Origin of the sequence: Streptomyces sp. NBC_00878, from assembly GCF_026341515.1 — a bacterium.
In the GTDB taxonomy this organism is placed as follows: domain Bacteria; phylum Actinomycetota; class Actinomycetes; order Streptomycetales; family Streptomycetaceae; genus Streptomyces.
In genome coordinates, this window is record NZ_JAPEOK010000001.1 from 3,218,695 (window position 1) to 3,276,365 (window position 57,671).

General features: G+C 68.9%; 46 protein-coding genes and 3 pseudogenes (2 of these 49 only partly in view). 26 read left to right on the forward strand and 23 right to left on the reverse strand.

Annotation, left to right across the window (positions count from 1 at the left end):
* The 3 genes from OHA11_RS13190 to OHA11_RS13200 all read left to right on the forward strand — a co-directional run.
* Window positions 1-897: the 3' portion of a M4 family metallopeptidase gene (locus tag OHA11_RS13190; RefSeq protein ID WP_266495657.1), read on the forward strand. 753 nt of this gene lie to the left of the window's left edge; the window shows 897 of its 1,650 coding nt (coding positions 754-1,650); its start codon lies beyond the left edge, outside the window; its stop codon occupies window positions 895-897.
* A gap of 98 nt (window positions 898-995) precedes the next feature.
* Window positions 996-1,496: a DUF1990 family protein gene (locus OHA11_RS13195; RefSeq protein ID WP_266495660.1), complete on the forward strand. Its 501-nt coding sequence runs from the start codon at window positions 996-998 to the stop codon at window positions 1,494-1,496.
* 239 nt (window positions 1,497-1,735) lie between these two features.
* Window positions 1,736-3,136, forward strand: a complete 1,401-nt coding sequence (locus OHA11_RS13200) for an ATP-binding protein (RefSeq protein WP_266507127.1) — start codon at window positions 1,736-1,738, stop codon at window positions 3,134-3,136.
* A 132-nt stretch (window positions 3,137-3,268) separates the two neighbouring features.
* On the opposite strand, the gene OHA11_RS13205 is transcribed toward OHA11_RS13200, so the two are convergent.
* A complete protein-coding gene (locus tag OHA11_RS13205) occupies window positions 3,269-3,892 on the reverse strand; it encodes a DUF4328 domain-containing protein (protein WP_266495663.1) in 624 nt (207 codons plus the stop codon).
* Window positions 3,893-4,260: 368 nt separating this feature from the next.
* Window positions 4,261-4,341: pseudogene (locus OHA11_RS13210) on the reverse strand (IS5/IS1182 family transposase); the annotation flags it as partial.
* Window positions 4,342-4,415: 74 nt separating this feature from the next.
* Between OHA11_RS13210 and OHA11_RS13215 the strand changes: the two are divergent.
* Window positions 4,416-4,799 (forward strand): hypothetical protein, encoded by a 384-nt coding sequence (locus OHA11_RS13215; protein WP_266495664.1) that lies wholly within the window; start codon window positions 4,416-4,418, stop codon window positions 4,797-4,799.
* A gap of 359 nt (window positions 4,800-5,158) precedes the next feature.
* Window positions 5,159-6,355: a helix-turn-helix domain-containing protein gene (locus OHA11_RS13220; RefSeq protein WP_266495667.1), complete on the forward strand. Its 1,197-nt coding sequence runs from the start codon at window positions 5,159-5,161 to the stop codon at window positions 6,353-6,355.
* 346 nt (window positions 6,356-6,701) lie between these two features.
* Here OHA11_RS13220 and OHA11_RS48330 read toward each other — a convergent pair whose 3' ends face one another.
* A complete protein-coding gene (locus OHA11_RS48330) occupies window positions 6,702-7,076 on the reverse strand; it encodes a hypothetical protein (protein ID WP_323186556.1) in 375 nt (124 codons plus the stop codon).
* 348 nt (window positions 7,077-7,424) lie between these two features.
* Window positions 7,425-7,838 (reverse strand): Imm10 family immunity protein, encoded by a 414-nt coding sequence (locus OHA11_RS13230; protein WP_323186557.1) that lies wholly within the window; start codon window positions 7,836-7,838, stop codon window positions 7,425-7,427.
* Between OHA11_RS13230 and OHA11_RS13235 the strand changes: the two are divergent.
* Window positions 7,816-7,995: pseudogene (locus OHA11_RS13235) on the forward strand (site-specific integrase); the annotation flags it as partial. The gene OHA11_RS13230 and the pseudogene OHA11_RS13235 sit on opposite strands and share 23 nt — an antisense overlap.
* A 325-nt stretch (window positions 7,996-8,320) precedes the next feature.
* On the opposite strand, the gene OHA11_RS13240 reads toward OHA11_RS13235, so the two are convergent.
* Window positions 8,321-10,939 carry a glycosyltransferase family 1 protein gene (locus OHA11_RS13240; RefSeq protein WP_266495671.1) on the reverse strand — a complete coding sequence of 873 codons (2,619 nt, stop codon included), beginning with the start codon at window positions 10,937-10,939 and terminating at the stop codon, window positions 8,321-8,323.
* A 549-nt stretch (window positions 10,940-11,488) separates the two neighbouring features.
* On the opposite strand from OHA11_RS13240, the gene OHA11_RS13245 reads away from it, so the two are divergent.
* The 5 genes from OHA11_RS13245 to glgB all read left to right on the forward strand — a co-directional run bounded on the left by OHA11_RS13245 (window position 11,489) and on the right by glgB (window position 20,973).
* Entirely contained in the window at window positions 11,489-12,688 is a 1,200-nt protein-coding gene (locus OHA11_RS13245; protein ID WP_266495674.1) for a S8 family peptidase, read from the forward strand.
* Between the two features lie 238 nt (window positions 12,689-12,926).
* Window positions 12,927-15,284 carry an alpha-1,4-glucan--maltose-1-phosphate maltosyltransferase gene (locus tag OHA11_RS13250; RefSeq protein WP_266495676.1) on the forward strand — a complete coding sequence of 786 codons (2,358 nt, stop codon included), beginning with the start codon at window positions 12,927-12,929 and terminating at the stop codon, window positions 15,282-15,284.
* The gene (gene treS, locus OHA11_RS13255; RefSeq protein ID WP_266495678.1) at window positions 15,281-16,981 is read left to right on the forward strand and encodes a maltose alpha-D-glucosyltransferase; all 1,701 of its coding nucleotides are present in this window, start codon (window positions 15,281-15,283) and stop codon (window positions 16,979-16,981) included. The genes OHA11_RS13250 and treS overlap by 4 nt, the downstream gene beginning before the upstream one ends.
* A 144-nt stretch (window positions 16,982-17,125) precedes the next feature.
* Window positions 17,126-18,529: a phosphotransferase gene (locus tag OHA11_RS13260; RefSeq protein WP_266495681.1), complete on the forward strand. Its 1,404-nt coding sequence runs from the start codon at window positions 17,126-17,128 to the stop codon at window positions 18,527-18,529.
* A 218-nt stretch (window positions 18,530-18,747) separates the two neighbouring features.
* Entirely contained in the window at window positions 18,748-20,973 is a 2,226-nt protein-coding gene (glgB, locus tag OHA11_RS13265; RefSeq protein ID WP_266507129.1) for a 1,4-alpha-glucan branching enzyme, read from the forward strand.
* Between the two features lie 168 nt (window positions 20,974-21,141).
* Here the strand turns inward: glgB and OHA11_RS13270 are convergent, their stop codons facing one another.
* From OHA11_RS13270 to OHA11_RS13285, 4 genes are all read right to left on the reverse strand, one after another.
* Window positions 21,142-23,436: a UvrD-helicase domain-containing protein gene (locus OHA11_RS13270; RefSeq protein WP_266507131.1), complete on the reverse strand. Its 2,295-nt coding sequence runs from the start codon at window positions 23,434-23,436 to the stop codon at window positions 21,142-21,144.
* 118 nt (window positions 23,437-23,554) lie between these two features.
* Window positions 23,555-23,887 (reverse strand): thioredoxin, encoded by a 333-nt coding sequence (gene trxA / locus OHA11_RS13275; RefSeq protein WP_323186558.1) that lies wholly within the window; start codon window positions 23,885-23,887, stop codon window positions 23,555-23,557.
* Complete coding sequence (locus OHA11_RS13280) at window positions 23,884-24,312, reverse strand: MerR family transcriptional regulator (protein ID WP_266495684.1); 429 nt, start codon at window positions 24,310-24,312, stop codon at window positions 23,884-23,886. Before OHA11_RS13280 ends, trxA begins: the two co-directional genes overlap by 4 nt.
* Window positions 24,313-24,642: 330 nt before the next feature.
* Window positions 24,643-26,028 carry a cation:dicarboxylase symporter family transporter gene (locus OHA11_RS13285; RefSeq protein WP_266495687.1) on the reverse strand — a complete coding sequence of 462 codons (1,386 nt, stop codon included), beginning with the start codon at window positions 26,026-26,028 and terminating at the stop codon, window positions 24,643-24,645.
* Between the two features lie 134 nt (window positions 26,029-26,162).
* Here OHA11_RS13285 and OHA11_RS13290 point away from each other — a divergent pair.
* The 6 genes and pseudogenes from OHA11_RS13290 to OHA11_RS13315 form a co-directional block, all read left to right on the forward strand.
* A pseudogene (locus tag OHA11_RS13290) lies at window positions 26,163-26,399 on the forward strand (RNA-guided endonuclease TnpB family protein); the annotation flags it as partial.
* A gap of 169 nt (window positions 26,400-26,568) precedes the next feature.
* Window positions 26,569-28,392: a sensor histidine kinase gene (locus OHA11_RS13295; RefSeq protein ID WP_266495689.1), complete on the forward strand. Its 1,824-nt coding sequence runs from the start codon at window positions 26,569-26,571 to the stop codon at window positions 28,390-28,392.
* Window positions 28,389-29,081 carry a response regulator gene (locus OHA11_RS13300; RefSeq protein ID WP_266495692.1) on the forward strand — a complete coding sequence of 231 codons (693 nt, stop codon included), beginning with the start codon at window positions 28,389-28,391 and terminating at the stop codon, window positions 29,079-29,081. Before OHA11_RS13295 ends, OHA11_RS13300 begins: the two co-directional genes overlap by 4 nt.
* A 174-nt stretch (window positions 29,082-29,255) precedes the next feature.
* Window positions 29,256-30,623, forward strand: a complete 1,368-nt coding sequence (locus OHA11_RS13305) for an extracellular solute-binding protein (RefSeq protein ID WP_266495694.1) — start codon at window positions 29,256-29,258, stop codon at window positions 30,621-30,623.
* A gap of 47 nt (window positions 30,624-30,670) precedes the next feature.
* On the forward strand, window positions 30,671-31,618 hold the full coding sequence (locus OHA11_RS13310) for a carbohydrate ABC transporter permease (RefSeq protein WP_266495697.1): 948 nt from the start codon (window positions 30,671-30,673) through the stop codon (window positions 31,616-31,618).
* A gap of 1 nt (window position 31,619) precedes the next feature.
* A complete protein-coding gene (locus tag OHA11_RS13315; protein WP_266495700.1) occupies window positions 31,620-32,513 on the forward strand; it encodes a carbohydrate ABC transporter permease in 894 nt (297 codons plus the stop codon).
* Window positions 32,514-32,588: 75 nt separating this feature from the next.
* Here the strand turns inward: OHA11_RS13315 and OHA11_RS13320 are convergent, their stop codons facing one another.
* On the reverse strand, window positions 32,589-33,104 hold the full coding sequence (locus OHA11_RS13320; RefSeq protein WP_266495703.1) for a PPOX class F420-dependent oxidoreductase: 516 nt from the start codon (window positions 33,102-33,104) through the stop codon (window positions 32,589-32,591).
* Window positions 33,105-33,380: 276 nt separating this feature from the next.
* Between OHA11_RS13320 and OHA11_RS13325 the strand changes: the two genes are divergently transcribed.
* Window positions 33,381-34,013, forward strand: a complete 633-nt coding sequence (locus OHA11_RS13325) for an XRE family transcriptional regulator (protein WP_266507135.1) — start codon at window positions 33,381-33,383, stop codon at window positions 34,011-34,013.
* A gap of 80 nt (window positions 34,014-34,093) precedes the next feature.
* Here the strand turns inward: OHA11_RS13325 and OHA11_RS13330 are convergent, their stop codons facing one another.
* Entirely contained in the window at window positions 34,094-35,119 is a 1,026-nt protein-coding gene (locus OHA11_RS13330; protein WP_266495706.1) for an ATP-dependent 6-phosphofructokinase, read from the reverse strand.
* Between the two features lie 411 nt (window positions 35,120-35,530).
* Here OHA11_RS13330 and pta point away from each other — a divergent pair, with 411 nt between their 5' ends.
* The 3 genes from pta (at window position 35,531) to pyk (ending at window position 40,545) form a co-directional block, all read left to right on the forward strand.
* The gene (gene pta / locus OHA11_RS13335; RefSeq protein WP_266495709.1) at window positions 35,531-37,684 is read left to right on the forward strand and encodes a phosphate acetyltransferase; all 2,154 of its coding nucleotides are present in this window, start codon (window positions 35,531-35,533) and stop codon (window positions 37,682-37,684) included.
* Entirely contained in the window at window positions 37,681-38,892 is a 1,212-nt protein-coding gene (locus OHA11_RS13340; protein WP_266495711.1) for an acetate kinase, read from the forward strand. Before pta ends, OHA11_RS13340 begins: the two co-directional genes overlap by 4 nt.
* 234 nt (window positions 38,893-39,126) lie before the next feature.
* Entirely contained in the window at window positions 39,127-40,545 is a 1,419-nt protein-coding gene (pyk, locus tag OHA11_RS13345; protein WP_266495714.1) for a pyruvate kinase, read from the forward strand.
* A 146-nt stretch (window positions 40,546-40,691) separates the two neighbouring features.
* Here pyk and OHA11_RS13350 read toward each other — a convergent pair whose 3' ends face one another.
* The 4 genes from OHA11_RS13350 to OHA11_RS13365 form a co-directional block, all read right to left on the reverse strand.
* Entirely contained in the window at window positions 40,692-41,894 is a 1,203-nt protein-coding gene (locus OHA11_RS13350; protein WP_266495717.1) for a hypothetical protein, read from the reverse strand.
* Between the two features lie 94 nt (window positions 41,895-41,988).
* On the reverse strand, window positions 41,989-42,528 hold the full coding sequence (locus OHA11_RS13355; RefSeq protein WP_266495719.1) for a DUF6114 domain-containing protein: 540 nt from the start codon (window positions 42,526-42,528) through the stop codon (window positions 41,989-41,991).
* A gap of 104 nt (window positions 42,529-42,632) precedes the next feature.
* Window positions 42,633-43,265 carry a DUF6230 family protein gene (locus tag OHA11_RS13360; RefSeq protein WP_266495722.1) on the reverse strand — a complete coding sequence of 211 codons (633 nt, stop codon included), beginning with the start codon at window positions 43,263-43,265 and terminating at the stop codon, window positions 42,633-42,635.
* A 620-nt stretch (window positions 43,266-43,885) separates the two neighbouring features.
* Complete coding sequence (locus OHA11_RS13365) at window positions 43,886-44,878, reverse strand: tetratricopeptide repeat protein (protein WP_266495725.1); 993 nt, start codon at window positions 44,876-44,878, stop codon at window positions 43,886-43,888.
* 293 nt (window positions 44,879-45,171) lie between these two features.
* Between OHA11_RS13365 and OHA11_RS13370 the strand changes: the two genes are divergently transcribed.
* Entirely contained in the window at window positions 45,172-45,804 is a 633-nt protein-coding gene (locus OHA11_RS13370; RefSeq protein ID WP_266495728.1) for a TetR/AcrR family transcriptional regulator, read from the forward strand.
* 25 nt (window positions 45,805-45,829) lie between these two features.
* Here OHA11_RS13370 and OHA11_RS13375 read toward each other — a convergent pair whose 3' ends face one another.
* The 4 genes from OHA11_RS13375 to OHA11_RS13390 all read right to left on the reverse strand — a co-directional run bounded on the left by OHA11_RS13375 (window position 45,830) and on the right by OHA11_RS13390 (window position 50,037).
* Window positions 45,830-47,530, reverse strand: coding sequence for a methylmalonyl-CoA mutase (locus OHA11_RS13375; RefSeq protein WP_266495731.1), 1,701 nt, complete (start codon window positions 47,528-47,530; stop codon window positions 45,830-45,832).
* 184 nt (window positions 47,531-47,714) lie between these two features.
* Entirely contained in the window at window positions 47,715-48,053 is a 339-nt protein-coding gene (locus OHA11_RS13380; RefSeq protein ID WP_266495733.1) for a DUF3817 domain-containing protein, read from the reverse strand.
* Window positions 48,054-48,119: 66 nt separating this feature from the next.
* Complete coding sequence (locus tag OHA11_RS13385) at window positions 48,120-48,629, reverse strand: MarR family winged helix-turn-helix transcriptional regulator (protein ID WP_266495735.1); 510 nt, start codon at window positions 48,627-48,629, stop codon at window positions 48,120-48,122.
* A 10-nt stretch (window positions 48,630-48,639) separates the two neighbouring features.
* Window positions 48,640-50,037 (reverse strand): MFS transporter, encoded by a 1,398-nt coding sequence (locus tag OHA11_RS13390; protein WP_266495737.1) that lies wholly within the window; start codon window positions 50,035-50,037, stop codon window positions 48,640-48,642.
* An 87-nt stretch (window positions 50,038-50,124) separates the two neighbouring features.
* Between OHA11_RS13390 and OHA11_RS13395 the strand changes: the two genes are divergently transcribed.
* Entirely contained in the window at window positions 50,125-51,108 is a 984-nt protein-coding gene (locus tag OHA11_RS13395; protein WP_266495738.1) for a DUF5937 family protein, read from the forward strand.
* A gap of 163 nt (window positions 51,109-51,271) precedes the next feature.
* On the opposite strand, the gene OHA11_RS13400 is transcribed toward OHA11_RS13395, so the two are convergent.
* The 4 genes from OHA11_RS13400 to OHA11_RS13415 form a co-directional block, all read right to left on the reverse strand.
* Complete coding sequence (locus OHA11_RS13400) at window positions 51,272-53,218, reverse strand: kelch motif-containing protein (RefSeq protein WP_266495740.1); 1,947 nt, start codon at window positions 53,216-53,218, stop codon at window positions 51,272-51,274.
* 3 nt (window positions 53,219-53,221) lie between these two features.
* A complete protein-coding gene (locus tag OHA11_RS13405) occupies window positions 53,222-55,054 on the reverse strand; it encodes a cellulose synthase catalytic subunit (RefSeq protein ID WP_266495741.1) in 1,833 nt (610 codons plus the stop codon).
* A gap of 440 nt (window positions 55,055-55,494) precedes the next feature.
* Window positions 55,495-55,788, reverse strand: coding sequence for an MTH1187 family thiamine-binding protein (locus OHA11_RS13410; protein ID WP_266495743.1), 294 nt, complete (start codon window positions 55,786-55,788; stop codon window positions 55,495-55,497).
* Window positions 55,785-56,129, reverse strand: a complete 345-nt coding sequence (locus tag OHA11_RS13415; protein ID WP_266495746.1) for a DUF3817 domain-containing protein — start codon at window positions 56,127-56,129, stop codon at window positions 55,785-55,787. The genes OHA11_RS13410 and OHA11_RS13415 overlap by 4 nt, the downstream gene beginning before the upstream one ends.
* A gap of 233 nt (window positions 56,130-56,362) precedes the next feature.
* On the opposite strand from OHA11_RS13415, the gene OHA11_RS13420 reads away from it, so the two are divergent.
* The 3 genes in view from OHA11_RS13420 to OHA11_RS13430 are tightly spaced (at most 1 nt apart) and all read left to right on the forward strand, a layout consistent with a single transcriptional unit that may run on beyond the window.
* Window positions 56,363-56,995: an AIM24 family protein gene (locus OHA11_RS13420; RefSeq protein ID WP_266507137.1), complete on the forward strand. Its 633-nt coding sequence runs from the start codon at window positions 56,363-56,365 to the stop codon at window positions 56,993-56,995.
* A gap of 1 nt (window position 56,996) precedes the next feature.
* Window positions 56,997-57,647, forward strand: a complete 651-nt coding sequence (locus OHA11_RS13425; RefSeq protein WP_266495749.1) for an AIM24 family protein — start codon at window positions 56,997-56,999, stop codon at window positions 57,645-57,647.
* Window positions 57,644-57,671, forward strand: the 5' portion of a protein-coding gene (locus OHA11_RS13430; protein ID WP_266495752.1) for an AIM24 family protein. The gene runs 770 nt beyond the window's last position; only the first 28 of its 798 coding nucleotides appear in the window; it begins with the start codon at window positions 57,644-57,646; the stop codon falls past the right edge of the window. The genes OHA11_RS13425 and OHA11_RS13430 overlap by 4 nt, the downstream gene beginning before the upstream one ends.

Sequence of the window (57,671 nt, forward strand, 5' to 3'; positions counted from 1 at the left end):
GGCCGCGGCGCCCACAAGACGTACAACCTCAACCGGGGTACGTCCGGCACCGGCACGCTCTTCACCGACGCGGACGACACCTGGGGCACGGGCGCGGCGTCGGACACCCAGACCGCCGGGGTGGACGCGCACTTCGGCGCTCAGGCCACCTGGGACTTCTACAAGAACGTCCTCGGCCGCAACGGCATCAAGAACAACGGCGTCGCCGCCTACTCCCGCGTCCACTACGGGAACGCGTACGTCAACGCCTTCTGGAGCGACAGCTGCTTCTGCATGACGTACGGCGACGGCTCGGGCAACGCCAAGCCGCTGACCTCGATCGACGTGGCGGGCCACGAGATGACGCACGGCGTCACCGCCAACACGGCGGGCCTGGTCTACAGCGGTGAGTCGGGTGGCCTGAACGAGGCGACCTCCGACATCCTCGGCACGGCGGTGGAGTTCTACGCGGCCAACGCCTCCGACGTCGGCGACTACCTCATCGGCGAGAAGATCGACATCAGGGGCAACGGCACCCCGCTGCGCTACATGGACAAGCCGAGCAAGGACGGCGCGTCCAGGGACAGCTGGTCGTCCACCCTGGGGAGCATCGACGTCCACTACTCCTCGGGCCCGGCGAACCACTTCTTCTACCTTCTCTCGGAGGGCAGCGGCACCAAGACGATCAACGGGGTCACCTACACCTCGACCACGTCGAACGGCTCGACGGTCACCGGCATCGGCCGCGACAAGGCCACCAAGATCTGGTACAAGGCGCTCACCGAGTACATGACGTCCACGACGAAGTACGCGGCCGCCCGCACGGCCACGCTGAGCGCGGCGTCGGCGCTGTACGGCGCGACGAGCACGGAGTACCAGGCGGTCCAGGCGGCCTGGGCCGGCATCAACGTCAACTGACCTCGCGCTAGGCGCTGGTTGACGGTAGTCGACTGCAGTGGGCTGGGGCGGTACCCGGAACGAAGGTGGTTCCGGGTACCGCCCTACTCTTGGTTCCCATGCCCTACACGTATGAGGACGTGGGCGCGACCCGCGACGGCCGGTGCCCACCCGGCTTCCACCCCCTGCACGTCCGCACCCGCATCGGCGAGGGCCAAGAGGTCTTCAAGTCCGCCTCCCAGGCGGTCCTGACCTGGGAACTCCACAGAGCGGTGGGCGTCAGGATCACCACGGACGCACCCCAGGCGGCCCCCGGCGTAGACGTAACAGTCAGCCTGGGCCTGCTGCAGGCCCCCTGCCGCATCGTCTGGACGGTGGACGAACCCCGCCGAGCCGGCTGGGCCTACGGCACCCTCCCCGGCCACCCGGAGTCCGGCGAGGAGGCCTTCGTGGTCGACCGCACGGGCGACGGCACGGTCTGGCTCACGATCACGGCCTTCAGCCGCCCGGCAAAGTGGTACGCCAAGGCGGGCGGGGCGGCGACCCGGGGGTTGCAGCATGCGTATGCGCGGAGGTGCGGGGTGGTGTTGCGGAGGATGTGCGCAGGGGAGGACGACTGAGCTCGGGGTAGGACGGCTGAGCGGGGGAGGTCGATTGAGCGCGTCGCGGTCTTGGTCCAGCACGACGAAACCTGTCGAAGTAGACTTAGACGAAATTCGTCGCAGTCGACTCGCGGGAGATGCCAGTGGAGCAGCGGAAGAGTCGGCATCAGCCGGAGCCGACCAAGCCCGACAAGATCGTCGACCGCACTCGCGAATGGGCTCTGCTGACCGATTTCCTCAGCGACCCGGACCCCGCCATGCGGCTTGGCATCGTGTCGGGACGGAGACGTCATGGGAAGTCCTACCTGCTGCGTGCGCTGTCCGAGGCGGTCGGCGGTCTGTACATCACCGCTGTCCGCGCGGAGGGCCGCCTCCCCGCTCTACAACGCTTCAGCGAGGCAATCGCCACGCACGCGGGCCTGCGCCCCGGCACCCTGAACCTTCCGGACTGGCGTGCGGTACTCACCAACTCTCTCGACGTCATGGCCCGCCGCTCCGAGACTCCACTCCTGATCATCGACGAGCTGCCCTATCTCCTCCAGCACAGCCCCGAACTCCCGGGCCTGATCCAGCAGTTGTACGACGAGCACCAGTGGAGCGAGGGCATCGGCGCCCGCGTCATCCTGTGCGGCTCGGCGATGAGCGTCATGCACGAACTGCTCTCCGGTACGAACCCGCTGCGCGGGCGCGCCGTCATCGACCTCCGCCTCGGTGCGTTCGACTACCGCGCCAGCCGCGATTTCTGGCAGATCGAAGATCCGCTCACCGCGCTCCACGTCCACGCGGTCCTCGGCGGCGCCCCGGGCTACCGGCCCATCGCCGGCCGCCCGAGCCCGAACGACGGCTTCGACGAATGGCTCACGCACACGCTCCTCGACCCGGGCCGGGCGGTCTACTCACCCACGGAGACCGAATACCTGCTCCGCGAGGACCCCCGCATCACGCAACACACGCTCTACTACGACATCCTCACGGCCATCGCGAACGGCGCCGGAACACCCACCAAGATCGGCTCCGCCCTGGGCCGCCAACGCAACGCGGTCACCCACCCCCTGGACGTCCTGGAATCCACGGGTTACATCCACCGCGAACAGGACATTCTCCGCCCTCGCCACCCGGTGATCACCCTCGCGGACCCGGTCATCCGTTTCAACCAACTCATCACGCTCCCCCAGGAGACCTCCGTCGAGCAAGGCTTCGCCGAAGAGACCTGGAAGTCCTCCACCCCCACCTTCAACTCCAAAATCCTCGGCCCTCATTTCGAGGACCTGGCCCGCACCTGGACCCGCCGACACGCACACACCGTCCTCCCCAACGGCCTCCCCGGCCCGGTCGGCACTACGGAGGTGGCGGACCCGGCGGCCCGCACAAAACACGAGGTCGACGTCATCGCCCTGGCCCTGGGCGAGCGCCCGCACTCCCCCCGCGCCCGCATCGCCCTGCTGGGCGAGGCCAAGGCAACGGCGGCTCGCCGCGGAACCGGCGACCTCCAACGCCTTGAGCGCATCCGCGACTTGCTGACCGAGCAGGGGTACGACACAAGCGGGGTGACGCTCGCACTGTTCTCACTGCACGGGTTCCACGCGGATGTGGTGGAACTGGCGCGGGGGCGGGGGGATTTGCTGCTGGTGGACCTGGAGACGCTGTATGGGGTGTGACTCACCCCGCCCAACACAGTTCGAGGGTGAACGATCGCCCGACCTGGTGCAACAAGCCTGCCGATGGACCCCACGCATGCCTGCGGGACCGGGACAAGCGGCCCAGGATCCCCGGGTAACCCGGATCAACTCTCAGGCCGACACGTACGGTCCCTCGGCCGCCTTCACCCGCTGTATGGCCGTCAGCCGGACAGCGAAGCACACCGCGGCTGCCGCTGCGGCGACTTCCAGAATGTCGGCGACCATCACCTGAAGCACGGCGTCCTGGATCTCCGCGATGTCTTCGGCATTCCGGTAGCGCAGCCCGGCGTACCACTGGAACAAGGTCGCCGTGACGAACAGACCCCACCACAAGTTCACCGGCCAGAAGGCGACCTTGTGCGGCTCGCCGTCGGCCGGCAGCCGCGTACTGGCTCCCCACATGTCCACCGCGATCCGATAGGGCATCCAAAAATTGATCAGCGGAATGAACCAGGATCCGATCGCCCAGCTGGGGCCGCTACGGAACCGGTCCGGCCCGAGCACCCCGGCATAACGGCGCATCCCGTAGAACCAGACGATGAAGGCGATCCCGGAGGCAAGGTACGTGTACCCCTGGAGTTGCCCTGCGGTCCCGTAGAGCGAGTACGCCTCGTCCACCTCCTGCTGCCAGGCAAGGACGGAGCCCTCCTCAGCGTCGAGCAGGGTGTGCAGCCGGACGCCGACGTAGACAGCGAACAGATCGCTGAGAGCGACGACCACGAGCAGCGCCGACACCCCGACCAGGAGGAAGCGCGGCGGTCGTGACTCCCGGCCGGGCAGCCCGGGACGCAGATGGAGATCGTTCGATGCGGAAAAGATGATGGCCCCCCACGGACACATATTCAGAATCGCCTGCGGAAAAGCGCGCCGAAGAAAGATACCCCTACCGCAGGCGGCCCGTTGGCACGAGGAGCACCAGGAAAAGGAGCGCGGGACGCCAGGTCCGGGCTGGAGGGACAGCGGCCTCGTTTCTCACCACTGCAAGTGGCCCTCAGCGCCTCCAACCTGACTTCCGCAGCTTCCTCGACTGGGCCGGACTCCGCCACATCGGCTTTCCCTACCTCCCCACTCGACCGTCCTCCAATGGCAGCTCCACGGGCGGCCAACTTGCCGAACGCGCGCGGACTGAGCCCGGTGAACGGAGCCATCCAGGATGACTCCGACGCTGTGATCACACCAGCCATGCGGCAGATCATTTCAGTTGCCGACACTCCTTCCCACGACTCATCCTGGGCACTGGGCAAGCAAGGAGGACAAGATGGGGCTTGTGCTCTTCCCCGGAGATGGCGACGTGACCAGCCCGGACATCTCCTGGTCCTACTGCAGCTTCAGCATGTTCAGGGAGTGCCTGGCCAAGGCCGAGGGATTCACCCTCGCCGAGATGGAGGGCTTCGGTGGAGACCGTCCCTGGAGCAGCGTCTCCACCACGCTGGCACCGCTACTCGACCATCCAGACGACAACGGCCCCGACCTCACGCCCGCTCAATGCGCGGCTATGCTGCCCCGACTGGAAGCATTCATCGACCAGCGGCAACACGATGGCAGCGATCCCGTTCTTCAACGGCGCAACGCTGACGCCCTCCAACTGGTTGCCGTCATAAGGCTCTGCCTGGACAAGGACGTCGAGCTCATCTTCGGCTGACCGGAATCGGAGTGGGTCTCGAGCATGGCATCGTGTGCTCGTGCACTCGACGGAAGATCAGCCAAGGCCCTGGCGACGTGCTGGCTCCACTTGAAGTTCCCCATTGATCTGGACACCTTCTACAAGGCCAGGGCCTCGCCGCCGAGGTCCTTGGCGCGGCCCGGCCACCGCGCCTCGTCCTTGGTCGGCTTCTGAGCACACGACCACGTGGTCGTGTCGTAGGCGATGACTGTGTCGGAGATGGGAGCAACGGCCCGGCAGGGCTGGTGCTCTGGGACACCTCGGCGACCACCGTTCGTCTGATCCGGGGCTGCCGATCGGGGGTACCGTCGGATTGTTGCCGCAGAACGGAGTTCATCGTGCCGCAGAGCACTGAGGAGCACACCGGCGCTCGGATCGCCCGTATCCGTAAGCAGCGTGGCCTGACGCAGCAGGGGCTGGCGATGCGCGCCAATGTCTCCAAGTCGTTGCTGTCGAAGGCTGAGTGCGGACAGAAGCCTGCTTCCCCGGCTCTCGTCGCTGCCTGCGCCCGCGCGCTGGGTGTCTCCACCTCCGATCTGCTGGGGCAGCCGTACGCGGAAGAGCTACGCCGCGACCGCATGGACGCGTTGATCCAGCCGATCCGTGAGGGTTTGGAGAACTGGGATGTCGCCCTGGACTGGGAGACGGCGCCTCGTCCGGTTGCGCTCATCCGCGCCAACGTCCAACAGGCCCTCGTGCAGCGCCGCCAGGCCCAGTACACCGACATGGTGCGCGACCTTCCCGCCTTGATCGACGAGTCGGTGCAGGCCGTTCACACCACCACCGGGGAGGAACAGCGGCAGGCATATGAGTGCCTGGCAGGAGCCTTCCGGTGCGTGTTCACCGTGGCGTGGAACTTCGGCTACATGGACCTGGCCACCGTCGCACTGGACCGGTTGGCCTGGACGGCACCGCGTGCCGATGAGCCGGGCCTGGCTGCCATGCATGCCTACCTCCGCGCACAAACGACTATGTCGTCCGGCCGGTACGACATCGGTGTACGGGTGATCGACCGGGCACTGCGGGATCTCGACGACCAGGACGCGCGCCGTCCGGCGGGCATCGAGGCCATGCGCGGTGTGATGCATCTGCGGGTTGCGGTGATCGCGGGGCGGATGAAGGACCGGGAGCATGCGGACGCCCGGCTGGCCGAGGCTCGCACAATCGCCCGCAGGACTGGTGAGCTGCCCGACTTCGGGGTGACCTGGGGGCCGGTGAACGTCGGGGTCCATGCGGTGGCCATCGCCTCGGAGATGGACGAGTTCGGCCTTGCCGTCGAACTCGCCGAGGATGTACGGATCCCGCGCGGCTGGACCCGTTCGAGGGCTGGACACCACTGGATGGACCTCGGCCGCGCCCACGCCTGGACAGGCCACCCGGAGCAGGCCCTGGACTGCCTGCAACGGGCCCGGCGGACAGCACCCCAGCAGACCCGGTACCACCCGACTGTCCGGGAAACGGTGCTGGCCCTCAGGCGGCGCGAACGGGCCCGGAACAGTTCGCTGGCGCAGTACGCGGAGTGGGTCGGGATCTAACACATCGCGAGGCTGTGGAGTTGCACTGTCCGGTGCAACTGCCTTGTGTTGCCGGTCGGCAGGCTGACGTTCTGTCAGTACCCCCGCGACCGGGCGAACGGTCCGGGGGCGTGGCCAACGCCGATTGGAGCGTCAACATGCCGCACTGTATCGCCCACATCTTCGAGCCGCCGTTGCGGATTCCCAGGCCCGGTCCGGGGAGCCGCCGGAGCGTCGGCCACTCGTCCTCCGCCACAGACAGGGCAGGGGTGACGGCGTGAGCCTGACGGATGCGGTGCGCCTGTTGCCCTGGGCGGGACCAGAGGGAAAGCCGTGCTACCTCGCAGGAGACGGGGCCGGATTCCTGTCACGCCTTGCCGACAACATGGAGGCTGCTCAGCTCGGTTTGGCCGGTGAACTCGTCGAGGAAGCGCATCAGATCCTCGACGGACGCGCCTGGACGCCAGGAGAACTCCACCTGTTGGCAGTCCAGTTGACCGATGCGCTCGGTAACGTGCACCGGATCGCGGTGAGCCGAGGCGCGCGGCTGCCCGCACCGGTCTACAACGACCCCGATGGCATCGACGAAGGGGACGACGAGCGCTGTAGACGAGGCAGTACAGGGATCCCCGGAGGCCACGGCCTCCGGGGATCCCTTGTGTACTGCGGCTTCTTCAGCCGCAGTCTCCAGACCGCGGAGTCCCTGGGCAACCTCATTGATGATTCGCTCCGACGCTTTCATGTGATCACCGACTCCGGGGCTCGAATGCCAGAAATCTCGACCGCACCTACTCCCCTCACCGTCCCCCGTTCCTCTCTATAGGGAATTCTTGACACTGTGACGGATTCTGGATGGACCAGAGAGGATGTAATCCCAGTTTGATGCAGCGTTGGGCGTTCCGCTCGCACGGCTCCCCACCACAATAACTGACTGGCCCTCCTTGTCGGCTGCATTCTCAATACGCTTGGCGCCATTTGGTCCGATACCAGCTTCTGACGCCGACCCAAGCCTGGACCACGCCACCCACCAGAATTGTGCACCAGAACCGGCGTGGCACCCGCCAGCACATAGTGCATGTGCAGGTCAGGGTCAGAGATGCAGGACGACCGGAAACTTCTCTGGGTTTCCGTAGTTCAGGACCCTACGAAGCCCGAAGCGAAGGGTTTCAATATCACACCCGGGCGCGACATCAAGAGCGATCTCTCCGGATGGCAGTTCAAGTGCCTCCACCGCTTCGGGCCTGAAGCGAAAAGAGATCTTATCTGCCACCAAAGAGACCTCTTTGACTCCCCCATAGTCGACTCCCCCTGTCTCATTGAGAATACAATAGCTATCCAGCCCCAGCGTTCTTTCCTGATCACCGGGCTCTTCTAGGCCGCACTGGAAGGTGAGATACCTCCCCTCGCCATATTCATCTTCCGCGAGCCCAACCGTAAAGCAGGAATCAGGCACGTTTTCTTCGACTACCACGACTCTGACGAGCCACTCAGAACGACTCGGCACGCCCCGCCCCCGCCCTTCGAACCACTCACCGCTGACGAAACCCGCCAACTCCTCATCGCCACGAACGGACACCGGCTGCACGCCCTATTCGAACTCGCCCTCCACACCGGACCGCGAGGGCGAACTCCTCGGCCTGGACCGGGAAGACTTCGACCTCGTGGGTATGGGAACGCCGTTGACGACGGCGCCGCCCCCAGGAGTGCCGGAACTGCCGACACTTACTGTTCCGTGGTTGCCTCCGTCACCGTTGCCATCTCCGCCGTGGGAGCTCCCGCCGCAGCCCTGCGTGGCACACCCGGGGCCGTGATCCACAACACCATGGCGTAGATATGGCAGCAACACGCGAATGGGCATGACATTTTCAGCCGAAGCCGCGAAATGGGCCGGAATTGGCCTACAAGAGAAATGAACGGGAGGGGAATTCAAGACCAACTATAAAGCCGCCCCAGGACGACGCCCCCTCCCCGCTCACCCCTCCCCCGTCACCGCATCAAAACCCCCGCCCCCTCCACCAACTCCTCCGAAGGCACCGCCACCAACCCCAGCTCCGCGCTCGACGCCAACAGCCGATGCGCGGGCAGGATCCGTACCGTGTACCCGAAGGGCCCGGTGCGGTCCAGGGACAGTGGCCCCTCGTACACCCAGCGACCCTCCAGGTCCGGCCCGCCCACCGGTTTCAGCGGCACCGCCGTCCCGTCCGCGATGCGGTCCTGCGAGTCCACGCGGCCCGAGACCGCCTGGACCTCGACGTCGTCCGGGGCCAGGTCACCCAAGCCCACACGCACCCGCAGAGACAGCGTCGAGCCGAGTTCCGCCGTCGGAGTCCCCGCCGACGTCTCCACGTGGTCGACCGTGACGTGCGGCCACGCCCCCCGCACCCGGGACTTCCACACCGCCAACTCCCTTGCCGCAGAAGGGGACATGGCGCGGTGGGCGTGGGCCGCCGGGGTGTAGAGGCGTTCCACGTACTCGCGGACCATGCGCCCGGCCAGGACCTTCGGGCCCAGGTGGGTCAGGGTCTGGCGGACCATCTCGATCCAGCGGTCGGGGAGGTCGGTCCGGCCGCGTTCGTAGAAGCGCGGGGCCACCCGCTGCTCCAGGAGGTCGTAGAGCGCCGAGGCCTCCAGTTCGTCGCGGCGGTCGTCGTCCACGGCCGTGCCGTCCGCCGTGGGGATCGCCCAGCCGAAGTCCGGCTGGAACCACTCGTCCCACCAGCCGTCCAGGACCGAGAGGTTGAGACAGCCGTTGAGCGCCGCCTTCATCCCGCTCGTGCCGCATGCCTCCAGGGGACGGAGAGGGTTGTTCAACCAGATGTCGCAGCCCGGGTAGAGCTTCTGCGCCATCGCCATGCCGTAGTCGGGCAGGAACACGATCCGGTGCCGCACCCGCGGATCGTCCGCGAACCGCACCAACTCCTGCACCAGCCGCTTCCCCCCGTCGTCCGCGGGGTGTGCCTTGCCCGCCACCACGATCTGGATGGGCCGCTCGGGGTGCAGCAGCAGGTCCATCAGACGGTCCCGGTCCCTCAGCATCAGCGTCAGGCGCTTGTAGGACGGGACTCGGCGGGCGAAGCCGATCGTCAGGACGTCAGGGTCCAGTACGCCGTCGATCCAGCCCAGTTCTGCCGTGCCCGCGCCGCGCTGCCGCCAGGACGCGCTCAGCCGCTCCCGTACCTCCGTCACCAACTGCTCACGCAGCACGCGGCGAAGGTCCCAGACGTCCTGGTCGGGGATCTCGGCGACGGCGTCCCAGCGTTCGGAGCCGCCGACCGTCATCGCGTCCTCCGTGCGCTGTGCGCCGACCTGGCGGGCGCCGAGGCGGAAGACCTCGGGGGCCACCCAGGTCGGCGCGTGCACGCCGTTCGTGACGGAGGTGATCGGGACCTCGTCCGGGTCGAAGCCCGGCCAGAGCCCGGAGAACATCTCCCGGCTGACCTGCCCGTGGAGCAATGACACCCCGTTGGCGCGTTGGCCGAGCCTGAGGCCCATCACCGCCATGTTGAAGAGGTTCGGTTCGCCGCCCGGATAGGTCTCCATTCCCAATCGCAGAATGCGTTCGACGTCAATACGGGGGAGTTCCGCGTCGGGGCCGAAATGCCGGGCCACCAGTTCCCGGTCGAAGCGGTCGATTCCGGCGGGCACGGGGGTGTGGGTCGTGAAGACCGTGCCCGCCCGGACCGCCTCCAGCGCGGCGTCGAAGTCCAATTCCTCATAAGACAGTTCGTGAATGCGTTCCAGGCCAAGAAATCCCGCGTGCCCCTCGTTCGTATGGAACACCTCGGGCTGCGCGTGCCCCGTCAGCCGGCAGTACGTACGCACGGCACGCACCCCGCCGATGCCGAGCAGCATCTCCTGGAGCAGCCGGTGCTCGCTGCCGCCGCCGTAGAGCCGGTCCGTCACACCCCGCTCGCCGAGGTCGTTCTCCTCTATGTCCGAGTCGAGCATCAGCAACGGAACCCGGCCGACCTGGGCCAGCCAGACACGGGCGTGGAGGGACTTCCCGCCGGGGAGGGCCAGGGACACCTGGGAGGGTGTGCCGTCGGGCTCGCGCAGCAGGGAGACGGGCAGTTCGTTCGGGTCCAGGACCGGATAGTGCTCCTGCTGCCAGCCGTCCCGGGACAGCGACTGCCGGAAGTAGCCATGCCGGTAGAGGAGTCCGACGCCGATCAGGGGTACGCCGAGGTCGCTGGCCGCCTTGAGATGGTCCCCGGCGAGGATGCCGAGGCCGCCGGAGTACTGGGGCAGCGCGGCCGTGATGCCGAACTCGGGTGAGAAGTAGGCGATGGCGGCGGGAAGTCCGGAGGGCTGGGTCTGGTACCAGCGGTCTCCGGTCACGTAGTCGTTCAGGTCGTCGGCGGCCGCGGCGAGGCGCCGCAGGAAGCGCCGGTCCTCGGCCAGCTCGGCCAGCCGTCCGGGCGAGACGCTCCCGAGGAGGCGTACGGGATCGCGGTCGGAGGCGGCCCAGCGCTCGGGGTCCACGGACTGGAAGAGGTCACGGGTCTCGGCATGCCAGGACCAGCGCAGATTGCGCGCCAGATCACTGAGTGGGTGAAGGGCTTCGGGGAGTACGGGACGCACGGTGAATCTGCGGATGGCCTTCACGAGCTTCCACCTTCACGGAGGACGTACCAGGGCGGCGAATCGATGAATCAACGTATCGATGGATCAGTGGATCGGTGGGTCGGTGGGTCGGTGGGTCGGTGGGTCGGTGGGTCGGTGGGTCGGTGGGTCGGTGGGTCGGTGGGTCGGTGGGTCGACGGTTCGATGGGGCGGTGGATCAAGGCGATCCGGCGGACGCACGTCGCTGTGCGCACTTGGTCACCCACGACGGTAGCGGCGAGGGTGCCTTCGCAACTACGGCGCGAAGCGCTGCGCGGGATGTGCGGTACTACGACCGCGGGCCGTCCGCCGCTGGTCACGCCCGCGCGGCGGAGCCTCTGACGTCACGACCCCGCGCCCCCTGCGGACGGCTTGAAACAGCCGCAACCTCCACATGTCCCCCACGGGCGATATGGCCGATTCCACCCCCTCGTGCGACCTTGTGGCGCTTCACACCGCACGAGAGGCTGCCAAGTGGCGATCCGACCACGGCCCGTCACGGGCGCGCGACACCGGCCGGGGTACGCCGAGTTGAGGAGGGGAACTCACACCATGGCAGTGACGCGCAAGCGGCGGCTGCACTGGGCGGGAGGCCTGACCGCGGTCATGACGGCCGCGGCGCTTTCGGCCATCACCCTGCCCGCACAAGCCGCCCCAGAGGGGCAGATATCCGGCGCAGGCGGAGCCGGTTCCGTCAGCGGCAGCTACATCGTGACGCTCAGAGGGGGAACGAAGGCTCCGTCAAAGGCGGGAAGGGCGGTCGCCACCACGTACGGAGCGAAAATCAGTCACACCTACAGCGCGGCGCTCAACGGCTACGCCGTGCGGGTCGACGAGAAGCGGGCCAAGCGCCTCGCGGCCGACTCCCGCGTGGCCTCGGTCTCGCGCGATGCCACCGTCGCCGTCGAGCACCGGCAGTCGGACCCGCCGTGGGGCCTCAACCGCATCGACCAGCCGGACCTGCCGCTGGACCGCGGCTACACCTGGCCGGAGTCCGCGGGCCGGGGCGTGACCGCGTACGTCCTCGACACCGGCGTACGCATCACCCACAAGGACCTCCGCGGCCGGGCTAGCCACGGCTGGGACTTCGTCGACAACGACGCCGTCGCCCAGGACGGCCAGGGCCACGGCACGCACGTGGCGGGCACGATCGCGGGCACGACGTACGGCGTCGCGAAGCAGGCGGACATCGTCGCCGTCCGCGTGCTCGACGACACCGGGACCGGCACGCTTTCGCAGGTCATCGCGGGCATCGACTGGGTGACCAGGCACGCCCGGAAGCCGGCCGTCGCCAACATGAGCTTCGGCGGGCCCGCTGATCCGCGCCTGGACGCCGCCGTACGCAACTCCATCGCGTCCGGCGTCACCTACACGGTCTCGGCGGGCAACGACGGCCTCCCGGCGAGCCTCTACTCACCGGCCCGTGTCAAGGGAGCGATCACGGTCGGCGCGAGCGACAAGAAGGACGCGAGGGCGGACTTCTCCAACGGGGGCGCGCGACTCGATCTGTTCGCCCCCGGCGTGGACGTCACTTCCGCCTCCGGCGCGAGCGACACGGGCAGAGCGACGCTCTCCGGTACGTCGATGGCGTCGCCCCACGCGGCAGGTGCGGCCGCGCTCTATCTGGCCGACCACACCGGGGCGACACCCGCCGATGTCAGCAAGGCTCTTGTCGAGCGGGCCGCTTCCGGGAAGATGTCCAACACGGGGCCCGGCTCACCGAACAAGCTCCTGCAAGTCAACACCCCGTAAGTATTTGCGCATTCACCGACCGGCCTCGTCCCGCGAATCCTTCACCGATCCATGGGGGATCCTTGGCGGATACTCAACGGATGAGGCCGGTCTTGTGTGTAGACATACGCGCGAGTAGTTAACAAAGTGCCGGATTGCCCACCCGAAAAGAGTGGGAAGGCTCCACCGGTACGCCCAGCAGGACCCACCTCCCCACACCCTCATCCGCCCACCAACGTTGACGCGGACAGGAGCGGTCATGCCCGCCATGCACCACCAGCCGTCACCACCTCCGACCCCCAGCACCACCGCACCCCCGGAACCGGAAGAGAAGGCCGACCAGCCCCAGCCGCCGCAGGTCCGGACCGCCGAAACAGCCAAGACAGCCAGGGCCGCCAAACCCTCGAAGACCAACAAAACCACCAAGACCGCAAAGGCGACCAAAACAGCCAATACCACCAAGGCAGTCAAGGCCGCGAAGGCGACCAAGACCGCAAAAGCGGTGAAACCCGCGAAGGCGGCGAAGTCACCGAAGCCCTCGCGGTCGACGACCACCAAGCGCGCCACCCGCGTCGCCGCTGCCACGGCCACCACCGCCGCCGCCGCCAGGACCAAGCCCACGATCGGGCGCATCCCCGTCCTGGACGTGCGCCCCCTCGTTCAGGGCGGCCGCCGCCCCGCCAAGTGCGTGGTGGGCGAGTCCTTCGAGATCTCCGCGACGGTCTTCCGCGAGGGCCACGACGCGGTCGCCGCGAACGTCGTCCTGCGCGATCCGAAAGGCCGCGCGGGCTCCTGGACGCCCCTGCGCGAGCTGGCGCCCGGCACGGACCGCTGGGGCGCCACCGTCGCCGTACCGGAGCCGGGCCGCTGGACCTACACCGTGGAGGCCTGGGGCGACCCGATCACCACCTGGCGCCGCCACGCGCGGATCAAGATCCCGGCGGGCATGGACACGGAACTGGTCCTGGAGGAGGGCGCGCTGCTGTACGAGCGCGCGGCGGCCGGCGTACCGAAGTCCAAGGGCCGCCGTGACGCGATCCTCGCGGCCGTGGCCGCCCTGCGCGACACCGACCGCCCCGCCACGGCCCGTCTCGCCGCCGCGCTCACGCCCGACGTGGACCACGTCCTGGCGCGCCACCCCCTGCGCGAAATGGTCTCGTCGGCCCGTCGGCTGCCGTTGCTGGTGGAGCGGGAGCGGGCGTTGTACGGCTCCTGGTACGAGTTCTTCCCGCGCTCCGAGGGCGCGGTGGTCGAGCCGGACAAGCCGCCGGTCAGCGGCACCTTCCGGACCGCCGCGCACCGGCTGCCCGCTGTCGCGGAGATGGGCTTCGACGTGGTGTACCTGCCACCGATCCACCCCATCGGCACGACCTTCCGCAAGGGCCCCAACAACACGCTCGACGCGACCCCGCACGACGTCGGAGTGCCCTGGGCGATCGGCTCACCGGAGGGCGGACACGACGCCGTCCACCCCGACCTGGGCACGATCGAGGACTTCGACGCCTTCGTACGCACGGCCGCTGAGCTGGGCCTGGAGATCGCCCTGGACTTCGCGCTCCAGTGCTCGCCGGACCACCCGTGGGTCCAGAAGTACCCGGAGTGGTTCCACCACCGCCCGGACGGCACGATCGCGTACGCGGAAAACCCGCCGAAGAAATACCAGGACATCTACCCGATCGCCTTCGACAAGGACATGCCGGGCCTGATCCAGGAGACGCTCAGGGTTCTGCGGTTCTGGATGAGTCACGGGGTACGGATCTTCCGGGTCGACAACCCGCATACAAAACCGGTCATCTTCTGGGAACAGGTGATCGCGGACATCAACCGCTCCGATCCCGATGTGATCTTCCTGGCCGAGGCGTTCACCCGCCCGGCGATGATGCACACGCTCGGCGCGATCGGTTTCCAGCAGTCGTACACCTATTTCACGTGGCGTAACAGCAAGGCGGAACTGACCGAATACCTCACCGAGCTGTCGGGCGAGGCAGCCGCGTACATGCGGCCCAACTTCTTCGCCAACACCCCCGACATCCTGCACGAATTCCTCCAGCAGGGCGGCCGTCCGGCCTTCGAACTGCGGGCCGTACTGGCCGCGACCCTGTCGCCGGCCTGGGGTGTCTACAGCGGATTCGAGCTGTGCGAGAACATCCCGGTGCGGGACGGGAGCGAAGAATACCTGGACTCCGAGAAATACCAACTACGTCCGCGAGACTGGGAGTCGGCGGCACACGACGGTCGTAGCATCGCCCCTCTGATTGCCGAACTCAACGCGGTCAGGCGCCGCAGCCCGGCCCTGAGGCAACTGCGCGACCTGCACTTCCACCAGGCGGACAAGGAGGCGGTGATCGCGTACTCGAAACGCAGCGGATCGAACACGGTTCTGGTGGTCGTGAACCTCGACCCTCACCACACCCAGGAGGCCACGGTCTCGTTGGACATGCCACGACTCGGCCTCGACTGGCACGAGTCGATGCCGGTGCGCGACGAGCTCACCGGCGAGACCTACCACTGGGGCAGGACCAACTACGTACGCCTGGCGCCCGGCCACCGAGCCGCGCACGTACTGACCGTCCTGCGACCGTCCTCACCGCCAACCGGAGGGTCACCCACACCATGATCGTCAACGAGCCCGTCCCGGACACGTTCGAAGACACCCCGCAAAAAGACCGGGACCCACAGTGGTTCAAACGCGCCGTCTTCTACGAAGTCCTCGTCCGCTCCTTCCAGGACAGCAACGGCGACGGCATCGGCGACCTCAAAGGCCTCACCGCCAAACTCGACTACCTGCAATGGCTCGGCGTCGACTGCCTCTGGCTCCCCCCCTTCTTCAAATCACCCCTGAAGGACGGGGGATATGACGTCTCCGACTACACCGCCGTCCTCCCCGAATTCGGAGACCTCGCCGACTTCGTCGAATTCGTCGACGCCGCCCACCAACGCGGCATGCGCGTCATCATCGACTTCGTCATGAACCACACCAGCGACCAGCACCCCTGGTTCCAGCAGTCCCGCACCGACCCCACCGGCCCCTACGGCGACTACTACATGTGGGCCGACAACGACAAGCAATACCCCGACGCCCGCATCATCTTCGTCGACACCGAAGCCTCCAACTGGACCTTCGACCCCGTCCGCAAGCAGTACTACTGGCACCGCTTCTTCTCCCACCAACCCGACCTCAACTTCGAAAACCCCGCCGTCCAGGAAGAAATCGTCTCCGCCCTGCGATTCTGGCTCGACCTGGGCATCGACGGCTTCCGCCTCGACGCCGTCCCCTACCTCTTCGCCGAAGAGGGCACCGACTGCGAAAACCTCCCCGCCACCCACGAAGTCCTCAAACGCGTCCGCGCGGAGATCGACGCCCACTACCCCGACACCGTCCTCCTCGCCGAGGCCAACCAATGGCCCGAGGACGTCGTCGACTACTTCGGCGACTACAGCGCCGGCGGCGACGAATGCCACATGGCCTTCCACTTCCCCGTCATGCCCCGCATCTTCATGGCCGTCCGCCGCGAATCCCGCTACCCCGTCTCCGAAATCCTCGCGAAAACCCCCGCCATCCCCTCCGGCTGCCAATGGGGCATCTTCCTGCGCAACCACGACGAGCTCACCCTCGAAATGGTCACCGACGAAGAACGCGACTACATGTACGCGGAATACGCCAAAGACCCCCGCATGCGCGCCAACATCGGCATCCGACGGCGCCTGGCCCCCCTCCTGGACAACGACCGCAACCAGATCGAACTCTTCACCGCCCTGCTGCTCTCCCTGCCCGGCAGCCCGATCCTGTACTACGGCGACGAGATCGGCATGGGCGACAACATCTGGCTCGGCGACCGCGACGCCGTCCGCACCCCCATGCAGTGGACACCGGACCGCAACGCCGGCTTCTCCTCCAGCGACCCCGGACGGCTGTACCTGCCGACGATCATGGACCCGGTCTACGGCTACCAGGTCACCAACGTCGAGGCATCGATGTCCTCCCCCTCGTCGCTGCTGCACTGGACACGGCGCATGATCGAGATCCGCAAGCAGAACCCCGCCTTCGGCCTCGGCTCCTACACCGAACTGCCCTCCTCCAACCCCGCCGTCATCGCCTTCCTCCGCGAACACGGCGACGACCTCGTCCTGTGCGTCCACAACTTCTCCCGCTTCGCCCAGCCCACCGAACTCGACCTCCAGGCCTTCAACGGCCGCCACCCCGTCGAACTCATCGGCGGCGTCCGCTTCCCCGCCATCGGCGAACTCCCCTACCTCCTCACCCTCGCCGGCCACGGCTTCTACTGGTTCCGACTCCGCAAGGACTCGGCGTAGAAACAGGCTCGGCGTAGAAACGAGCAGGAGAAGCAGGTAGGAGTAGAAGAAGGGTGGGGCGGTTTCCCTCGCCCCGCCTTGGGCACGCATCAGTAACACCCCGACTCACCCGGTCTCCGGGTCCTGGGGAAAGGACGCGACGCGATGTCGGAAGCCGTCACCCGTTCCGTGCACTCCGCTTCGGACAGCCCCGGTCTCCTGGCGTCACTCGATCCACTGCTCCGCGAGTGGCTGCCACGGCAGCGGTGGTTCGCGGGCAAGGGCCGCCCCGTCACCGGGTTCTCGCTGGTGGCGGCGGCAGAGGTGCTGCCGTGGGACGCGAAGCTGGGGCTGCTGCATCTGCTCGTACGGGCGCATCAGCCGCTCGTACCGACGCAGGGTGCCGCCGCGCACCCGGCCGACTGCTACCAGCTCCTGATCGGGGTGCGCGAGACGCTGCCGCCACGGCTGGCGCCCGCGCTGATCGGGCATCCGACCGAGGGGCCGCTGGCAGGCCGGGCCGTGTACGAGGCACTGCACGATCCGCGGCCCGCCGATGTGCTCCTGGAGGCGCTACGGACGCGGACGCGCATCGGCGACCTGCGCTTCGAGCGGGACATGCGGCAGGAGATCCGGGACGGCCTGGTGCCGCGGCTGGTGACGGCCGAGCAGTCCAACTCCTCGATCGTCTACGGAGATACGTTCATCCTGAAACTGTTGCGGCGGGTCGTGCCGGGGGACAACCCCGACCTGGAGCTGCCGCTGGTGCTGTCCCGCGAGGGCTGCCCCCGGGTTCCGGCGCCCGCCGGGTGGATGCTCGCGGACCTGGCCGACGAGACGTACGTACTGGGTGTGCTGCAGCCCTTCGTCCAGGGTGCGGCGGACGGCTGGGAGCTCGCGCTGCGCGAGCTCGCCAAGGGCGAGGACTTCAGCGCCGAGGCACGGGCGCTGGGGCGGGCCACGGCCGAGGTGCACATGGCGCTGGCGCGGGCGCTGCCCACGGTGACCATGGGGCGCGGCCAGATGGAGCTGCTCGTGGCCGGGATGACCGAGCGGCTGGAGGCGGCCGCCCAGGCGGTGCCCACGCTGCGGCCGTACGCCCCCGGTCTGCACACCGCCTTCGAGGCGCTCGCCGATCTGGCGGGCGAGGGCGAGACGTGGACGGCCCAGCGGATCCACGGGGATCTGCACCTCGGGCAGTGTCTGCGGTCGCCGTCCGGGGACTGGTCGCTGATCGACTTCGAGGGCGAACCGGCCAAGCCGCTCGCCGAGCGGCGGATGCCGCAGCCGACGGCGCGGGACGTGGCCGGGATGCTCCGTTCCTTCGACTACGCGGCGCACGCGCACGCGTCCGCCGTGCCCGGCTGGGCCGACGCCTGCCGGGCGGCCTACTGCTCCGGGTACGCCGAGGCCGACGGACATGATCCGCGGACGGATCCGGTGCTGCTGCGCGCGTACGAGACGGACAAGGCGATCTACGAGGTCGTGTACGAGGCACGGCACCGGCCGGACTGGCTCCCGGTACCGATGACGGCGGTCCGCCGCCTGGCCCTCTCCGGAGCGTCGTAGCGTCCCGTACATTCGCATGCATCCCCCTACGTTCCCGTAGGCCGCCCCGCAAGACCTCTCCCGCCCTCCCGCCCGCTATCTCCCCCTCCCTCCCCTCCCTCCCCTCCCGCCCTCTCACCACCGTCGACTCCGTCGAGGAGGCCCCACCCGTGACGCCCCCGAACCCGCCCGCCAAGAAGCCGAAGAGCGCGGAGGCCGAGCCCGCGGTCGCGGAGCCCGTGCGCGATGTGGAGCCGCCCGTGCAGGAGGTGCGGCCGTTGGCCGTGCTGGACCGGGGTGACCGGGAGCGGCTGCTCGGGGGCGCGCATCACGAACCGCACGCCGTGCTCGGGGCCCATCCCGTGCCCGGCGGGGTGGTCTTCCGGGCGCTGCGGCCGTACGCGCTGTCCGTGACGGTCGTCACCGGGGAGCTGCGGGCCGAACTGCACGACGACGGCGAGGGGCTCTTCTCCGCCGTGCTGCCGTTGCGGGAGGTGCCCGCGTACCGGCTGCTCGTGGAGTACGAGGGGGAGGTCCAGGACACCGAGGACGCGTACCGGTTCCTGCCCACGATCGGCGAGTTCGATCTGCATCTGTTCGGCGAGGGGCGGCACGAGCAGCTGTGGAAGGCGCTCGGTGCCGAGCCGATGGTGCACGACGGGGTGAGCGGCACCCGTTTCACCGTGTGGGCGCCCAATGCCCGTGGAGTGCGGGTGGCCGGGTCCTTCAACTTCTGGGACGCCACGGCCTTTCCGATGCGGTCGCTGGGGTCGACCGGGGTGTGGGAGCTGTTCGTTCCCGGGATCGGCGAGGGCGAGCTCTACAAGTTCGAGATCACCCGGCCCGACGGTTCCAAGACGATGCGGGCCGACCCGATGGCGCGGCGTACGGAGATCCCGCCCGCCACCTCCTCCATCGTGCACGCCTCGCGTCACGAGTGGCAGGACGGGGAGTGGATGGCGCGGCGGGCCGCCGACCGGCCGGCCCATGAGGCGCCGTTCTCGGTGTACGAGGTCCATCTGGCGTCCTGGCGACCGGGGTTGACGTACCGTCAGCTGGCCGACCAACTGCCGCGCTACGTCTCGGACCTGGGCTTCACGCATGTGGAGCTGATGCCGGTGGCGGAGCACCCGTTCGGCGGCTCGTGGGGCTACCAGGTCACCGGCTTCTACGCGCCGACCGCCAGGCTCGGCACGCCGGACGACTTCAAGTACCTCGTCGACGCCCTGCACCGGGCCGGAATCGGCGTGATCATGGACTGGGTGCCCGCGCACTTCCCGCGGGACGACTGGGCGCTGGCCGAGTTCGACGGCCGGCCGCTGTACGAGCACGAGGATCCGCTGCGGGCGGCGCACCCCGACTGGGGGACCCTGGAGTTCGACTACGGGCGCCGGGAGGTGCGCAACTTCCTGGTCGCCAACGCGGTGTACTGGTGCGAGGAGTTCCACATCGACGGCCTGCGGGTCGACGCGGTGGCGTCCATGCTGTACCTCGACTACTCACGCGAGCCGGGCCAGTGGACGCCGAACGTCCACGGCGGCCGGGAGAACCTCGACGCGGTCGCCTTCCTCCAGGAGATGAACGCCACGCTGTACCGGCGGGAGCCGGGAGTCGTCACGATCGCCGAGGAGTCGACGGCGTGGGACGGCGTCACGCGGGCGACCCACCACATCGGGCCGGGCGGCTTCGGGGGGCTCGGCTTCGGCCTGAAGTGGAACATGGGCTGGATGCACGACTCGCTCGGCTATGTCGCGCACGAGCCGGTCCATCGCAGGTACCACCACCACGAGATGACGTTCTCGATGGTGTACGCGTACAGCGAGAACTACGTCCTGCCGATCTCCCACGACGAAGTCGTGCACGGTAAGCGGTCGTTGGTGTCCAAGATGCCGGGCGACTGGTGGCAGCAGCGGGCCACCCAGCGGGCCTACCTGGGCTTCATGTGGGCGCACCCCGGCAAGCAACTCCTCTTCATGGGTCAGGAGTTCGCCCAGGGCGCGGAGTGGTCCGAGCAGCACGGGCCCGACTGGTGGCTGCTCGACCCGTCGTACGGGGCGGAGGCCGATCACCGGGGTGTGCGGGACCTCGTCCGGGACCTCAACACCGTGTACCGGCAGGCTCCCGCCCTCTGGGAGCGGGACTGCGATCCCGCCGGGTTCGCCTGGATCGTGGGGGACGCGGTCGAGGACAACGTGTTCGCGTTTCTCCGCCATGCGGGGGACGGCTCGCCGTTGCTCGCCGTGTCCAACTTCTCGCCGGTGGTGCGGCAGGAGTACCGGCTCGGTGTTCCTGATGACGTGCCCGCGTGGCACGAGGTCCTGAACACGGACGCGGGCCGCTACGGCGGCAGCGCCGTGACGAACCCCGACCCGGTCAAGCCCGACGCCCAGGGCTGTCATGGCCGCCCGGCGAGCATCCGCCTGACGCTGCCACCGCTGGCTACGGTGTGGCTGCGGCCGGCGTAGCCATTGTTTCGCCCCCGCCGCCCCTACCCATTCCCGTCCCTCGGGGGCTCCGCCCCCGAACCCCCGTTCCTCAAACGCCGGAGGGGCTGATCTTCAGCCCGTCCGGCGTTTGAGGACGAGGCCGTTCAGGCCGAAGCGGGGGCCTGGGGGCGCAGCCCCCAGAACTGCCTATCCGCTCACCGCCTTCGCCAGCGCCCGCGGCAGCGCACCCGCGTACACGATCCCCAACGCCTGCGTGGCCCGCGTCAGAGCCACATACAAGTCACTCGTCCCGTACCGCCCCGGCTCGACCACGAGCACCGCATCGAATTCCAGCCCCTTCGACTGACGCGGATCCAGCAACACGACCGCACGGGTGAGGTCGGGTTCCTCCCCGGCCGTGACCCCGTCCAGCCGCGCGGCCAGCTCCGCGTGCAGGTCGCGCGGCGCGATCACCGCGAGCCGCCCCTCGGCCGGAGCCAGCTCCGCCACGGCCTTCTCCACCGCGCCGGGCAGCTCGGCGGCGTCGGTGGCCTCCCGCACCAAGGGACGTACGCCCGTCGAGCGGACCGAGCTCGGCGGCTCGAAGTCCGGGTTCTCCGCGCGCGGGACGGCCGCCGCCAGGTCCATGATCTCGGACGGCGTGCGGTAGTTGACCGCGAGGCGAGTGTGCTCCCAGCGGTCCTCGACGTACGGGTGGAGGATGTCCGACCACGAGCCGACGCCCGCCGCGTCGGCCGTCTGGGCCGGGTCGCCCACGAGGGTCATGGAACGCGTGGGGCTACGACGCATCAGCAGTCGCCACGCCATCGGCGACAGCTCCTGCGCCTCGTCGACGATGATGTGCCCGAACGCCCAGGTCCGGTCGGCCGCGGCCCGTTCGGCGGCACTGCGGTGGTCGTCCTCCTCGTGCCGCTCGGCCATCCGCTCGGCGTCGATGATGTCGTGCGCGGAGAGGACCTCGGCGTCCTCGTCGTCCATGTCCTCGAACTCGTACGTCCTGGAGGCGTAGGAGACGTCCAGCACGCCCTGGGCGTAAGCGACTTGCTGGTTGCGCTCCCGCTCCGCCGCCGCCCGCACCAACCGGTCGTCCTCGCCGAGGAGTTCGGCGGCCTCGTCGAGGAGGGGGACGTCGGCGGTGGTCCAGGCCCGGGTCACCGTACGGCGGATGGCGTCCGCGTCGGCTTCGGACACGTACGCGTCGGGTTCGGCGAGGAAGTCCGCGATCAGCCGCCGCGGGGTGACGCGCGGCCACAACTGGTCGATGGCGGACCACACTTCGGGGTTCTCGGCCAGCTCGTCGCGCATCTGCGTGATGTCGCTGGGGTCGAGCAGGTTCGTGCCGTCGAAGGGGTCCGTACCGATGCGCTCCGCCAGCATGTCGGTGAGGGTGTTGAGGATGTGGCCCTCGAAGTGCTCGCGGGCCGCGTTGTGCGGCAGTTGCGCCTCGCGGGTGCGGTCACGGGCGACGCGTACGAGACCGGCGTCGAGCATCAGGATGTCCCGGTCGTGCTCGATGGCGATCACCGGGTCGGGCAGCGCCTGACGGTCGCGTACGACGGCGGTGAGGACCTCGGTCATCTCCGCGCGGCCCTTCACGGCGGCGGCCTCGGGCGTGTCGGACGCGGTCGCCTTCACCCCGGGGTACAGCTCGCCGACGGTCGCGAGCAGCACGCCCGTCTCGCCGAGCGAGGGCAGGACCTCGCCGATGTAGCCGAGGAACGCGGGGTTCGGGCCGACGATCAGGACGGCCCGCCTGGCGAGCAACTCCCGGTGTTCGTAGAGGAGATAGGCCGCCCGGTGCAGCGCCACGGCCGTCTTGCCGGTGCCCGGGCCGCCCTCCACCACGAGCACACCGCGGTGCGGGGCGCGGATGATGCGGTCCTGCTCGGCCTGGATGGTCTGCACGATGTCGCTCATGCGGCCGGTGCGCGCGGAGTTGAGCGCGGCGAGCAGCACGGCGTCGCCGGTCGGGTCCTCGTGCCCGGTGCGCTGCTGGTCCCCCAGGTCGAGGATCTCGTCGTGCAGGGCGGCGACCGAGCGGCCCTCGGTGGTGATGTGCCGACGGCGGCGCAGGCCCATCGGGGTGTGGCCGGTGGCGAGGTAGAAGGGGCGGGCGACCGGGGCCCGCCAGTCGATCAGGATCGGGGTGTGCTCGGTGTCGTCGGCGCGGATGCCGATACGGCCGAGGTGGTGGGTGAGTCCCGTGGTCAGGTCGATACGGCCGAAGCAGAGCGAGCCCTCCACCGCGTTGAGCGCGGCGAGCAGGCCCGAGCGCTCGGCGACGAGGACGTCCCGCTCCAGGCGGGCCTGCCTCGGCGTGCTGCCCTGCGCGAGCGCGTCCGCCACCGAGGCCTCGGTATCGCCGCGCAGAGCGTCCACGCGCGCGTACAGGCCGTCGATGAATTCCTGCTCACGCCTCAATTCTTCGTCGGTGAATTCTGTGTGCGATCCCCTGTTTGACAATTCCGCTCCCGGCCGGATATACTGCGCCTAGTGAACTTCTTCGTGATTCATTTTCTCTGAAGTCACGAACCATTCAATATACGCAGAGAAATCCCCCGCAGGCAATTACCTGCGGGGGATTTCTTGTTTACCCCGGTTACAGCACGTCGGCCAGTTCCTCCAGCAGACGTCGCTTCGACCGGGCGCCCACCATCGACTTCACCGGCTGCCCGTCCCGGAACACGATGAGCGTGGGCATCGACAGCACCCCGTACGCGTTCGTGGTCTCCGGGTTCGTGTCCACGTCCAGTTGCACCACCTTGAGCCGGTCGCCCTCCTCGAAGGCGACGGCGCTCAGCACCGGCGCGATCTGCCGGCACGGCGGGCACCAGTCCGCCGTGAACTCCACCAGCACGGGCAGCTCCGCCCCGATCACCTCCGCCTCGAAGTCCGCGTCCCGCACCTCGGCCACACCCGCCGCCTTGATCACTTGAGGATCCCTCCCAGCTCGCACACCGGCTCCGGACCACCCGGAACCTCCGCCTCGGCCGCCAGCTCGTCCCTCGACCGCTCGGCGCGCGCCAACTGCTCTCCGACGTGCGCGCGCACGGCCCGCAACTCACCGATCAGCGCGTCGAGTTCACCCAGCTTGCGCCGGTACACGGCGAGCGACGCCGGGCAGGAGTCGCCCTCCGGATGCCCCGCCCGCAGACACTCCACGAAGGGCCGCGTCTCCTCCAGGTCGAACCCGAAGTCCTGCAGCGTCCTGATCTGCCGCAGCAGCCTGAGATCGTCCTCGTCGTACGCGCGGTACCCGTTGCTCCCCCGCCGCGCGGGCAGCAGCCCCCGCGACTCGTAGTACCTGAGGGTCCGCGTGGTGGTCCCGGCCCGCGCCGCCAGCTCGCCGATTCGCATACGTACGAACGTAATCCTTGCCCCTGACGTCAAGGCAACGCCGGTGGCGGCAGTGGCGGCAGCGGGGATGGGGAACCTGGTGGAATGCCGACGGTGATCCCCCTCGCCGCAAAAAGGCCATCGGCCGGTGGCCCGACCGGGGAGAGCCGGGGCCACCGGCCGATGCCGGGGAGCAGGGGGTGGTAAACGGGGAGGGGGGAGGGGGGTGCGGGGGTGGTGAACGGGGGGGTGCAGTGGGTGAAGTGACCGGGCGACTGAGCGGCGGGGGAACCTACCCAGTCGCCCGGAGTTTTCCGGGTGCCCCGGGCCTCGGCCCGGTACTGCCTGCGGCTAGGCCTTCGCCAGGGCCTTGCCCTCCGGCTGGTCCGGGGCCTCGTCGGCGGCGGGGGCGGAGCCATGGCCGTCGTCCAGGAGCGTCGTCTCGTCGAAGGGCAGCTGCCCCGCGAGCACCTGGTCGACGCGACCCTTGTCGATCTCCTTGGTCCACGTACCGATCAGGACGGTGGCGACCGCGTTGCCGGCGAAGTTCGTCAGCGCGCGGGCCTCGCTCATGAAGCGGTCGATACCGACGATCAGGCCGATGCCGTCCACCAGCGCCGGCTTGTGCGACTGAAGACCACCGGCCAGCGTCGCGAGCCCGGCGCCGGTCACACCCGCCGCGCCCTTCGAGGCGACCAGCAGGAACAGCAGCAGCGGAATCTGCTCACCGATCGACATCGGCGTACCCATGGCGTCGGCGATGAACAGCGAGGCCATGGTCATGTAGATCATGGTGCCGTCGAGGTTGAAGGAGTAGCCGGTCGGGACGGTGATGCCGACGACGGGCTTGCTGACACCCAGGTGCTCCATCTTCGCGATGAGCCGCGGCAGCGCGGACTCCGAGGAGGAGGTGGACAGGATCAGCAGGAACTCACGGCCCAGGTACTTGAACAGCGTGAGGATGTTGAGACCCGCGACGACCCGCAGCATCGCGCCGAGCACGATGAAGACGAAGAGGAAACAGGTGAGGTAGAAGCCGAGCATCAGGACGGCGAGGCTCTTGAGGGCGTCCACACCCGCCGAGCCGGTGACCGCCGCGATCGCGCCGAAGGCACCGATGGGCGCCGCCCACATCACCATGGCGAGGATGCGGAAGACGAGACGCTGGATGTGCTCCACGCCGCGCAGGATCGGCGTACCGGCCGAACCCATGGCCTGGAGCGCGAACCCGGCGAGCAGCGCGATGAGCAGGGTCTGCAGGACCTCGCCGCCGGTGAACGCGGAGACGATCGTCGTCGGGATGATCCCGAGCAGGAACTCCTCGGTGTTCTTGGCCTCGGTGACCTGCTCATGACCCGCGTCCTTGATCGCGTCGGTCACCGCGAGGCCCGTACCCGGCTCCAGGATGTTGCCGACGACCAGGCCGATGCCCAGGGCGACGAACGACATGGCCAAGAAGTAGCCGAGCGCGATACCGCCGACCGCACCGACCTTCGCGGCCTTCCGTACCGAGCCGATGCCCAGCACGATCGTGCAGAAGATGATCGGCGAGATCATCATCTTGATCAGGTTCACGAAGCCGGTACCGATCGGCTTCAGCTCGACCGCGAAATCGGGGGCGATCAAGCCCACGGCGATGCCGATGGCCACGGCGACAATCACCGCGATGTACAGGTAGTGGGTGCGGTCCCGCTTGGCAGCGGGAGCGGCAGGTGCCGTATCGGGTGTACTGGTCACGGCTGCCCTCCTTGACGACGTCGTCGGCATCATCCGGCGTGCGGCTCACGTCCGGGGGTTGTCGGTGACTATCTCCCGCCTTGTGAGGCCGGTCACCCTTCCGTTCATTTCGTTCACAAGCCGGTGGATACATCGGATGCGTGCGCAAGGTCTACAACCTGGCCCTGCAGGCCCGCACCACGGCATGGTTCTCCGAGCACCGCCCGATCAACTACGTCCAGACATCGGCACTGCTGACCGAGTGGAAGAAGACCGAGGAGTACGCCTTCCTGGCCGAGGTCTCGTCGGTTCTTCTACAACAGACGCTGCGGCATCTGCAAGGTGCGTTCACCAACTTCTTCGAGAGGCGCTCCGCCTATCCGCGCTTCAAGTCAGGTTTCGGAGTGGGGAGAAGTCAATTAGTTCGCGCCTATCCGTCCGTCCGCCGTCCGTCCGTCGTGCGTCGCGTCCGCCCGTCCTCCGCGCGGAGCCCGCACAGTAAGGAACGACAGACGGGACGCAGGAGGACGGCAGCGCCCAAGGGCGAGGCACACTGTTTCCATGCGCTTCCCCCGTGCCCCCCGGCCGCGCAGTCTGGCCGGTCAGCTGTTCGCCATGCAGGCCGTGCTCGTCGCGGTCGTGGTCGCGGGCTGCGCGCTCTTCACGTACATCAGCGACCGCAGCCAGGCCGAGGACGCGGCGGGCCGCCAGGCCATGGGGGTGGCCCAGTCCGTCGCGGACTCCCCTTCTGTACGGGAGGCCATCCGTACCGCCGACCCGACGAAGACGCTCCAGCCGTACGCGACGGCGGTGCAGCGCGACGCCGAGGTCGACTTCGTCACGATCATGAACCGCAAGGCCATCCGCTGGACCCACCCCAACAAGGACCTGATCGGCAAGCCCTTCGTCGGCCACACGCGGCCCGCGCTCCTCGGCCACCCCTTCACCGAGACGTACACCGGCACGCTCGGCGAGTCCGTGCGGGCCGTCACACCGATATACGACGACGGCCGCATCGTCGGCCTCGTCAGCGCGGGCATCAAGGTCGACGAGATCAGCCAGCGGGTCGAGGGCCAGGTGCAGGCCCTGTTCGGCGTCGCGGCCGCCGCGCTGGCCCTGGGCGCCGTCGGTACGTACGTCATCAACGCCCGGCTGCGACGCTCCACCCACGGGATGAACGCGGCCGAGCTCAGCCGGATGCACGACTACCACGAGGCCGCGCTGCACGCCGTGCGCGAGGGGCTGCTGATGCTGGACGGGCAGTTCCGGGTGGCGCTGATCAACGACGGCGGGCGCGAGCTGCTCGACGTGACCGACGACGTGGTGGGCCGCTCGGTGGCGGACATCGGCCTGCCTACGCCGCTGACGGGGGCGCTGCTGTCCGGTGAGCCGCGTGTGGACGAGGTCCATCTGACCGACTCGCGCGTACTCGTCGTGAACACCTCGCCGGTGTCGGGCGGCGAGCGCCGGGGCACGGTCGTGACCCTGCGCGACGTCACGGAACTCCAGTCGCTGATGGGCGAGTTGGACTCCGAGCGCGGTTTCACGACGGCCCTGCGCTCGCAGGCGCACGAGGCGGCGAACCGCCTGCACACCGTCGTCTCGCTCATCGAGCTGGACCGTGCCGAGGAAGCCGTCGACTTCGCCACGGCCGAACTGGAGCTGGCCCAGGCGCTGACCGACCAGGTCGTCGCGGCGGTCAGCGAGCCGGTACTGGCCGCGCTGCTCCTGGGCAAGACGGCCCAGGCGAACGAGCGCGGCGTCGAGCTGGTGGTCTCCGAGGACAGCAGCATCGACGACGGCCTGCTCCCCGAGTCCCTCCCCTCCCGTGACCTGGTGACGGTCCTCGGCAACCTGATCGACAACGCGGTGGACGCGGCGCAGGGCTCGGTCGGCGCCCGCGTCACGGTCACGGCGCTCGCGGACGCCGAGGGGCTGGTCCTCCGGGTCGTCGACACCGGGGCGGGCGTGGACCCGGCCCACGCGGAAGCGGTCTTCCAGCGCGGCTGGTCCACGAAGCCGTCCGGTCCCGGCGGCCGGGGTCTCGGCCTGGCCCTCGTACGCCAGGCCGTGGCCCGCCACGACGGAACGTTGACCGTGACGGAGGCGCCGGGCGGCGGAGCATCCTTCGAGGTACGACTGCCGCTGCCGACGGCGGGGCGGGGACTGGGGCAGGGACTGGGGCAGGGACAGGGGCGGACCAAGGTCCGCGCCGGGCACGAGGCCGGGCACGAGCCCGCCATGCCCGCACCCGAACGCGAACACGAGCCCGAACACGGGCCCACACTCACATCCGCACCCGCACCCGCACCCGCACCGAAGCCGACGCCCGCGTCAAAGCTGACGCCCGCGTCGAAGCCCACCCCGCACGGAGGCCCCCGATGAGCGCGACCACCCCCTCTCGGGACATCCGCGTCCTCGTCGTCGAGGACGACCCCGTCGCGGCGGACGCGCATGTGCTGTACGTGGGGCGGGTGCCCGGGTTCACGGCGGTCGGTAAGGCCCACACCGGCGCGGAGGCGCGGCGGGCGCTGGACCGTATGGCGGTGGATCTGCTCCTCCTCGATCTGCATCTGCCGGACGTCCACGGCCTGCAGCTGGCCCGCTCGCTGCGCGCCGCCGGCTACCACGCCGACGTCATCGCGGTGACCTCGGCACGCGACCTGACGGTGGTGCGGGAGGGGGTTTCACTCGGGGTCGTGCAGTACGTACTGAAGCCGTTCACGTTCGCCACCCTCCGGGACCGCCTCGTCCGCTACGCCGAGTTCCACGCGGCGGTCGGCGAGGCCAGCGGTCAGGACGAGGTCGACCGCGCCCTCGCCTCCCTCCGGGCCCCCGGTCCGGCGGCCCTGCCCAAAGGGCTGAGCGCGCCCACCCTGGAGCGGGTCACGCGGGCGCTGCGGGACTGCGACCAGGGGCTGACCGCGACGGGCGTGGCCGAGGCCGTCGGGATCTCCCGGATCACGGCCCGGCGCTATCTGGAACACCTGGTGGACGCGGGGAGAGCGGGGCGCAGCCCGCAGTACGGACAGGTGGGCAGACCGGAGTTGCAGTACCGGTGGGTCAAGAGCTGAAGCCGGGCCCGGACAGCAACTGGCGGGCCCGGACAGCACCTTGAGTGTGCGAAAACGCACGCACTGTGGCGGACCACTCCTCCAAAATCATTGACCTGACACGACCAACGCTCTTAGGTTCTCGGGGCAGCCCAAAACGGCCACAAAGATGTAGGCCAGCAGGAGGTCGTACCCGTGCGCCCCACAGCCGTTCCACTTCTCCTCGCCACTCTGCTCACCGCCACCGCGCTCAGCGCGTGCGGCAGCGAATCCGGAAGTGATCCGGACACGGTGAAAATCTCCTTCAAGCAGTCCACGGACAACTCCATCAAGGTGATGGACACGTACCTTGACGACATCAAGGCACAGTTCGAGAAGGCGAACCCCGGCAAGAGGGTGGAGCTCGTCCCGATCAAGGCCCCGGACTCGGAGTACTACACCAAGCTCCAGCAGATGCTCCGCTCCCCGAAGACGGCCCCGGACCTGGTCTACGAGGACACGTTCCTCATCAACTCCGACATCACCAGCGGCTACCTCAAGCCGCTGGACCCGTACCTCGACGAGTGGGCGGACTGGGACCAGTTCGTCGACACGGCGAAGGAGGCGGCGCAGGCCCAGGACGGGAAGACGTACGGCGTCCCGGACGGCACCGACACCCGGGGCCTCTGGTTCGACAAGGCCATCTTCAAGAAGGCCGGGCTGCCCGCCGACTGGCAGCCGACGACCTGGGACGACATCCTCGCGGCGGCCCGCAAGATCAAGGCGACGGTACCCGGCGCCATACCCCTGAACATCTACACGGGCAAGCCCGCGGGCGAGGCCGCCGCCATGCAGGGCTTCGAGATGCTCCTGTACGGAACGGCCACCGGGGCCAACGAGAGCCCCCTGTACGACCGGGCGTCCAAGAAGTGGATCACGGGAAGCCAGGGCTTCAAGGACTCCCTCGAGTTCGTCGAGACGGTCTTCAAGGAGAAGCTCGGCCCGGACGTCTCGGACGCCCTCGACCCCAACATCATGACCAGGGTCCGCGGCGAGTTCCTCCCGGAGGGCAAGCTCGGCATCAACCTCGACGGCTCCTGGCTCCCCCAGGACTGGCTGGAGGGCAGCGGCCACGAGTGGCCGGAGTGGTCCGAGAAGCTGGGCCTCGCGTACATGCCGACGCAGACCGGTCAGTCGCCGGGCAAGGTGAGCATGTCGGGCGGCTGGACCTGGGCGATCCCGAGCAAGGCGGCCAACCCCGACCTCGCCTTCGACTTCATCAAGACGATGCAGACGAAGGAGAACGCCCAGAAGTGGTACATCGCCAACTCCGGCATCTCGGTCCGTACGGACGTGGCCGAGGACCCGTCGTACGCGAAGGCGCAGCCCGGCATCAAGTTCTTCACCGACCTGGTGGCCAGCACGCACTACCGCCCCGCGTATCCCGCGTACCCGAAGGTCTCGACGGCCATACAAGAGGCCATGGAGGGCGTGACGACGGGCGACAGCTCGGTCGCCGAGGCGGCGAAGGGCTACGACGAGGAGCTGAAGACCGCCACGGACAACCAGGTCATCGAGAAGTGACCGGGGCCCGGCAGAGCAGAAGTTGAGTGAGAAATGATCAGCCGCTCATGACCGCCGCACCCCCGGCGGGCCCGGACATGGTGAAGACCGCGCCGGGCCCGGCCGCCCCACCGCTCTCGCCCGTCGGCCACCGCGATGTCCGCCGCGCCCTGATCCGCACGCTGCCCGTCTCCCCCGCAGTCGTCCTCCTGCTTCTCTTCCTGGCCGGCCCCATCGCGTACTGCGTCTACATCGCGTTCACGGATCTCCAGCTCACCGGCCAGGCCGAGTCGTCGTTCGTCGGGTTCGACAACTTCCGCGCCGCGTTCCAGGACGAGGCGTTCCTCAACGCCGTATGGCTGACGCTGGTGTTCACGGTGCTGAGTTCCCTGATCGGCCAGAACACGCTGGGCCTGGCGCTGGCCGTACTGATGCAGCGGGCGTCGAAGCCGGTCCGTACGCTCACCGGTGGCATCGTTGTCACGGCCTGGGTGCTGCCGGAGGTCGTGGCGGGATTCCTGCTCTACGCCTTCTTCCGCCGCGAGGGCACGCTGAACGCCATTCTGGACTGGCTCCATCTCCCGTCCCAGAACTGGCTGTTCACGCTGCCGATCCTCGCGGTGTCCTTCGCGAACGTCTGGCGGGGAACGGCCTTCTCCATGCTGGTCTACTCGGCGGCCCTGAACGAGATCCCGAAGGAGATCACGGAGGCGGCGGAGGTGGACGGCGCGGGCGGCTGGCGCCGGATGTGGCACATCACGCTCCCGATGATCCGCCGTTCCATCGGTACGAACCTGATGTTGAACACCCTCCAGACCCTCTCGGTCTTCGGTCTGATCTGGGTGATGACGAGAGGCGGCCCGGGAAACCGCAGCCAGACGCTCCCGCTCTTCATGTACGAACAGGCCTTCCAGAAAAGCATGATCGGCTACGGAACGGCCGTGGCCCTGCTCCTTCTGGTGGTCGGCTCCCTCTTCTCCCTGATCTACATGCGCCTGCTGCGGACGGAGGTCTGACATGCCCGGGAACAGGCCTGTAAACCGTCTCGGGAACAGACCCGGGAACAGACCCGGGAGCACGCCCCTCGCGGCCCGCCGCAACAGCCGCCGCTACGCCGCCGACGCCGGGCTGCTCGCCCTGGCGGCCACCTTCGTCCTGCCCCTTGCCTGGGTGCTTCTCTCGTCGGTGGACCCGAAGGCCGACCTGTTGGTGAAGGTCCCCGACGGCGTCACCCTCGACAACTTCGACGCGGTCCTGACGCCGGACATCACGTTCACGCCGTTGCTCAACAGCCTGATCCTGTGCGGCGGAGCGACCCTGCTGACGGTGGTGTGCGCGGCCCTGGCCGCCTACCCGCTGTCCCGTTTCCGCTCCCGCCTGAACCGCCCGTTCCTCCTCACGATCCTCTTCGCGACGAGCCTGCCGATCACGGCGATCATGGTGCCGGTGTACGCGCTGTTCGTTCAGGTGGACCTGATCGACACGATGCGGGGCACGATCTTCTTCTTCGCCGCGTCCCAACTGCCGTTCGCCATCTGGCTGATGAAGAACTTCATGGACGGCGTCCCGAAGGAACTGGAGGAGGCCGCCTGGACGGACGGCGCGTCCTCGTTCCAGTCCCTCCTGCGGATCGTGCTGCCACTGATGGGCCCGGGGGTGGCGGTGGTCACCGTCTTCTCGTTCGTGATGATGTGGGGAAACTTCTTCGTCCCCTTCATGCTGCTGCTCACCCCCGACCAGATGCCCGCGTCGGTGAGCATCAACGACTTCTTCGGAAACCGGGGAACGGTGGTCTACGGGCAACTGGCCGCGTTCTCGATCATCTACTCGACACCGGTGATCCTGCTGTACGTCCTGGTGGCGAGGCGGTTGGGCGGCGGCTTCGCCCTGGGCGGCGCGGTCAAGGGCTGACCCCGAGATCCGGAGCCGGGGGTGATTGGCAGATTTGGGACAGCTCTCGCAGCCAGTGACCAGGCCTTTCCGAGGTCATGCAGGTCCCAGATCTTCCAATCCCTCGGCGGGGGCATCCCTCTCGACTGCTGACCCACGGTTTTTCCGCTCCGGCAGCACCCCGGCCCGGAACCTCTCCACGCCCACCACGTGCCGCACGCGCGTCGGCTCGATGAGGATCATCACGCGTCGCTCCCCGGGCAGCAGCCACGGATACCGGTCCTCGCCGATGTACTTCTGAGCGAGCCGGTCCATGGCCCGCTCGGCCACCTCGCCCTCGACGAAGCGGACGGCCCGCCCCCGGATCTCGACCCGGTCGTAGGGATTCTCAGGGTCGTTATGAGACAGGGAAACGAATGGATTGCGCCGCAGGTTCTCCTCCTTCACGCGGCCGATCGACGTGTTGACCATGACGTACTCGTCTTCGATGTCCGCCCACATGGGCGAGACCTGGGGTGATCCGTCCGCGCCCACGGTGGCCAGATGCCAGAAGTTCGGCGCCAGCAACCGCTCGCGAATATGCCCATCGATCCTGCTCACGGCGCTTGCCACCCTTGGTCCGTCCTTCCGATCCGTCCGCACGAGCCGCCTGCCCGCCATCCTGATCTCCACACCACCCCGCCACCAGCCGATCTTCGGCCACCCCGAACAGGTCTCGGACGGACATCCGAAACCGTAGGTTCGCACAATCCGTGATCCTGGCCGAACAGATCGTAGTCACCGCAGCCCCGCACCCATACGTTGTGCACCGTGCACCAACCGTCGGCCCAACAGCCCACCCCGCCCTTCGACGCCCCCGCCGCCCGCAAACTGCGTGTCGCCCTCGGAATGGGGCCCGAGCAGGTCGCGTACGCCATGCAGGCCTCGTTCGGGCTGCCCAATGTGACCCCGCACCACGTCGTCGACTGGGAGCGTGGCACAGCGGCACCGAGCACCACCGAACTCACCGCGCTCGCGGGCGTGTTGTGGTGCTCGCCGGGTGAACTCATCGGCGCGCCGAGGACATTGCGCGAGCACCGCGTCGCGCGTGGTCTCGCGGCCGACGACGTCGCTCTTGCCGTGGGCATCGAACTCCTCGCCTACATACGGATGGAGGAGGCGAACGAGTGGCGCGGCAACGAGCGTCAGTCCTCGGCGCTCACCGAGGTGCTCGACCTCTCCCTGGCAGACCTCGTCACGGTCACCGGCCACGAGCCGAGGCTGGCGGAGATGCTGCGCGACGCGGTGACGACCCGCTGGCAGGCGTACGTACGCCCGGTGGGCAAGCTGCTGCCGCTGGAGCGGCGGCTCGTGGGTGACGTGCTGCGGGCGCTGCACACCGAGTACCAGGGGCAGATGGTGGCCACGCTGAGCTGGAGCGGCGGCAGCGCCGCCGGTGAGGCCGACGACGCGGGCCGGGACTTCCTGGACCGGATCGTCGACCGCTTCTGGTCGGTGGTCCAGCGCAACGGCGGCTACTGAGAAGCCGCCCGGGACCGGGCCGACTCGGTCCGGCCCTCCAGAAGGCCGAACCTGACCGGACCTGACCTACCTGACCGGACCTAGAAGACCGACTCCGCCTCGTCCATGCGGTCCTTCGGTACCGTCTTCAGTTCGGTGGTCGCCTCCGCCAGCGGCACCATCACCACGTCCGTGCCGCGCAGCGCGGTCATCCGGCCGTAGTCGCGCCGGTGCGCCGCCTCCACCGCGTGCCATCCGAAGCGCGTCGCCAGCACCCGGTCGTACGCGGTCGGTGTGCCGCCGCGCTGGATGTGGCCGAGGATGACCGGCTTGGCCTCCTTGCCGAGGCGGCGCTCCAGTTCGTACGCGAGCGCCGTGCCGATGCCCTGGAAGCGCTCGTGACCGAACTGGTCGATCGCGCCGTGCCCGTAGTCCATGGTGCCCTCGGCGGGATGGGCGCCCTCGGCGACGCAGACGACGGCGAACTTCTTGCCCCGTGCGAAGCGTTCCTCGACCATCTTGACCAGGTCGGCCGGGTCGAAGGGCCGCTCGGGCAGGCAGATGCCGTGGGCACCGGCCGCCATGCCGGACTCCAGGGCGATCCAGCCGGCGTGGCGGCCCATGACCTCGACGACCATCACGCGCTGGTGGGACTCGGCGGTCGTCTTGAGGCGGTCCATCGCCTCCGTGGCGACACCGACGGCGGTGTCGAACCCGAAGGTGCGGTCCGTCGACGAGATGTCGTTGTCGATCGTCTTCGGGACTCCGACCACCGGCAGGCCCGCGTCCGACAGCATGCGCGCCGCCGTCAGCGTGCCCTCGCCGCCGATCGGGATCAGCACGTCGATGCCGAACTCGCGGGCCATGTCCTGCGCGTTCTCGCAGGCCTCGCGGAGCCGGTCGCGCTGGAGGCGGGAGGAGCCGAGGATGGTGCCGCCACGGGCCAGGATGCCGCTGACGTCGTCCAGGTCGAGGCCGCGGAAGTGGCCTTCGAGCAGTCCCGCGTAGCCGTCCTCGAAACCGATCACCTCGTCGCCGTAGTGCGTGACGGCACGGTGCACGACCGACCGGATCACGGCGTTCAGCCCCGGGCAGTCGCCGCCTGCGGTGAGAACTCCGATGCGCATCGTGCTGTGTCTCCTGCTCGCTGTCGGTACGTGAGAGCCAGTCCGATTGTTTCATGGGTGGCAGGGGGCCGCTGTCCGCGCCCACCGCGCCTCCGCACGCCCCCGGCGCGCCTCCGAAGCCCCCGCTCCCCCTTGGCGGAGCCGCCGTCCGCCCTCGCGCTTGACGGGCGTCCTAACCATGCCCGGAGGTATTGTCAAGAGCGCACTGCCGACCATGACGGCCGTCTTTCCACCACCGACGGCCGCCTTTTGTCGCTGTCGGATTTCCCGCTTTCGGATGTACCGATGGACCGCTGTACCGACGGACCGCTGTACCGCTGTATCGCTTTCGGATTTACCGCTACTGGATTGACCGCTACTGGATTGACCGCGATCGGATCACTGACCGCTGTCGGAGGACGGAGAGCACGCGTGACGCGCAGCGTGTACGTGACCGGAATCGACCGGGGTGACGGCCGCCAGGTCATCGAGCTGGGAGTCATGGAGCTGCTGACCCGGCAGGTCGACCGGGTGGGGGTGTTCCGCCCGCTCGTCCACGACGCGCCCGACCGTCTCTTCGAGCTGTTGCGGGCCCGCTACCGGCTGACCCAGGACCCGGCGACGGTCTACGGCCTGGACTACCACGAGGCGTCCACGCTCCAGGCCGAGCAGGGCGCCGACGAGCTGGTCTCGCAACTCGTCGACCGCTTCCACCTGGTGGCCCGTGACTACGACGTCGTCCTCGTCCTCGGCACGGACTACGCCGACACGCAGTTCCCCGACGAACTCGCGCTCAACGCACGGCTGGCGAACGAGTTCGGCGCCGTCGTGATCCCGGTCGTGGGCGGCCGCAAGCAGACTTCGGAGTCGGCGCTCGCGGAGACCCGCAACGCGTTCCGCGCGTACGACGGGCTCGGCTGCGACGTACTCGCCATGGTGGTGAACCGGGTCTCCCCGGCCGACCGCGCCGAGATACACGAGCGGCTCGACAACCGCCTCCCCGTGCCGTGTTACGTACTGCCCGACGAGCCCGCGCTCTCCGCCCCGACGGTCGCCCAGATCGCCCACGCCCTCAGCGGCAAGGTGCTCCTCGGCGACGACTCGGGGCTCGCGCGCGACGCGCTGAACTTCGTCTTCGGCGGTGCCATGCTGCCGAACTTCCTGGGCGCGCTGACACCGGGCTGCCTGGTCGTCACGCCCGGCGACCGCGCGGACCTCGTGGTGGGCGCCCTCGCCGCGCACAGCGCCGGCACCCCGCCCATCGCGGGGGTCCTGCTCACCCTGAACGAGCGGCCCAGCGACCACGTCCTGACCCTCGCCGCCCGCCTCGCCCCCGGCACACCGGTGGTCGCGGTCGAGACCGACTCCTTCTTCACGGCGTCCGAACTCTTCGGCATGGAGGGGAAGTTGAGCGCGGCGACGCCCCGCAAGGCGGAGACCGCCCTCGGCCTCTTCGAGCGGCACGTGGACACCGGCGGCCTGCTGAAGCGCGTCTCGGCGCCCAGCAGCGGGCGTCTCACGCCGATGATGTTCGAGCACAAGCTGCTGGAGCAGGCCCGCTTCGACAAGCGGCGCGTCGTGCTGCCCGAAGGCACCGAGGCCCGCGTCCTGCACGCCGCCGAGGTGCTGCTGCGCCGGGGCGTCTGCGACCTCACGTTGCTGGGCCCGGTCGACCAGATCCGCAAGAAGGCCGCCGACCTCGGCATCGACCTGGGAGGCGCCCAGTTGACCGATCCGCAGACCTCCGAGCTGCGCGACCGGTTCGCCGAGAAGTACGCACAGCTCCGGGCCCACAAGGGCGTGTCCGTCGAGCTCGCGTACGACGTCGTCTCGGACGTGAACTACTTCGGCACGCTGATGGTCGAGGAGGGCCTCGCCGACGGCATGGTCTCGGGGTGCGTGCACTCCACGGCGGCGACCATCCGGCCCGCCTTCGAGATCATCAAGACCAAGCCCGAAGCGTCGATCGTCTCGTCCGTCTTCTTCATGTGCCTCGCCGACAAGGTCCTCGTGTACGGCGACTGCGCGGTCAACCCCGACCCGAACGCCGAGCAGTTGGCCGACATCGCCATCCAGTCGGCCGCCACCGCCGAGCAGTTCGGGGTCGAGCCGCGGATCGCGATGCTCTCGTACTCGACCGGCACCTCGGGTTCGGGCGCGGACGTCGACAAGGTGCGGGCGGCCACCGAGCTGGTCCGCTCGCGCCGCACCGACCTGAAGATCGAGGGGCCGATCCAGTACGACGCCGCCGTCGAGCCGTCCGTCGCCGCCACCAAGATGCCGGAGTCGAAGGTCGCCGGGCAGGCGTCCGTACTGATCTTCCCGGACCTCAACACCGGCAACAACACGTACAAGGCCGTGCAGCGTTCGGCCGGCGCGATCGCCGTCGGACCGGTCCTGCAGGGCCTGCGCAAGCCGGTCAACGACCTGTCCCGTGGCGCCCTGGTCGGAGACATCGTGAACACCGTCGCCATCACGGCGATCCAGGCCCAGGCGACCCAGCCGGGGGCCTCGGCTCCCTCCCCGAGCCCGAGCCCGTCCGCGACCCCGAACCCGAACCCGAACCCGAAGGCTTCCGGCAAGTGAGCGCCACCCGCGTCCTCGTCCTCAACTCCGGCTCCTCGTCGGTGAAGTACCAGCTGCTCGACATGCGCGACGACAGCCGGCTCGCCGTGGGCCTCGTCGAGCGCATCGGCGAGGAGACCTCCCGGCTGAAGCACACGCCGCTCACCACCGGCGAGTCCCGCGAGACGAACGGACCGATCGCCGACCACGACGCCGCCCTGAAGGCCGTCGCAGGGGAACTCGCCAGGGACGGGCTCGGTCTGGACTCCCCCGAGCTGGCCGCGATCGGCCACCGGGTCGTCCATGGGGGCCGGTCCTTCACCGAGCCGACCGTCGTCGACGACGCGGTCCTCGCCGAGATCGAGCGCCTCATCCCGGTGGCGCCCCTGCACAACCCGGCCAACCTCACCGGCATCCGCACCGCCCGGGCGCTGCGCCCGGACCTCCCCCAGGTCGCCGTCTTCGACACCGCCTTCCACACGACGATGCCGGAGTCCGCGGCCCGCTACGCGATCGACGTGAAGACCGCCGACGAGTTCCGCATCCGCCGCTACGGCTTCCACGGCACCTCGCACGCGTACGTGTCCCGTGCGACCGCGAAGCTCCTCGGCAGGGCGCCCCAGGACGTGAACGTCATCGTGCTGCACCTCGGCAACGGTGCCTCGGCGTCGGCGGTCGAGAAGGGCCGTTGTGTGGACACCTCGATGGGGCTGACGCCCTTGGAGGGGCTCGTGATGGGTACGCGCTCCGGTGACCTGGATCCCGCGGTCATCTTCCATTTGATGCGTGTCGGCGGGATGTCCACGGACGAGATCGACACTCTTCTGAACAAGAAGAGCGGTCTGATCGGCCTGTGTGGCGACAACGACATGCGTGAGATCCGCCGTCGCGTGGACGAGGGCGACGAGCGGGCCCGGCTCGCCTTCGACATCTACATACACAGACTGAAGAAGTACATCGGTGCGTACTACGCGGTACTCGGCCGGGTCGACGCGGTCGCCTTCACGGCGGGGGTCGGCGAGAACGCCGCCCCCGTGCGCGAGGCGGCGGTCGCGGGCCTTGAGGCACTGGGCCTGGCGGTCGACGGCGAGCTGAACGCCGTGCGGTCCGACGAACCGCGCCTGATCTCGCCCGAGGGCGCACGGGTCGCGGTGGCCGTCGTACCGACCGACGAGGAACTGGAGATCGCCCACCAGACCTATGCGCTCGTGAGGAACGGGAACACCTGAGGAACCTCCGGGGAACCGCCAAGGAATCCCCGAGGAACCGCCGAAGAATTACCGAAGGACCGTCGAGAAGCCACGGAGGAGCCATCGAGGAGCGACCACGCAGCCGCCCGGAGAGAGCACCGGGGAAAGCGCCGAGGAAGCCGGCCAGGCCCACGCCTGAGCGCGTACCCGCCCATTTGTATCTTCCACCAGACGGAATATTCCGTAGCGAAACAAACCGATAGGATCGCCCCCATGCGCCGTTCCAAAATCGTCTGCACACTGGGCCCCGCCGTCGACTCCCACGAGCAGCTCGTCTCGCTGATCGAGGCCGGCATGAGCGTGGCCCGATTCAACTTCAGCCACGGCACCCACGCCGAGCACCAGGGCCGTTACGAACGGGTCCGGGCCGCCGCCGAGGAGACGGGCCGCGCCATCGGCGTCCTCGCCGACCTCCAGGGCCCGAAGATCCGCCTGGAGACCTTCGCCGAGGGTCCCGTGGAGCTGGAGCGCGGTGACGAGTTCACCATCACGACCGAGGACGTCCCGGGCGACAAGTCGATCTGCGGCACGACCTACAAGGGCCTCACGGGCGACGTCTCGCACGGCGACCAGATCCTGATCAACGACGGGAACGTCGAGCTGCGGGTCACCGAGGTCGACGGCACCCGGGTCAAGACCGTCGTCATCGAGGGCGGCGTCATCTCGGACCACAAGGGCATCAACCTGCCGGGCACGGCCGTGAACGTACCGGCACTGTCCGAGAAGGACGTCGAGGACCTGCGCTTCGCCCTGAAGATGGGCTGCGACCTGGTGGCGCTCTCCTTCGTGCGCGACGCCCACGACGTGAACGACGTGCACAAGATCATGGACGAGGAGGGCCGCCGGGTCCCCGTCATCGCCAAGGTGGAGAAGCCGCAGGCGGTCGAGAACATGGAGGCCGTGATCGCGGCCTTCGACGGGGTGATGGTGGCCCGTGGCGACCTCGCCGTCGAGTACCCCCTCGAAAAGGTCCCGATGGTGCAGAAGCGCCTCGTGGAGCTCTGCCGGCGCAACGCGAAGCCGGTGATCGTCGCGACCCAGATGATGGAGTCGATGATCACCAACTCCCGCCCCACGCGCGCCGAGGCGTCCGACGTGGCCAACGCGATCCTGGACGGCGCGGACGCGGTCATGCTGTCGGCCGAGTCGAGCGTGGGCGCGTATCCGATCGAGACCGTGAAGACGATGTCGAAGATCGTCGTCGCGGCCGAGCAGGAGCTGCTCTCCAAGGGCCTGCAGCCGCTGGTGCCCGGCAAGAAGCCGCGTACGCAGGGTGGTTCGGTGGCCCGTGCCGCGTGTGAGATCGCGGACTTCCTGGGCGGCAAGGGCCTGGTGGCCTTCACCCAGTCCGGCGACACCGCCCGCCGGCTGTCCCGCTACCGCGCGGAGCAGCCGATCGTCGCCTTCACCACCGACGAGGGCACCCGCAACCAGCTGGCGCTCAGCTGGGGCGTCGAGTCGCACATCGTGCCGTTCGTGAACAGCACCGACGAGATGGTCGAGTTGGTCGACCACGAGCTGCGCAAGCTCAACCGGTTCAACGAGGGCGACATCGTCGTGATGACCGCCGGCTCGCCCCCCGGCGTCCCCGGCACCACCAACATGGTCCGCGTGCACCACCTGGGCGGCTGATCCGCCCGTAGGGCCGCCGCACCGCGCGTGCGGCGGCCTGTACGCCGCTGAGGGCGCCCCCTGCCGCGCAGGGGGCGCCCTCAGCTGTTCGCGGCTCCCGAAGGCTCCTGTGAGCCCCTTGGGGCTTCACGTCCGGGTCGTCCGGGTCAGTCGGTCGAGTACTGGTGCATCCCGGGTATGGTCAGCGTCCCGCCGAACTGGGCGGCCTGTACGACCTTCACGTTCGTGAAGTAGATCAGCGGGATGTTCAGCGGCGGCGGGTGCTTCGGGTCGAACGTGATCGGGATCAGACCGAGCAGGTTGCCGGAGATGCTCTCCGTGTACATGACCGTCTTGCCGTCACGGATGGTGGACGTGGTGCCCTTGCCCGCCTGCACGTGGTAGGTCTTGCCGGCCTGCTTGTCGTCGACGATCTGGTGCAGGTCGCCGATGTCGCTGCCGTCGGAGATCACGTACTTCAGGACCTCCTTGACCGTGCCGTTGGCGGTCTTCACCTTGACGATGCCCTGGTAGTCGGCGCCCTTGAGGAGCAGCGAACTGGCCTCCAGCTGCCAGGGGTCGTCGGCCAGGGTCGGGATGCCCTGTTCGAGACCGCCCTCGTCGTCCGTGGCCGTCGGGCAGTCGTCGGGGTCCGTGGTGGAGCTCTCGGACGGGCTGGGGGACGGGGACGCGGTGGCGTCGTCGGCCGCCTCCTCCGCCTTGTCCGCGGTGTCCTCGGCCGCCCCGGACGCCGCGTCGGTCACGTCCTTGACCGTGTCCTCGGCCTTGTCGGCCGTGTCCTCGACGGTGTCCTTGGCCGTGGACCCGGAGGTGTCCGCCGGCTTCTCGGTCTGTGAAGTCGACGCGGAGGGAGTCGGAGTGGGGGTGGCCGTCTCCTCCTCGTCGGGCGTGAAGATGTCCTTGATCGCCTCGCCGATACCCAGCGGGTCGAGCGGGTTCGTCGTCTCGGACTCCGAGGGGGACGGCGTCGGGGTCGGCTCGGTGTTCTCGGCGGGCGTCTCGGACTCCGAGGCGGACGGCGTCGGTTCGGGCTTGTCGTCGGAACCTGAATCCGACGAAGAGTCCGAGCCCGACGTGTCCGAACCGGAGGGCTTCGAGGCGCTCTGCTCTTCCTTCTCGGCGTCCGCGGAGGCGCTCGTCGAGGCGGAGGGCGACGGCGTGGGCGACGCGTCGTCCTTGGACTCCTCGGTCTCGTCCTCCAGCGCGTCGACGCAGTCCTTGTACTCGTCGATCGTCAGGTTCTTCGCCGACGGCTTGTCCTCGGCCCGGGCGAGCGTCGGCGTGAAGCCCATGCCCATGAGGATGGCGGTCGGCATCGACGCGATGGCTATCGCCTTGCCCGCGGGCACGTGCAACCTGGTGAACAAAGGCTTCTTGGGGGCTGCGTGCCGCGGCCCGGTTCTCTCCCGGACCTCGCCCGCGGGGCCCGCGTGTTGGACCTCGTCAGCCGGCACTGTGCCTCCCGTTCGCCCCGTTGACCGGGCTCGTTCCTGACAGATCGTTCGGCTCACTCGCGCCGTCGGCCGACGGGGCCTGCGGCGCGTCTCCCTTGTCCGTACGGTCCGTCTCGGCCGGGCTCGCGGCCGGCTCCTCGCCCGGAACCCAGGCCACGGCCATGCCGCCGCCCACCAGGGACAGCAGGAAGCCGATGAAGAAGCCTCCGAAGTTGGACACCGGGAGCGACACCAGGCCCAGCAGGATCGCCGCGACACCGGCGAAGGTCCGGATGTGCTTCTGGTACCAGAGGCTGATTCCGAGAACGCCCAGGAGTACGCCGATGATGAGGGACCCGGCACCCGCGGTCGTCGCCATGGCCAGCGTGAGATGACCGATCTGGAGGTTCGCGTACGGAAGGTACGCGATCGGGAATCCCCCCAGCAGGATGAACAGGCCGGCCCAGAACGGCCGGCTGCCCCGCCAGGCACGGAACCGCAGCCGCCAGATGATGAATTGACCGCGCGCGGCAGGAGTCTCGGCGCTCATGGAAAACAGCTCCCTGGAACGGCGTTGCTGTGAGAAGTTCGCGTACTACGAAAAGGGGCGGGCGGGCGAGGCAGCGCAGGCTCCCTCACCCGCCCAGGGAGTGCCTAGTAGCACTCCTTGACACCCTTGGACAGCGACATCTTCAGGCCGCTGAGCTTGAAGGTTCCGGCGGTGGTGGCCCACGCCGTCTGCTTCACGTCGGTCAGCAGGGCCGAGTCGGCCTGCTGGGCGAAACCGTACGGGTTCGCCTGGTCGCCCTTCTGGATGCCGGGGCCCTTGCTGAGGTCACCGGCGGCGACGCCGATTTCCATGCCCTTGAACTCGGTGTCGGCACTGAGGTCCTCGACATCGATGTAGAGGTTCTCGGCCTTGACCGGAGTGCCGCCGCCGCCCGCCTTCAGCAACAGGCTGACAGAGCCGAGCAGCGGGATGTCCGGGGTGACCACGGACTGGCACATGTTCGTGATCGAGGCGGTCTTGAACGCCGACACCGCGACCGGGTGCGCCGTCTTCTGACCCTTGAGCGTGTACCCCGCGTCAACGGCTCCGTACTGCGAGAAGCCCTTGCCTTCGAGCTGGTCCGCCGTCACCTTGAACGACTGACCGGACACACTGAACGACGCGGCGAGAGCACCCTGAGCCAGGGCGACACCTATCGCGGCAGTCGCGGCCACGCTGGGCACCATGACGACCGCGAACCGCTTCCATCTCGTCCCGCCACGCACCTGGGACTCCATATTTCCTCCTTCTCGGACGTACATCTCCGGCCCTGGCTGCCCCCATACGGCGGCTCAGCCGGGCAGGGATGGGAGAAGTGCTACGTCCTCGGGAAGGAGAGCGCCCCAACCCGGAGGCGCGGAACGCACCCGAATCACCGGCGATCACCCCCGAGCGACAACCACTGGTCGCGCCTGAACACTTCACGCACAACCTGCCGGACAGGCTCCACCGATCGGCGGAGACCCCCCTGCCCGAGGGCCGGCTCCACTGCCGCCGTCCCTACTCGGTGGGGACCCAAGGAAACCCACTGACCCGATTGGCTGTCGGGCAAGGGGAATGGACCGAGCGTCGCCGATCGTGGTGCATTCTCGGCGCCCGCACAAGGGGCATCGTTACTGGCTAGTAACGGCCGGATAACCGAACAACGACCCCTCGGTATCGGCCGACAACTCAGGGTGTCCCCAAGGGCGGTGACAAAGCGAGCGAACATCGGACGGAATCCGACAGAACACCGCCCCTGACTTACTCCCAGTAACAGCGGCCGCGTTTACCAAGATTTGGTAAAACGCGGCCACGGTGTCGCTCTGTCGCCAAATCTTTCACTCGGGCACCACAGGTCCCGACGTTTAGCGACTGGTCAGAACAAGGCACGGGCCAGCGCCCGGCGCGCCGCCGCGACCCGCGGGTCGTCGGCGCCCACCACCTCGAAGAGCTCCAGGAGCCGTACGCGCGCCGCGTCCCGGTCATCACCGGCTGTACGCGCCACGGCGTCGACGAGCCGCCCGAAGGCGTCCTCCACATGACCACCCACCAGATCCAGGTCGGCCGCGGCGATCTGTGCCGCCACGTCACCGGGATTGTCGGCGGCCTCCTTGCGCACCTGCTGCGGGTCGGCTTCCTGCACCCGCTGGAGCAACTCGGCCTGGGCGAGGCCCAGTTTGGCCTCCGTGTTGCCCGGGTCGTCACTCAGTACGTTCTTGTACGCCTGCACCGCGCCGCCCAAGTCGCCCGCGTCCAGGGCTCGTACGGCGGCTTCGAGCAGCGCGTCGTACGGACCGGCCGGGACCTGGGGCTCGGCGGGGCGCGCGTCCGACTCGGCGCCCGGCCCGGCGTCCGCGTCGACGGCGAGGCCGGTCAGGCCGAAGCGCTCCTCGGCGACCTGCACGAGCTGGTCCAGGGTGCCCCGGATCTGCGCCTCGGGGGCCGCGCCCTGGAAGAGCGGCAGGGCCTGCCCGGCCACCACCGCGAACACCGCCGGGATCCCCTGGATCCCGAACTGCTGCATCAACATCTGATTCGCGTCGACGTCGATCTTGGCGAGGACGAACCGGCCGCTGTACTCGACGGCGAGCCGCTCCAGGAGCGGGCTGAGCTGCTTGCACGGCTCGCACCACTCGGCCCAGAAATCGATGACGATCGGCACCTCGGTGGAGCGCTGCAGGACGTCCCGCTCAAAACCCGCCTCGTCGACGTCGATGACGAGGCTCGACGGCGACACCGCGGCGGGGGCTCCGCCGCCCTGCCGCGCCGCTTCGGCACGCGCCTGCTCCGCCTTCGCCTTGGCCTCTTGGGCCGCCTTCACCGCGGCGAGGTCGACGACTCCGCTCATGGACATGTTCCGTGGCTGCATGCGTCTATCCTCCCCCCTCCGCGCGCCTCTGTGGCTGCATCCTTCCGGGGATGACCCCCGGACCCCCAGCCCGGAATTCCCGAAGCCGGACAAAAGCGATATTGGCGCCAGGTCCCCACCTGGCGCCCGCGTGGTTGTCGCTCACGCGTGAGCGCGTCTTCACCCGCGTCACGCTTTCGCTACGAGCCGTAGCGTAACTGTCTCGGGGGCTCTTGGGTAAGGGGGTTTTGGTGATCTCCCTCACGACTCCACGGAATCCCCCCTGCACAGCGTCCCCAGATATGGTCACCGGCATGCACAGTCGCACTTCCGTCCCGCGCACGGGGCGTCCGCGCAGCGCCGCCGCGGACGCCGCGATCCTGGCGGCGACGCGGGCGGCGCTCGTCGAACTGGGCTGGTCCAAGCTGACGCTGGGGGATGTGGCGACGCGTGCCGGTGTCGCGAAGACGACGCTCTACCGCAGGTGGGCGGGCAAGAACGAACTCGTGGTCGACGCGGTGGCGGCACTCTTCGACGAGCTGGAGCTGCCCGACCGGGGCAGTCTCGCGGCGGACATCGAGGGCGTGGTGCTCCAGTTCGCGGCGATCCTCGCCCGGCCGGAGGCGAAGAGCGGGCTCATGGCGGTGCTCGCCGAGTCGACACGGGACGACGCGTTGCGGGAGCGGATCCGGGCGTCGGTGGTCGTCCGCCAGAAGCGGCTGGTCCTGGAGGGCCGGACTCGGGCCCAGGCCCGCGGGGAACTCCCGCAGGAGCCGGACCCCTCGGCCGCGGCCCGCACCGACGACCTGATCTTCGACATGGTGGCGGGTGCGGTGGTGCACCGCACCCTGGTCTGCGCGGCCCCGGTGGACCTGAACTGGGTCCACGATTTCACCCGGGTGCTGCTGCTGGGCTTGGCGGGGGCGGCCACGGGCGGCCAGGCCTGAGCCTTTTTCGCCCCCGGAAAAAGCCCTAGAACCCAGCCGGTTCCGTATACACCCCCCACTCCCCCCGCAGCACGTCACAGATCTCGCCGAGCGTCGCCTCGGCCCGCACCGCATCCAGCATCGGCTCAACCATGTTCGAGCCACCCCGCGCGGCGCCGAGCATCGCGGCGAGAGCGGCCCGCACAGCCCCCTCGTCGCGAGCCGACCTACGGTCGGCGAGCACCCGCACCTGCTCCCGCTCCACCTCATGACTGACCCGCAGAATCTCCAGATCACCGGTCACGGACCCATGGTGGACGTTGACACCGACGACCCTCTTCTCCCCCTTCTCCAACCCCCGCTGGTACTGGAACGCGGCCTCGGCGATCTCCCCGGTGAACCACCCGTCCTCGATCCCCCGCAGAATCCCGGACGTGACCGGCCCAACGGGATGCCGCCCGTCGGGATACGCCCGCAGCCCCCGCTCCTTGATCTGCTCGAAGATCCGCTCCGCGTCCGCCTCGATCCGGTCCGTCAGCTGCTCGACGTACCAGGAACCCCCCAGCGGGTCCGCGACGTTGGCGACGCCCGTCTCCTCCATCAGCACCTGCTGCGTCCGCAGAGCGATCTCCGCCGCCTGCTCGGACGGCAGCGCGAGCGTCTCGTCCAGCGCGTTCGTGTGGAGCGAGTTCGTGCCGCCCAGCACGGCCGCGAGCGCCTCGACCGCCGTACGGACCACGTTGTTGTACGGCTGCTGGGCCGTCAGCGAGACACCCGCCGTCTGCGTGTGGAAGCGCAGCCACTGCGCCTTCTCGGACCGCGCCCCGTACACGTCCCGCATCCAGCGGGCCCAAATGCGCCGCGCCGCCCGGAACTTGGCGATCTCCTCGAAGAAGTCGAGGTGGGCGTCGAAGAAGAAGGACAGCCCCGGCGCGAAGACGTCCACGTCCAGCCCACGGCTGAGCCCCAGCTCCACGTACCCGAACCCGTCCGCCAGCGTGTACGCCAGCTCCTGCGCGGCCGTGGAGCCGGCCTCGCGGATGTGGTAGCCGGAGACCGACAGCGGCTTGTACGCGGGGATCTTCGCCGCGCAGTACTCCATCAGGTCACCGATGAGGCGCAGATGCGGCTCGGGCGGGAAGAGCCACTCCTTCTGGGCGATGTACTCCTTGAAGATGTCGGTCTGGAGCGTGCCGTTCAGCACCCCCGGGTCCACGCCCTGCCGCTCGGCGGCCACCAGGTACATGCAGAACACCGGTACGGCCGGTCCGCTGATCGTCATCGATGTCGTCACGTCACCCAGCGGGATGTCCTTGAACAGGACCTCCATGTCCGCCGCGGAGTCGATGGCGACCCCGCAGTGCCCGACCTCGCCGAGCGAGTGGGAATCGTCGGAGTCGCGCCCCATGAGCGTGGGCATGTCGAAGGCCACGGAGAGCCCGCCCCCGCCGTTGGCGAGGATCGTCCTGTAGCGCTCGTTGGTCTGCTCGGCGTTGCCGAACCCGGCGAACTGCCGGATGGTCCACGTCCGCCCCCGGTAGCCGGTCGAGTAGAGCCCCCGCGTGAAGGGATACTCCCCGGGCCAGCCGATCCGCTCGAACCCGTCGTACTCGTCACCGGGCCGAGGTCCGTACACGGGCTCCACCGCATCACCGGAGAGCGTGGTGAAGTCTGCCTCGCGCTTGCGCGAGGCGTCGTAGCGGGCCTGCCAGCGACGGCGGCCCTCCTCGATGGCATCAGCGTCCATACCAACAAATTTACTAGGACGTCCTAGCAACTGTCGACGGCAAACCGCCACAGATCACACCTGTGGCGGTGGGAGCATTGCGGGCTGTGGTGGCGGTGCGGGGATGGTACGGGCTAGTGGCGCCTGGGCCCCTAGGGCTCCAGGTCTCCAGGGCTCCAGGTCTCTAGAGCCCTGGGGAACGACGTCACGCTTTCGCGACCGCGCCCGCGTCCTCCACGACCTTGGACTCCAGCTCGCGGCTGACCTTGCGCTCCACGAAGAAGGCGGCGGTGGGGACGGTGCCCGCGAGCAGCACCCACAGCAGCTTGGGGACCGGCCACTTGGCCTTGGAGCCCAGGTCGAAGGCGAAGACCAGATAGACGACGTACAGCCAGCCGTGCGCGACACTGACGACACGCGTGAAGTCCGCGGCGCCGTCCAGGTCGAGCAGGTACTTGCCGATCATCCCGAGGACCAACAGGACCAGCAGGACACCGGTGACGTAGGCCATGACGCGGTAGCGGGTCAGCACGCTCTTTTTCATGGCTCCGAGCGTAACCACCGGTTTCGCACGATCTTCGGGCACCCCCGCACCGCCCGCCCCGCACCCTCACTCCTCGTCGAAGTCGTTCGCCGCCACTCTCAGCGGCCGCAGCATCGCGAAGATCTCCCGGCACTCCTCGGCGTCGTACACCCCGAGCCCGAAGTCCATCGCCATCAGGTCGCGGGTGGCCGCGTCGCAGACCTCGCGGCCCTTGTCGGTGATGGAGGCGAGGGTGCCGCGTCCGTCGTTGGGGTTGGGGCGCTTGTCGACGAGACCGGACCGCGCGAGCCGGTCCACGGTGTTGGTCACCGACGTCGGGTGCACCATCAACCGCTCGCCGATCTTGGACATCGGCAGCTCGCCGGCCTTGGAGAAGGTGAGCAGCACCAGGGCCTCGTACCGCGCGAACGTCAGCTCGTACGGCTTGACGACCGCGTCGACCTCGGCGAGCAGAATCTGGTGCGCACGCATGATGGAAGTGATCGCGCCCATGGACGGCACAGATCCCCAGCGCTGCTTCCAATGCTCGTCGGCGCGGGCGATGGGATCGAAGGCAAGACTGAGCGGCTTCGGCACGGCAGAGACCCTACCGGCCGGTCATATCGTGGTCAGCCCCGTCTCGCGCTTCGGTATGCGCCCGCTTCTCCGCCCCCTTCTCCACACCCTTCTCCGCCCCCTTCTCCACACCCTTCACCGGCCCCTTCCCCCCGCCTCCCCGGGCCCTTCCCGTCCGCCGTACCTCCGCCGCCAGGAGTACACAGCACACCGTCCCCACCGCACCGACCCCGCCCACGACCGTGCTGACCGCCCAGAACTCGGCCGCCGCCCCGGCGAGTGCCATGCCCACGCCCTGGATCGTCATCAGCCCGGCCGTGTGCACGGTCATGGCCCGCCCGCGGAGCTCCTCCGGCACGGCGTCCACGAACCAGCGGTCGAGTCCGAGGGTGTACGCGCCCGCCGCCCCGGCGAGCACCAGCACGAGCAGGATCCAGCCGAGGCCCGGGTGGAACGGGTAGAGGAGGAGCGGCAGCAGGCCGCCGCCCGCCAGGGGCAGCACGATCCGGGAACGGGCCGCGGGCGACAGGGCGGCACCCGCGTACAGCTCCCCCGCGATCGTCCCGACCGGCATCGCGCACATCAGCAGCCCGATCCAGACCGTGCCGACCCCGGCCTCGTCCGCGTACGCGGCGGCCAGCGCCTCGGGTGCCACGACGAACATGGGCGGCACCCACAGGAGCAGCAGCAGCGCCCGGATCCGGCGGTCGCCGAGGACCTGCCGGGTGCCGGAGAGCGAGTACCGCACGAGCGCCCCGTCCCCGGTCCGGGCCGGTCGGCGCCGTGTGCCCAGCCGCAGGAGCAGCGCCGAGGCGAGGAAGGTGCCCAGCGTGACGGCCAGTGCCCCGCGCGGCGAGACGACGGTGAGCAGGACCCCGCCGAGGCCGAAGCCCACGAGTACGGCGCTCTGCGAGACGATCCGCAGCAGGGAGCGGCCGAGCACGAACAGGTCGCCGTCCCCGAGGATGTCGGTCAGCGTGGCCATCCGTGTCCCGCTGAACACCGGTGACACGGCCGCGATGACGCACCGCAGCACGAGCAGCGCGGCAACGGGTGTGGAGGGCAGGGCCATCAGCGCCGCGCACCCGGCACACACCAGATCGCAGCCGACGAGCACCCGCCGGGGCGGGAACCGGTCGGCCACCCCGGACAGCAGCGTGCCGCCCACGAGGTAGGGCAGGAAGCCCAGCGCGAACACCAGCGCGCTGAGCAGCGGCGACCCCGTCAGCCCGTACACGAGCACGGTCAGCGCGATCTCGCTGACGACGACGCCGAGGAGGGAGAGGGCGTGCGCGAGGAAGACGGCACGGAACTCGCGCACGGCGAAGACGGGACCGTATCCGGTGTGCCCGGTGCGTCCGGTGCGTCCGGTGCGTCCGGTTCTCTCGGGTGCGGGCAGTGGTGTGGTGCCCCTGTTCTCTTCCGGCATGTCCCGCAGCGTGCATGCACCTGTGCCGCCCCCCGTAGAGTTTCGGTGTCAGCCGAATCTTCGTGTTCGACCGCGGCGGGAGGGTCCGTGCCGTTCCATCTGCACTTCGGCGAGGACGACCTCCTCCGGTGCCGCTTCGCGGTGTCCCCGTTGTGGGAGACCCAGGAGGCGGTCCGTACCCTCAACCGCCCCGAGCGGCACGGGTATCACGCGCACTGGCTCCGTCGTACGCGTTCGGCTGCCGCGGAGCTCGACCTGACGCCCCTGTGGCTGCTGATGCCCCAGCGCGGGCACACTCCGGACTGGCTGGGGCCTCCGCCGCTCGGCCCTTCGGCCACGTTCGACGAGGAGATCGCGGCGGTTCGCGGTGCCGACCCCGAGGCGGCCCGCGAGGACACCGCACTGGCGCTCGCGGACACCCCGGGCGCCCTCGAATCCCCGCGCGGGCGCGCCCTGTTGGCCGACCCGGTCCGCATGGTCCAGGAGCTGACCGACCTGCTGGCGGCGGCCTGGCGCGCCCTCGTCGAGCCCGACTGGCCGAGGCTGCGCGCCCTCCTGGAGGCCGACGTGGTCTTCCACTCGCGCCGCCTCGCCGAAGTGGGCCTGGGCGGGCTGCTGTCCGAGCTTGACCGGCGGCTCGCCTGGGACGCCGGCACGCTCACGATCGACGTGAAGGGCGAGCACGTCCGCGAACTCGGCGGCCAGGGCCTGGTGTTGATGCCCAGCGTCTTCTCCTGGCCGAATGTGGTGAGCGGCTTCGAACCGCCCTGGCAGCCGACGCTGGTCTATCCCGCGCGCGGCATCGCGGGCCTGTGGGCCGAGCCGTCCGACCGTACGCCCGAGGCGCTCGCAGCGATCCTCGGGCGCGGCCGGGCCGCCGTCCTGGCCGCGCTCGACGACCCCGCCACCACAACGGGCCTCGCGCACCGCCTAGGCCTCGCGCCCTCGTCGGTGTCGGCGCATCTGTCGGCGCTGCGGGGCGCGGGCCTGCTCGTCTCGCGCCGGTACAGCCACCAGGTGCTGTACGAGAGGACACCGCTGGGCATCGCGCTGCTGTCGGGCGACGCCTGACGGACTGGCACGCAACACCAAGCCCCGTTGGGTGCGCGGGGCCGGGCGCCCCTCAGGGGCGCGGGGAACTGCGCGACCAGCCACAACGGACCCGCGGACACCGGACTCCCCGCAGACACCGCACCCCGCACCCCGCACCCCGCACCCCACACCCCACGGAGCGCTACCGCACCTGGACCCACTTCGCCTCCGACGGTGTCCCGGCCGCGTCCGTCACGAACAGCATGTACCAGCCGGGCGGTACCAGCGTCCGGTCGTTCGGTACGTCCACGGTGACCGAGTCCTTCGTCCTCGTGAGTCCGAGCGCGATGGACCGCTGCTCGACGTCCGTCGTGTGGGTGACCGCGCTGGGCCGCATCAGCCGGGCGTTCACGATCCGGTCCGGATGGCGGGTGGCGAAGGTCGCGCGGCCGTCGCCGTCGACCTCCTGGGGGCCGTCGCCGAGTACGGGCCGGTTCCTGCCGTTCTTGTGCAGGGCCGGCGGGGTGTAGATCTCCATGCGCTGCTCGAAGTGGCCGAGCTTGGTGTTCTGCTGGTCGTCGAAGAGCGGGTCGGAGCCGAAGGTGGCGACCCGGCCGTCGGGCAGCAGCAGCCCCTCCGAGTGGTAGTTGCGGCCCACCCTGGGCGAGGCGGCCGAGCGGAAGGAGTTGGACCGGGGGTCGTAGAACTGCGCCTTGAGGATGTTGCTGGCGCTGCGCCCGCGGTAGTCCGAGGAGCCGTTCGACGTGAACACCGAGTCGTCCGGCATGATCACGCTGTTCAGATAGCGGGTGCCCTGTGGGAGGTCGGGGCCGTCCTCGAAGACGGGGTTGTCCTTCCTGAGGTCGATGACGGCCGTGCGCGAGGTCGCCTTCCTGGACTCGCCGACGCCTCCGCCGCCGAGGATCATCACCTTCTGGTCCTGGGCGGGAGGAAGGAGCAGGGAGGCCGAGGTCTCCGTCCGGTCGAGGTCGGTCAGGCCCGGCACCTTCTCGAACTTGTTGGTCTTCAGATCCCACAGGCCGGGTTCGCGGCCGAGGGTGGCGGGGCCGTAACCGGCGTTCGAGGCCGGGTAGAAGAGCTTGCCGCCCTGGGTGAGGAAGAGGGCGGGATAGGTCGGGAAGTAGTGCTCGGGGCCCGGGGTCCACTTCTTGGTCTTCGGGTCGTAGATCTCGTTGTCGCCGGGGTCGATCACCCCGACGTCGTCGAGCCCGGAGACCGCGAGCACCCGCCCGTCCTCCAGACCGACGAGCGTCGGATACCAGCGGGCCTTGTCCATCGGCGCGACGGGCACATACTTCTCCGCCGCCGGATCGAACTCGTACGCGGCCCTGATCCCCTGGAAGTCCTGCTTGTCCATGGTGATCTTCTCGGAGAGGCCGTACGTGTCGGCCGCCTCCTCGCCCTTCAGGCCGACGATCTCGTACTGGGCCTGCTTGCCCGTGACCGACCGCGGCCCCGGCTCGACGGCCTCGACGAAGACCCGCGCCTCGCTCGCGGTGACCGTCGTCTTCCAGGGCTGCATGACACCGGCCTTGTTGTACGTGATCTCCTGCGTGCGCTTGGCCTTGGGGACGGTGACGGCGAACCTGCTGACGTACTCGACGCCGGACGGCGAGCGGAAACGGGTGCCCTTCTTGAGGACGACCGGCTTGTCCGGGTTCTCGTTCTTCACGCGCATGCCGCCGCCGGCCCGCTCGACCTCGCCGGTGAGCAGTTCGTAGCGGGCGGTGCCGCCGGCCACCAGCAGTCTGCCGCTGGGGAGTTGGGCGTGCCCGGCGCAGAAGAAGTCGTCCGGGGTGGGGATCCTCTTGAAGGTGCCGGCCCTCGGGTCCCACAGGACGGTGTCGAAGGAGCCCTCGTCGAACTTCTTCTGCTCGTTGCCCGAACCGGCGACGATCAGCACCTTCCCGGTGTGCAGGAGCGCCGCGTGGATGGCGTTGGTGCGGAACTCCTTCGGGATGTCCAGGTGCCGCCAGGAACCGTACTTCGCCTTGTAGCCGGGCTGGGCGATCTTGTACTCGTAGTACCGCTCCGAGGCGAAGCCGATCGCGGCCGGGGCGTTGAGTCCGGCGAGCACCGCGATGCCGCCGATGGCGAGCAGGGTCTTCTTCGAGGGGCGGTAGGCCATGGCCTAGTCACCTCCAGTCGGACCGCTGGAGACCGCCCCGCCCGGGAGTGAGCCGCTGGGGAGTGAGCCACTGGGGACCGTGCCGCCCACGCTGCCCGCGAGCGCGGGTGCCGGTTCGCCGTCCGTGATCCGGGCGGCGGGGGCGACGCGCTGCCGGGTCGTACCGCGGTCCCGGACGCGGGTGGCGAGCCATACGCCGACCGGGGCGAGGGAGATGGCCAGGGCGAGGACCGCCCAGGTGCGCATGGCCGCGTGCGTGTGGCCGAGGACGACGGACGCCACCAGCGAGGCCGTCAGGACCGCCGCCCAGAACAGGTGGATCCGGAAGGTCAGCACACGGTCGGGGCTGGAGTCGCCGCCCTTCGGGGTGACGACGAAACGGCTGGGGCGGCGGAGCACGGCCGCGCCCAGCGACTTGAGGTAGATCGGCGCGGACAGGGCCGACATCGCCATGCCGGCGAGGCCGCCCGAGCCCTCGGGTTCGTGCGGGGAGACGTTGTGCCGCCGGTTCCAGAGATAGAGGCCGATCTGGAGGGCGGCGGCGTCGCTGTACAGCATCAGCCACACGGAGGCGGCGACCTGGGTGCCGGACGCGCCGAACCACAGGAACAGGACGCAACTCAGGATGCCCAGCAGCCAGTTGACGGCCGTCATCGGGTAGTAGACGAGCATCAGCGTGTACGAGAAGAGGCGGCCGGGCGGCATCGTGAAAGGTGCCTTCCAGTACTGCCTGAACAGCGTCTCGTACGTGCCGCGCGACCAGCGCGTCTGCTGGGTGAAGAAGTCGGTCCAGGAGGCGGGCCCCTCGCCCACGGCCAACACGTCGGGCGTGTAGACGGACTGCCAATGATGGCCCGTCTTCGGATTCCTGCTCCGGTGCAGCTCGAACCCGGTGGCCATGTCCTCGGTGATGGAGTCGTACAGTCCGCCGACCTGCCTGACGGCGGCGATCCGTACGACGTTGTTGGTGCCGACGAACATGGGGGCGCGGTAGCGGTTGCCGGCCCGCTGGATCAGCGCGTGGAAGAGGAACTGCTGGGACTCGGCGGCCTTGGTGACCGGGCTGGTGTAGTTGCCGTACACCTGCGGGCCGACGACGAACGCGATGTCCGGGTCCCGGAAGAAGCCCATCATCCGCTCCAGGAACTCGGGGAGCGGGACGTGGTCGGTGTCGACGGAGGCGAAGTAGTCGTAGTCGGCGCCGCGCATCGCGATCCACGCGTTGTAGTTGCCGTGTTTCGTGCGGGCCCTGTGGACGCCCTTGGTCCTGTTCCACTCGGGGACGCCGTGGCGGGTGAAGTGGCGTACGCCGAGCTCCGTGCAGAGGCTCTTGGCCTGTTCGTCGTCGCCCTCGTCGAGGAGCCAGATGTCGAGGGGGCCGGCGTGGGTGACGCGGAGGGCGCCTTCGAGGGTGGCGCGGACCATGGAGAGGGGTTCTTTGCCCGGTACGTACGTGGTGAGGAGGGCGACGCGGGTTCCCGTCTCGGGGGTGACGGGGACGGGGTCCCTGGCGACCATGGTCGCGTGGGCGATGGACACCACGTTGACGACCATGAAGAGCTCGATCAGGCCGATGGATATGAGCATCGTGAGGTCGAGGCCGACGAGCCAGTGGGCGGCGCCTTCTCTGGCGACCCAGTGGGTCGGCCAGACCAGGTAGATGAGAAGGAGTGCGGTGAGGAGGGGGGCGAACGTCATGAGGAGGACGGCGCGTATTCGGTGCGGTTCTTTGGAGAGGAGCTTGGTGTACTGCACCCGGTAGGCGGTACCGGACGGCTCCGTGAGCGGTCCGGAGAGTCGGCTGTGCGTGTCGTAGTCGTATCCCTCCGGCCGCACAGCGCCCTCCCGTGATCGAACGAGCCGATATCCACACGAAAGTGGCATTTTGGCTACGTGTCGAATTGAGAGGGGCCAGGTGGGGGTAACGGGGTGAGGTTTGTCGGTTCTTCGACTACGGGCAGGTGGTGGCTGGTCGCGCAGTTCCCCGCACCCCTGACGGGGCCCGGCCGGTCGCCCCCACCGGCCGGAGGGGACGCGGCGGGATGTGTGTCCGCAGCGTACGACGACACACGAACGCAGCCACCGTGCGGCAACCGCGCTTTACGTCACCGGCTGCGGACGCACATCCCGCCGCGTCCCCGCACCTGACAGACGAAGCGCCAGCCCCACACACCCAGGGGCGCGGGACTGTGACATTTGCGGCTCCGCCGCGTGGGCGCGACCAGCCACAACGGACCCGCACCCGTCACTCGACCCCCGCGGACGCGGCAGCGCGGCTACGCAGAAAGGTGGCGTTCCACCGTTTCCACCTTGGCCGTCAGGCCGTCCGTCACACCAGGGCGGATGTCCGCCTTGAGGACCAGCGAGACGCGTGGCGCCCGTTCTTCAACGACCGCGACCGCACGCCTGACGACGTCCATGACCTCGTCCCACTCACCCTCGATGGACGTGAACATCGCGTCGGTGCGGTTCGGCAGACCCGATTCGCGTACGACCCGTACGGCGTCGGCGACGTACTCGCCCACGTCCTCGCCGACGCCCAGCGGCGTCACGGAGAAGGCGACGATCATGCGCTGACGATCCCTTCCTTGCGGGCGCGGGACGCGATGAGCGCGTTCTCGGCCTCGCGCTTGAGCTTGCGCTCGGCGAAGAAGCCGCCGGTCGGCAGCACGGAGAGGACGAAGTAGAGGGCCGAGGTCTTGAGGTCCCACTTGGCACGGTTCCAGGCGTCGGCCCAGAAGATCACGTACAGGATGAAGAGGATGCCGTGGATCATGCCCATCGCGGGTACCGCGTTGAAGTCCGTGGTCCGCTTCAGCACCGAGCAGACCAGCAGGAGGAGGAAGGAAACGGCCTCCGGGGCCGAGACCAGGCGCAGGCGGCGGAGGGCGGAGGCGGTCTTGATGTCCACGAGTCACCTTCGGTGGGAGCAGTCTGGGTGGAGTCGGACGGAGCCGGGCTGAGCCGGGCGGGGTGCCGGTTGCTTTGTGAACGTGCGCACAAGCTGTTCCATTGAAGCATTCGGGGTCGGTTGCCCGGTCGCGGGGGCCGGGACGGCCTCCCCTAGGGGTGGCGTCAGGGTCGGATTCATTCCGAAGGATCTGGTCTGCGAGCAGGCCCGACGGTTACCGTCTCCCCGTGGCGATGTTCCGACTCCAAGGCAGCAAGGTGCTGGCCGTCGACATGACCGGGGACGCCGTGAAGGCGAAGAACGGCTCCATGGTTGCGTACGACGGCCAGATGGCCTTCAAGAAGCTCAGCGGCGGTGGCGAGGGTATCCGCGGCATGGTGACGCGCCGGATAACCGGTGAGCAGATGACTCTCATGGAGGTGAGGGGGCAGGGGACCTGCTGGTTCGCCGACCGGGCCAGTGAGATCAACCTGGTTGATCTGCGCGGCGACAAACTCTTCGTCGAGTCGAGCAATCTGCTCGCGACCGACTCCGGCCTGCGTACGGGCACGTCCTTCACGGGGCTCAGGGGTGCCTCGCAGGGCAACGGGCTCTTCACGACGACCATCGAGGGGCACGGCCAGGCGGCGATCATGTCGGACGGTCCTGCCGTGGTGCTGCGGGTGAGCTCGCAGTATCCGCTGACCGTCGACCCGGGCGCGTACATCGCCCATCAGGGCAATCTGCGGCAGTCCTTCCAGTCCGGTGTGACGTTCCGTACGTTCATGGGCGAGGGCGGCGGCGAGGCCTTCCAGATCCGTTTCGAGGGCGACGGCGTCGTGTACGTACAGCCCAGTGAGCGCAACTCGATCGCGGGAGATGTGTGACATGCCCTTCCGTGAGATCAACTCGAAGATGATCGAGGCCACGGTGATGCCGGGGCAGCGGCTGTTCAGTCAGCGCGGCGCGATGCTCGCCTACAAGGGCGAGGTCTCCTTCACCCCCAACATGCAGGGCGGCCAGGGCGGCCTCATGTCGATGATCGGACGGCGGGTGGCCGACGAGGCGACTCCGCTGATGACCGTCGAGGGCTCCGGCACGGTCCTGTTCGGGCACGGCGGCCACCACATCCAGGTGATCAACCTCACAGGCGAGACCTTGTACGTGGAGGCGGACCGGCTGCTCGCCTTCGACGGCACCCTGACCCAGGGCACGATGTTCATGGGCTCGCAGGGCGGGGTCATGGGCATGGTGCGCGGCCAGATGACCGGGCAGGGGCTGTTCACCACCACCCTGAAGGGGCATGGCGCCGTCGCCGTGATGGCGCACGGCGGGGTCATCGAGGTGCCGATCAGTCCGCAGCGCCCGGTTCATGTGGATCCGCAGGCGTACGTCGCCCATCACGGGGACGTGCGCAACAAGCTGTCCAGCGCGCTCGGGCTGCGCGACGTCATCGGCCGCGGCTCGGGCGAGGCGTTCCAGCTGGAGCTCAGCGGGAGTGGTGCCGTGTACGTGCAGGCGTCGGAGGAGAAGCTGTGACCACCTACCCGGGCGCGGGCCCCG

Excerpts from the sequence above, each read along its gene's own strand:
- OHA11_RS13330 (WP_266495706.1), bottom strand. The coding sequence starts at position 35,119 with ATGCGCATCGGAGTTCTCACCGCAGGCGGCGACTGCCCGGGGCTGAAC.
- OHA11_RS13370 (WP_266495728.1), top strand. The coding sequence starts at position 45,172 with ATGCACAGTCGCACTTCCGTCCCGCGCACGGGGCGTCCGCGCAGCGCC.
- OHA11_RS13365 (WP_266495725.1), bottom strand. The coding sequence starts at position 44,878 with ATGCAGCCACGGAACATGTCCATGAGCGGAGTCGTCGACCTCGCCGCG.
- OHA11_RS13420 (WP_266507137.1), top strand. The coding sequence starts at position 56,363 with ATGTTCCGACTCCAAGGCAGCAAGGTGCTGGCCGTCGACATGACCGGG.
- OHA11_RS13295 (WP_266495689.1), top strand. The coding sequence starts at position 26,569 with ATGCGCTTCCCCCGTGCCCCCCGGCCGCGCAGTCTGGCCGGTCAGCTG.
- OHA11_RS13325 (WP_266507135.1), top strand. The coding sequence starts at position 33,381 with ATGGGGCCCGAGCAGGTCGCGTACGCCATGCAGGCCTCGTTCGGGCTG.
- OHA11_RS13280 (WP_266495684.1), bottom strand. The coding sequence starts at position 24,312 with ATGCGAATCGGCGAGCTGGCGGCGCGGGCCGGGACCACCACGCGGACC.
- OHA11_RS13310 (WP_266495697.1), top strand. The coding sequence starts at position 30,671 with ATGACCGCCGCACCCCCGGCGGGCCCGGACATGGTGAAGACCGCGCCG.
- OHA11_RS13245 (WP_266495674.1), top strand. The coding sequence starts at position 11,489 with ATGGCAGTGACGCGCAAGCGGCGGCTGCACTGGGCGGGAGGCCTGACC.
- OHA11_RS13215 (WP_266495664.1), top strand. The coding sequence starts at position 4,416 with ATGGGGCTTGTGCTCTTCCCCGGAGATGGCGACGTGACCAGCCCGGAC.
- OHA11_RS13410 (WP_266495743.1), bottom strand. The coding sequence starts at position 55,788 with ATGATCGTCGCCTTCTCCGTGACGCCGCTGGGCGTCGGCGAGGACGTG.
- OHA11_RS13260 (WP_266495681.1), top strand. The coding sequence starts at position 17,126 with ATGTCGGAAGCCGTCACCCGTTCCGTGCACTCCGCTTCGGACAGCCCC.
- OHA11_RS13390 (WP_266495737.1), bottom strand. The coding sequence starts at position 50,037 with ATGCCGGAAGAGAACAGGGGCACCACACCACTGCCCGCACCCGAGAGA.
- OHA11_RS13250 (WP_266495676.1), top strand. The coding sequence starts at position 12,927 with ATGCCCGCCATGCACCACCAGCCGTCACCACCTCCGACCCCCAGCACC.
- pyk (WP_266495714.1), top strand. The coding sequence starts at position 39,127 with ATGCGCCGTTCCAAAATCGTCTGCACACTGGGCCCCGCCGTCGACTCC.
- OHA11_RS13200 (WP_266507127.1), top strand. The coding sequence starts at position 1,736 with ATGCGGCTTGGCATCGTGTCGGGACGGAGACGTCATGGGAAGTCCTAC.
- OHA11_RS13360 (WP_266495722.1), bottom strand. The coding sequence starts at position 43,265 with ATGGAGTCCCAGGTGCGTGGCGGGACGAGATGGAAGCGGTTCGCGGTC.
- OHA11_RS13315 (WP_266495700.1), top strand. The coding sequence starts at position 31,620 with ATGCCCGGGAACAGGCCTGTAAACCGTCTCGGGAACAGACCCGGGAAC.
- OHA11_RS13380 (WP_266495733.1), bottom strand. The coding sequence starts at position 48,053 with ATGAAAAAGAGCGTGCTGACCCGCTACCGCGTCATGGCCTACGTCACC.
- treS (WP_266495678.1), top strand. The coding sequence starts at position 15,281 with ATGATCGTCAACGAGCCCGTCCCGGACACGTTCGAAGACACCCCGCAA.
- OHA11_RS13195 (WP_266495660.1), top strand. The coding sequence starts at position 996 with ATGCCCTACACGTATGAGGACGTGGGCGCGACCCGCGACGGCCGGTGC.
- OHA11_RS13300 (WP_266495692.1), top strand. The coding sequence starts at position 28,389 with ATGAGCGCGACCACCCCCTCTCGGGACATCCGCGTCCTCGTCGTCGAG.
- OHA11_RS13425 (WP_266495749.1), top strand. The coding sequence starts at position 56,997 with ATGCCCTTCCGTGAGATCAACTCGAAGATGATCGAGGCCACGGTGATG.
- OHA11_RS48330 (WP_323186556.1), bottom strand. The coding sequence starts at position 7,076 with ATGAAAGCGTCGGAGCGAATCATCAATGAGGTTGCCCAGGGACTCCGC.
- OHA11_RS13375 (WP_266495731.1), bottom strand. The coding sequence starts at position 47,530 with ATGGACGCTGATGCCATCGAGGAGGGCCGCCGTCGCTGGCAGGCCCGC.
- OHA11_RS13355 (WP_266495719.1), bottom strand. The coding sequence starts at position 42,528 with ATGAGCGCCGAGACTCCTGCCGCGCGCGGTCAATTCATCATCTGGCGG.
- OHA11_RS13400 (WP_266495740.1), bottom strand. The coding sequence starts at position 53,218 with ATGGCCTACCGCCCCTCGAAGAAGACCCTGCTCGCCATCGGCGGCATC.